This window comes from Pantoea sp. CTOTU50773, assembly GCF_032082325.1.
GTDB classification, from domain to species: Bacteria; Pseudomonadota; Gammaproteobacteria; order Enterobacterales; family Enterobacteriaceae; genus Pantoea; species Pantoea communis.
The window spans coordinates 1-57,671 of record NZ_DAMDQC010000006.1; the positions used below are offsets into that span (position 1 = coordinate 1).

At 54.7% G+C, this 57,671-nt stretch carries 60 protein-coding genes (1 of these 60 running past the window's edge); 23 read left to right on the forward strand and 37 right to left on the reverse strand.

Translation table 11 applies throughout. The annotated features are described in order from the left end of the window. A partial coding sequence (locus RT340_RS01675) for a trehalase family glycosidase (protein WP_313373708.1) occupies nt 1-526 on the forward strand: 526 nt, incomplete at its 5' end. Nucleotides 527-924: 398 nt separating this feature from the next. Then, entirely contained in the window at nt 925-3,021 is a 2,097-nt protein-coding gene (locus RT340_RS01680; RefSeq protein ID WP_097119208.1) for a TonB-dependent siderophore receptor, read from the forward strand. A gap of 61 nt (nt 3,022-3,082) precedes the next feature. On the opposite strand, the gene RT340_RS01685 is transcribed toward RT340_RS01680, so the two are convergent. Beyond that, entirely contained in the window at nt 3,083-3,331 is a 249-nt protein-coding gene (locus RT340_RS01685) for a GlsB/YeaQ/YmgE family stress response membrane protein (protein ID WP_038647498.1), read from the reverse strand. Nucleotides 3,332-3,517: 186 nt separating this feature from the next. Between RT340_RS01685 and RT340_RS01690 the strand changes: the two genes are divergently transcribed. Further along, a complete protein-coding gene (locus RT340_RS01690; protein ID WP_160832514.1) occupies nt 3,518-4,252 on the forward strand; it encodes a flagellar brake protein in 735 nt (244 codons plus the stop codon). A gap of 89 nt (nt 4,253-4,341) precedes the next feature. Beyond that, nucleotides 4,342-5,469, forward strand: a complete 1,128-nt coding sequence (locus RT340_RS01695; protein ID WP_211727801.1) for a mechanosensitive ion channel family protein — start codon at nt 4,342-4,344, stop codon at nt 5,467-5,469. A gap of 34 nt (nt 5,470-5,503) precedes the next feature. Here RT340_RS01695 and RT340_RS01700 read toward each other — a convergent pair whose 3' ends face one another. The 7 genes from RT340_RS01700 to RT340_RS01730 all read right to left on the reverse strand — a co-directional run bounded on the left by RT340_RS01700 (nt 5,504) and on the right by RT340_RS01730 (nt 13,142). Further along, nucleotides 5,504-6,991 carry an FGGY family carbohydrate kinase gene (locus tag RT340_RS01700; protein WP_211727800.1) on the reverse strand — a complete coding sequence of 496 codons (1,488 nt, stop codon included), beginning with the start codon at nt 6,989-6,991 and terminating at the stop codon, nt 5,504-5,506. 2 nt (nt 6,992-6,993) lie between these two features. After that, a complete protein-coding gene (locus RT340_RS01705; RefSeq protein ID WP_313373714.1) occupies nt 6,994-7,938 on the reverse strand; it encodes a transketolase family protein in 945 nt (314 codons plus the stop codon). Beyond that, complete coding sequence (locus tag RT340_RS01710; RefSeq protein WP_034821964.1) at nt 7,931-8,761, reverse strand: transketolase; 831 nt, start codon at nt 8,759-8,761, stop codon at nt 7,931-7,933. The genes RT340_RS01705 and RT340_RS01710 overlap by 8 nt, the downstream gene beginning before the upstream one ends. 197 nt (nt 8,762-8,958) lie before the next feature. Continuing rightward, on the reverse strand, nt 8,959-10,059 hold the full coding sequence (locus RT340_RS01715; RefSeq protein ID WP_034821966.1) for an ABC transporter permease: 1,101 nt from the start codon (nt 10,057-10,059) through the stop codon (nt 8,959-8,961). A 2-nt stretch (nt 10,060-10,061) separates the two neighbouring features. Continuing rightward, a complete protein-coding gene (locus RT340_RS01720; RefSeq protein WP_313373770.1) occupies nt 10,062-11,576 on the reverse strand; it encodes a sugar ABC transporter ATP-binding protein in 1,515 nt (504 codons plus the stop codon). Continuing rightward, the gene (locus tag RT340_RS01725) at nt 11,576-12,187 is read right to left on the reverse strand and encodes a DUF2291 family protein (protein ID WP_211727799.1); all 612 of its coding nucleotides are present in this window, start codon (nt 12,185-12,187) and stop codon (nt 11,576-11,578) included. Before RT340_RS01725 ends, RT340_RS01720 begins: the two co-directional genes overlap by 1 nt. Nucleotides 12,188-12,200: 13 nt before the next feature. Next, the gene (locus tag RT340_RS01730; protein ID WP_313373720.1) at nt 12,201-13,142 is read right to left on the reverse strand and encodes a D-ribose ABC transporter substrate-binding protein; all 942 of its coding nucleotides are present in this window, start codon (nt 13,140-13,142) and stop codon (nt 12,201-12,203) included. A 183-nt stretch (nt 13,143-13,325) separates the two neighbouring features. On the opposite strand from RT340_RS01730, the gene RT340_RS01735 reads away from it, so the two are divergent. After that, a complete protein-coding gene (locus tag RT340_RS01735) occupies nt 13,326-14,273 on the forward strand; it encodes a sugar-binding transcriptional regulator (protein ID WP_097119202.1) in 948 nt (315 codons plus the stop codon). Nucleotides 14,274-14,332: 59 nt separating this feature from the next. Here the strand turns inward: RT340_RS01735 and emtA are convergent, their stop codons facing one another. Then, nucleotides 14,333-14,962 (reverse strand): membrane-bound lytic murein transglycosylase EmtA, encoded by a 630-nt coding sequence (gene emtA, locus RT340_RS01740; RefSeq protein WP_075564066.1) that lies wholly within the window; start codon nt 14,960-14,962, stop codon nt 14,333-14,335. A gap of 163 nt (nt 14,963-15,125) precedes the next feature. On the opposite strand from emtA, the gene ldcA reads away from it, so the two are divergent. Continuing rightward, nucleotides 15,126-16,049, forward strand: coding sequence for a muramoyltetrapeptide carboxypeptidase (gene ldcA / locus RT340_RS01745; protein WP_313373724.1), 924 nt, complete (start codon nt 15,126-15,128; stop codon nt 16,047-16,049). Nucleotides 16,050-16,072: 23 nt separating this feature from the next. Beyond that, nucleotides 16,073-16,735: an MBL fold metallo-hydrolase gene (locus tag RT340_RS01750; protein WP_038647517.1), complete on the forward strand. Its 663-nt coding sequence runs from the start codon at nt 16,073-16,075 to the stop codon at nt 16,733-16,735. Here RT340_RS01750 and RT340_RS01755 read toward each other — a convergent pair whose 3' ends face one another. From RT340_RS01755 to RT340_RS01770, 4 genes are all read right to left on the reverse strand, one after another. Next, nucleotides 16,736-17,149 (reverse strand): GNAT family N-acetyltransferase, encoded by a 414-nt coding sequence (locus tag RT340_RS01755; protein WP_211727796.1) that lies wholly within the window; start codon nt 17,147-17,149, stop codon nt 16,736-16,738. Between the two features lie 22 nt (nt 17,150-17,171). Beyond that, a complete protein-coding gene (locus RT340_RS01760; protein WP_211727795.1) occupies nt 17,172-17,555 on the reverse strand; it encodes a hypothetical protein in 384 nt (127 codons plus the stop codon). A gap of 131 nt (nt 17,556-17,686) precedes the next feature. After that, nucleotides 17,687-17,908, reverse strand: a complete 222-nt coding sequence (locus tag RT340_RS01765; protein ID WP_058962298.1) for a YgdI/YgdR family lipoprotein — start codon at nt 17,906-17,908, stop codon at nt 17,687-17,689. Nucleotides 17,909-18,083: 175 nt separating this feature from the next. Further along, nucleotides 18,084-18,263: a hypothetical protein gene (locus RT340_RS01770; protein ID WP_034821992.1), complete on the reverse strand. Its 180-nt coding sequence runs from the start codon at nt 18,261-18,263 to the stop codon at nt 18,084-18,086. A gap of 202 nt (nt 18,264-18,465) precedes the next feature. Here RT340_RS01770 and RT340_RS01775 point away from each other — a divergent pair, with 202 nt between their 5' ends. Beyond that, nucleotides 18,466-18,795, forward strand: coding sequence for a hypothetical protein (locus RT340_RS01775; RefSeq protein WP_034821995.1), 330 nt, complete (start codon nt 18,466-18,468; stop codon nt 18,793-18,795). Nucleotides 18,796-18,855: 60 nt separating this feature from the next. Next, on the forward strand, nt 18,856-19,407 hold the full coding sequence (locus tag RT340_RS01780; RefSeq protein WP_211727794.1) for a hypothetical protein: 552 nt from the start codon (nt 18,856-18,858) through the stop codon (nt 19,405-19,407). 25 nt (nt 19,408-19,432) lie between these two features. On the opposite strand, the gene RT340_RS01785 is transcribed toward RT340_RS01780, so the two are convergent. After that, entirely contained in the window at nt 19,433-19,639 is a 207-nt protein-coding gene (locus RT340_RS01785) for a DUF2767 family protein (RefSeq protein WP_211727793.1), read from the reverse strand. A gap of 183 nt (nt 19,640-19,822) precedes the next feature. On the opposite strand from RT340_RS01785, the gene RT340_RS01790 reads away from it, so the two are divergent. Beyond that, a complete protein-coding gene (locus RT340_RS01790) occupies nt 19,823-20,071 on the forward strand; it encodes a DUF883 family protein (RefSeq protein ID WP_034822005.1) in 249 nt (82 codons plus the stop codon). A 32-nt stretch (nt 20,072-20,103) separates the two neighbouring features. Here the strand turns inward: RT340_RS01790 and RT340_RS01795 are convergent, their stop codons facing one another. Next, nucleotides 20,104-20,301, reverse strand: coding sequence for a hypothetical protein (locus RT340_RS01795; RefSeq protein ID WP_211727792.1), 198 nt, complete (start codon nt 20,299-20,301; stop codon nt 20,104-20,106). Between the two features lie 100 nt (nt 20,302-20,401). After that, entirely contained in the window at nt 20,402-20,599 is a 198-nt protein-coding gene (locus RT340_RS01800) for a DUF6404 family protein (RefSeq protein ID WP_034822012.1), read from the reverse strand. 206 nt (nt 20,600-20,805) lie between these two features. On the opposite strand from RT340_RS01800, the gene RT340_RS01805 reads away from it, so the two are divergent. After that, nucleotides 20,806-22,062, forward strand: a complete 1,257-nt coding sequence (locus RT340_RS01805; RefSeq protein WP_211727791.1) for a mechanosensitive ion channel family protein — start codon at nt 20,806-20,808, stop codon at nt 22,060-22,062. A 59-nt stretch (nt 22,063-22,121) separates the two neighbouring features. Here RT340_RS01805 and icd read toward each other — a convergent pair whose 3' ends face one another. After that, nucleotides 22,122-23,372, reverse strand: coding sequence for an NADP-dependent isocitrate dehydrogenase (gene icd / locus RT340_RS01810; protein WP_038647536.1), 1,251 nt, complete (start codon nt 23,370-23,372; stop codon nt 22,122-22,124). Nucleotides 23,373-23,503: 131 nt separating this feature from the next. Here icd and rluE point away from each other — a divergent pair, with 131 nt between their 5' ends. From rluE to RT340_RS01850, 8 genes are all read left to right on the forward strand, one after another. Next, on the forward strand, nt 23,504-24,142 hold the full coding sequence (gene rluE, locus RT340_RS01815; RefSeq protein ID WP_236699797.1) for a 23S rRNA pseudouridine(2457) synthase RluE: 639 nt from the start codon (nt 23,504-23,506) through the stop codon (nt 24,140-24,142). 45 nt (nt 24,143-24,187) lie between these two features. After that, nucleotides 24,188-24,661: an NUDIX hydrolase gene (locus tag RT340_RS01820; RefSeq protein ID WP_313373737.1), complete on the forward strand. Its 474-nt coding sequence runs from the start codon at nt 24,188-24,190 to the stop codon at nt 24,659-24,661. A 41-nt stretch (nt 24,662-24,702) separates the two neighbouring features. Beyond that, nucleotides 24,703-25,815, forward strand: a complete 1,113-nt coding sequence (gene mnmA, locus RT340_RS01825) for a tRNA 2-thiouridine(34) synthase MnmA (RefSeq protein WP_097119196.1) — start codon at nt 24,703-24,705, stop codon at nt 25,813-25,815. Nucleotides 25,816-25,850: 35 nt separating this feature from the next. Then, nucleotides 25,851-26,492 (forward strand): high frequency lysogenization protein HflD, encoded by a 642-nt coding sequence (hflD, locus tag RT340_RS01830; RefSeq protein ID WP_034822031.1) that lies wholly within the window; start codon nt 25,851-25,853, stop codon nt 26,490-26,492. A 44-nt stretch (nt 26,493-26,536) separates the two neighbouring features. Next, nucleotides 26,537-27,907, forward strand: coding sequence for an adenylosuccinate lyase (purB, locus tag RT340_RS01835; RefSeq protein WP_097119194.1), 1,371 nt, complete (start codon nt 26,537-26,539; stop codon nt 27,905-27,907). A 224-nt stretch (nt 27,908-28,131) separates the two neighbouring features. Then, nucleotides 28,132-28,800 carry a two-component system response regulator PhoP gene (gene phoP, locus RT340_RS01840; protein WP_034822036.1) on the forward strand — a complete coding sequence of 223 codons (669 nt, stop codon included), beginning with the start codon at nt 28,132-28,134 and terminating at the stop codon, nt 28,798-28,800. Nucleotides 28,801-28,803: 3 nt separating this feature from the next. Beyond that, nucleotides 28,804-30,264: a two-component system sensor histidine kinase PhoQ gene (phoQ, locus tag RT340_RS01845; RefSeq protein ID WP_058962308.1), complete on the forward strand. Its 1,461-nt coding sequence runs from the start codon at nt 28,804-28,806 to the stop codon at nt 30,262-30,264. A gap of 57 nt (nt 30,265-30,321) precedes the next feature. Next, nucleotides 30,322-31,443, forward strand: coding sequence for a cupin domain-containing protein (locus RT340_RS01850; RefSeq protein ID WP_313373741.1), 1,122 nt, complete (start codon nt 30,322-30,324; stop codon nt 31,441-31,443). 132 nt (nt 31,444-31,575) lie between these two features. Here the strand turns inward: RT340_RS01850 and pepT are convergent, their stop codons facing one another. The 5 genes from pepT to lolC all read right to left on the reverse strand — a co-directional run bounded on the left by pepT (nt 31,576) and on the right by lolC (nt 37,042). After that, nucleotides 31,576-32,802: a peptidase T gene (pepT, locus tag RT340_RS01855; RefSeq protein ID WP_038647552.1), complete on the reverse strand. Its 1,227-nt coding sequence runs from the start codon at nt 32,800-32,802 to the stop codon at nt 31,576-31,578. 119 nt (nt 32,803-32,921) lie between these two features. Next, the gene (cobB, locus tag RT340_RS01860) at nt 32,922-33,755 is read right to left on the reverse strand and encodes a Sir2 family NAD+-dependent deacetylase (RefSeq protein WP_034822045.1); all 834 of its coding nucleotides are present in this window, start codon (nt 33,753-33,755) and stop codon (nt 32,922-32,924) included. Between the two features lie 149 nt (nt 33,756-33,904). Then, nucleotides 33,905-35,149 (reverse strand): lipoprotein-releasing ABC transporter permease subunit LolE, encoded by a 1,245-nt coding sequence (lolE, locus tag RT340_RS01865; protein WP_038647554.1) that lies wholly within the window; start codon nt 35,147-35,149, stop codon nt 33,905-33,907. Continuing rightward, on the reverse strand, nt 35,149-35,850 hold the full coding sequence (gene lolD, locus RT340_RS01870) for a lipoprotein-releasing ABC transporter ATP-binding protein LolD (protein WP_034822051.1): 702 nt from the start codon (nt 35,848-35,850) through the stop codon (nt 35,149-35,151). The genes lolE and lolD overlap by 1 nt, the downstream gene beginning before the upstream one ends. After that, nucleotides 35,843-37,042 (reverse strand): lipoprotein-releasing ABC transporter permease subunit LolC, encoded by a 1,200-nt coding sequence (gene lolC / locus RT340_RS01875; protein ID WP_313373747.1) that lies wholly within the window; start codon nt 37,040-37,042, stop codon nt 35,843-35,845. Before lolC ends, lolD begins: the two co-directional genes overlap by 8 nt. Before the next feature lie 397 nt (nt 37,043-37,439). Here lolC and RT340_RS01880 point away from each other — a divergent pair, with 397 nt between their 5' ends. Together RT340_RS01880 and mfd are read left to right on the forward strand one after the other, a co-directional pair. Then, a complete protein-coding gene (locus RT340_RS01880) occupies nt 37,440-37,649 on the forward strand; it encodes a hypothetical protein (protein ID WP_034822057.1) in 210 nt (69 codons plus the stop codon). Between the two features lie 140 nt (nt 37,650-37,789). Continuing rightward, on the forward strand, nt 37,790-41,233 hold the full coding sequence (gene mfd, locus RT340_RS01885; protein WP_211727788.1) for a transcription-repair coupling factor: 3,444 nt from the start codon (nt 37,790-37,792) through the stop codon (nt 41,231-41,233). 165 nt (nt 41,234-41,398) lie between these two features. On the opposite strand, the gene RT340_RS01890 is transcribed toward mfd, so the two are convergent. From RT340_RS01890 to hinT, 8 genes are all read right to left on the reverse strand, one after another. Beyond that, entirely contained in the window at nt 41,399-41,941 is a 543-nt protein-coding gene (locus tag RT340_RS01890; RefSeq protein WP_034822117.1) for a glycine zipper 2TM domain-containing protein, read from the reverse strand. Between the two features lie 295 nt (nt 41,942-42,236). After that, nucleotides 42,237-43,541, reverse strand: a complete 1,305-nt coding sequence (locus RT340_RS01895) for an NAD(P)/FAD-dependent oxidoreductase (RefSeq protein ID WP_034822063.1) — start codon at nt 43,539-43,541, stop codon at nt 42,237-42,239. Nucleotides 43,542-43,753: 212 nt separating this feature from the next. After that, on the reverse strand, nt 43,754-44,296 hold the full coding sequence (gene ycfP, locus RT340_RS01900) for an alpha/beta hydrolase YcfP (protein WP_034822066.1): 543 nt from the start codon (nt 44,294-44,296) through the stop codon (nt 43,754-43,756). A gap of 39 nt (nt 44,297-44,335) precedes the next feature. Continuing rightward, nucleotides 44,336-45,379, reverse strand: coding sequence for a beta-N-acetylhexosaminidase (gene nagZ, locus RT340_RS01905; RefSeq protein ID WP_097119627.1), 1,044 nt, complete (start codon nt 45,377-45,379; stop codon nt 44,336-44,338). Nucleotides 45,380-45,394: 15 nt separating this feature from the next. After that, a complete protein-coding gene (gene thiK / locus RT340_RS01910) occupies nt 45,395-46,237 on the reverse strand; it encodes a thiamine kinase (RefSeq protein ID WP_370522986.1) in 843 nt (280 codons plus the stop codon). Continuing rightward, entirely contained in the window at nt 46,197-46,793 is a 597-nt protein-coding gene (lpoB, locus tag RT340_RS01915) for a penicillin-binding protein activator LpoB (protein ID WP_283003964.1), read from the reverse strand. Before lpoB ends, thiK begins: the two co-directional genes overlap by 41 nt. A gap of 10 nt (nt 46,794-46,803) precedes the next feature. Next, complete coding sequence (locus tag RT340_RS01920; protein WP_058959574.1) at nt 46,804-47,169, reverse strand: YcfL family protein; 366 nt, start codon at nt 47,167-47,169, stop codon at nt 46,804-46,806. Nucleotides 47,170-47,187: 18 nt separating this feature from the next. After that, on the reverse strand, nt 47,188-47,538 hold the full coding sequence (hinT, locus tag RT340_RS01925; RefSeq protein WP_058959575.1) for a purine nucleoside phosphoramidase: 351 nt from the start codon (nt 47,536-47,538) through the stop codon (nt 47,188-47,190). Between the two features lie 358 nt (nt 47,539-47,896). Between hinT and RT340_RS01930 the strand changes: the two genes are divergently transcribed. After that, nucleotides 47,897-49,501: an MFS transporter gene (locus tag RT340_RS01930; protein ID WP_313373755.1), complete on the forward strand. Its 1,605-nt coding sequence runs from the start codon at nt 47,897-47,899 to the stop codon at nt 49,499-49,501. Next, complete coding sequence (locus RT340_RS01935) at nt 49,498-50,637, forward strand: glycoside hydrolase family 105 protein (RefSeq protein ID WP_313373757.1); 1,140 nt, start codon at nt 49,498-49,500, stop codon at nt 50,635-50,637. Before RT340_RS01930 ends, RT340_RS01935 begins: the two co-directional genes overlap by 4 nt. Nucleotides 50,638-50,982: 345 nt before the next feature. Here RT340_RS01935 and ptsG read toward each other — a convergent pair whose 3' ends face one another. The 7 genes from ptsG to fabF all read right to left on the reverse strand — a co-directional run. Then, complete coding sequence (gene ptsG, locus RT340_RS01940) at nt 50,983-52,416, reverse strand: PTS glucose transporter subunit IIBC (RefSeq protein WP_058959578.1); 1,434 nt, start codon at nt 52,414-52,416, stop codon at nt 50,983-50,985. Nucleotides 52,417-52,699: 283 nt separating this feature from the next. Next, nucleotides 52,700-53,491 (reverse strand): metal-dependent hydrolase, encoded by a 792-nt coding sequence (locus tag RT340_RS01945; RefSeq protein WP_313373760.1) that lies wholly within the window; start codon nt 53,489-53,491, stop codon nt 52,700-52,702. A gap of 17 nt (nt 53,492-53,508) precedes the next feature. After that, entirely contained in the window at nt 53,509-54,498 is a 990-nt protein-coding gene (gene holB, locus RT340_RS01950) for a DNA polymerase III subunit delta' (RefSeq protein WP_160868223.1), read from the reverse strand. After that, entirely contained in the window at nt 54,495-55,130 is a 636-nt protein-coding gene (gene tmk, locus RT340_RS01955; RefSeq protein ID WP_097119620.1) for a dTMP kinase, read from the reverse strand. The genes holB and tmk overlap by 4 nt, the downstream gene beginning before the upstream one ends. Beyond that, the gene (gene mltG, locus RT340_RS01960) at nt 55,120-56,139 is read right to left on the reverse strand and encodes an endolytic transglycosylase MltG (RefSeq protein ID WP_097119619.1); all 1,020 of its coding nucleotides are present in this window, start codon (nt 56,137-56,139) and stop codon (nt 55,120-55,122) included. The genes tmk and mltG overlap by 11 nt, the downstream gene beginning before the upstream one ends. Further along, entirely contained in the window at nt 56,136-56,948 is an 813-nt protein-coding gene (pabC, locus tag RT340_RS01965) for an aminodeoxychorismate lyase (RefSeq protein WP_097119618.1), read from the reverse strand. The genes mltG and pabC overlap by 4 nt, the downstream gene beginning before the upstream one ends. 123 nt (nt 56,949-57,071) lie before the next feature. Continuing rightward, nucleotides 57,072-57,671 carry the 3' end of a beta-ketoacyl-ACP synthase II gene (gene fabF, locus RT340_RS01970; protein ID WP_211727783.1) on the reverse strand. 642 nt of this gene lie beyond the right edge of the window, so the window shows 600 of its 1,242 coding nt (coding positions 643-1,242); its start codon lies beyond the right edge, outside the window; the stop codon is at nt 57,072-57,074.

Here is a 57,671-nt window from a genome sequence, read left to right on the forward strand (position 1 = left end):
GAAACAGGGCTGGTATGCCGACTATGACTGGCAGAAAAAACACATTCATCCGCAGCTGACCGCCGCTACCTTGTTCCCACTCTATATGCAGGTGGCGAGCGAGAAACAGGCGGACCGCACTGCCAAAGCGGTGGAGAAACAGCTGTTGAAACCTGGCGGTTTGGTGACCACCACCGTGAACAATGGTCAGCAATGGGATGCACCAAATGGCTGGGCGCCTCTGCAATGGGTGGCGGTGGAAGGTCTGGAACATTACAAGCAACCCAAGCTGGCACAGGAAATTGGTCAGCGCTTCCTGCAGAACGTGCAGGCCACTTACGATAAAGAGCACAAGCTGGTTGAAAAGTATGTGGTGGAAGGCGCGCAACTGGGCGGCGGTGGCGGCGGTGAATATCCGTTGCAGGACGGTTTCGGCTGGACCAACGGCGTGACGCTCAAACTACTGGATAAATACTGCCCGAAAGATCACACCTGTAATAACGCGAGCGATATCCCGAATATGCCCGCGCTGAGTGCGGGTAAATAACCCTCTCCCTCTACTTTAAAACCGCTGCTACTGCTTTGTTTGTCAAACGGTAGCAGCGCAATCGGTTCGCACTGTCAAAGCTAAGGTGCTCAATGCCATCATCTCAGGCAGGCGATGTCACCATTTAACGCAGCGAAGTCATCACCTCAGGTCTGCAAACCATCGTGCACCGCGACAGAGGGTATGACTGCATCATGAAACCTTTTCTCACATAAAGCCGCGCTCGCTACGCCACCGCTCCTGTTCATTTCCTCACAATCTCTTTCACTCACATTAACAACTTGAAACACACCCACTAAAAGATAATAATTCTCACTCTTAATTTTAATCGTATTCTCAATTTTCGGCATTGCCGATTGAGTGCTGCTTTTGTTCTGCTTCCCGTTAAAGGATTTCCAATGACGCTTTTTACCCTTAATCGTACCCGCATGCTCTGTGCACTGGCTCTGGCCCTCCCTGCTGCAACCTTCGCAGAAGAGTCCATCGTCGTCACCGCGCAACCGCAGGAGAGCGCCAACTCACCGACGCAAGGCTATCTCGCCACCCGCAGCAGCGGCGGCAGTAAAACCGATCAGCCGCTGATCACCACGCCGCAGTCCATCTCAGTGGTGACACGTCAGCAGATGGAAGATCAGGGTGCGCAGGATCTCAATCAGGTACTGAACTACACGCCGGGCGTATTCACCAACTTCGGCGGGGCCGCCACTCGCTATGACACCATTGCGCTGCGTGGTTTCCATGGCGGCGATGTCGATAACACCTTCCTGGATGGCTTGCGCATCATGAGTGATGGCGGCAGCTTCAACATCTTGCAGGTAGATAACTGGTTCCTCGATCGCGTTGATGTGATCAAAGGCCCCTCCTCCGCACTTTACGGCCAGACCGTACCAGGCGGATTAGTCAATCAGGTGAGCAAGCGGCCGCAGTTTGCTGAAGAGGGCCATTTCCGCCTGTCTACCGGCACCAACGCCACCAACAGCGCCGCCTTTGACTACACCAATGCGATTAACGATCAGTGGGCTTTCCGTCTCACCGGCATCACGCGTAACAGCGATACGCAATACGATCACACCCGTGAAGAAAAATATGCGATTTCGCCACAGCTGCTGTGGCAACCCAGCGAAGACACCAGTCTGGTGCTGCGTGCCTATCTGCAAAAAGATCCATCCGGCGGTTATCACGGTTCCGTGCCCGCTGAAGGCACGCTTTATAGCCATAATGGCCGCAAGCTGAGTGATGGATTCTATGAGGGCGACAGCGCGCTGGATCAGTTCAAGCGCCACGAGCAGATCTACAGCTACGACTTCTCGCACCGCTTCAATGAAGTGTGGTCTGTATACTCCACCGCCAGCTATAGCCACGCCAATGTCGATCTCGATCAGGTGTATCAGATTGGCTGGGATGCCGCTAACCCGGACCTGCTGACCCGCTACTACTCCGGTGAACGTTCCTCGCTCAGCGCATGGGCCAACGATAACCGTCTGCAGGCCGATTTTGCCACCGGCGCGCTGCAGCATCGGGTGATCCTCGGTGCCGAATACCACCGTTATAAGAATGATTTGAGTAAAGCCAGTGGCTATGCGAGTTCATTAAACCCCTGGACGGGCGAAGCGGTCGGCAGCATGCCGGATTACAGCTGGACCGAACAAACGCGTCGCTATTATCAGACCGGACTCTACTTGCAGGATGAAATGCAGCTCGACCGCTGGCATCTGGATCTCTCTGGTCGTTACGATCGCATCGTCTCCAATAATGGCACCAGCCGTCGCCAGGATGACCACGTCAGCGGCCGTGCTGCGCTGCTGTATGCGTTCGACAGCGGTATTTCACCTTACGTCAGCTGGAGCCAGGCGATTACCCCGGCTTCTTTGACCGACCCAGACGGCAATCAGCTGAAGCCAACCACTTCCGAGCAGTATGAAGCCGGTGTGAAATACCAGCCGGTGGGCACGCGCGATATGTACTCCATCGCGCTGTACGATTTGACGCAGAACGATGTGGCGAACCGCAACGTGGTAGACAGCACCTTTACTCCGTCCGGCAAAGTGCATTCGCAGGGCATTGAGCTGGAAGCCCGCAACCAGCTGACGCCGCGACTCAGCACCATCGCCGGTTACACGCTGAACCATCTGCGTTTCAAAGATTCCGTTGACGGGAATGATGGCCATACGCCTTACGTCACGCCGAACAGCATGGCGTCATTCTGGGGTCACTATCAGTTTGATTACGGCTTGAGCGCCGGCGCAGGCGTGCGTTATATCGGTAAGCAGTGGGCCGATAACGAAAACACCACACGTTTGCCGTCGGTAACGTTGTTTGATGCTTCCGTACGTGCCGATCTCGGTGCGTGGGATTCACAATTGAAAGGAGCCTGGCTGCAGGTGAATGCCAATAACCTGACCGACAAAAAGTATCTCGCCGCCTGCTATGGCACCGGCTATTGCTATCGCGGTGCGGAGCGGACCATTACCGCCACCGTGGGTTACGACTTCTAACCGCCATAAAAAAATCCGCATCCCGTAGGGGATGCGGATTTCATTAAATCAGAGTGTATTGCTAGGTACGCACTTTACGGTAGATCCACAGCACCACAATGGCACCAATCACCGCCACCACGAAGCTGCCAAAGTTGAAACCGTCAACCTTGCCGAAGCCAAACAGGGTACTGATCCAGCCGCCAACCACCGCGCCGACAATCCCTAAAACCACAGTGATGATAAATCCGCCGCCATCTTTACCTGGCATGATCCATTTAGCGATGATCCCGGCAATCAAACCAAAAATAATCCATGAAAGAATACCCATTTACTGCTCCTTACGTTATGAATCAAGGTGTTCACTGCGATTAGTATAGCCGGATATTTTTAATCTGCTTGATGAACATCACAGTAAATAGATAGTTAGCAGGCTAAAGCTTTTTGTCAGAACGTCGATAACAATTCGATAGCCGTGTCACCCGTGATAATAACAATCGGATAAGTGGAGCAGGATGTGAAAGACGCCGATAACGAACAATATCTCAAACGAGGCACCCTTGCTGTTTTAAACGTAATGAAGGATTTGTTGCGTTTCCAGACCCCATTAATGGTCAGTTTTTCGCGCGGTCAATTTATCAGCCGCATGCTGGATGCCGATGAAGATCGCGTGATCTTCGACCTCGGCAGTAATGCACTGGATAACGATTTAGCGCTGCAGGGCGGTGAAGTGAATATCGCGGCAGAAACCCAGGGTGCCAAAGTGGAGTTTGGCTTGATCAAACTGGAGCGCACCGAGTTTGAGGGCTTACCGGCGTTTACTGCCCCGCTGCCTGAGCTGCTGTGGCAGATTCAGCGTCGTGAGTTTTTCCGTGTTTCAGCTCCGATGGAACCGGTGTTTTACTGCCATACGCAGTGGCCGGATGGCAGTAAAGCGCGCTTCCGTTTACAAGATCTCTCTCTCGGTGGCGCAGGTGTCTTGCTGGACGAAAGCTTGCCAGAGGGTCTGAACCGCGGTGATACCTTTAAAAACCTTCGCGTGGAATTGGGCGAATACGGTCATTTTGAGGTCACCGCACAGCTGCTGCACATTGGCGAGCGCAGCATGGTCACCAGCAAGAATGAAACTCGCACAACCCCTCGTCTCAGCTTCCGTTTTACCGCCATTGAGCCCGTACAGGAACGCCAGCTACAGCAAGTGATCTTTGCGCTGGAACGTCTGGCCCGCGACAAAGCGAATCGCTTCCAGTAAATCCCTGCTGGCGCCACAAAAGGCGCCCGCCAGGCTATCCTTTCCTTGCTTTCACTTTTTATCGCCTCCCAGCAAGGAGAATCTCCCCAATGGAAAACTGGCTTTCTGCCCATCGTTTACAACTCATTTTTCTCAATCAAACCTTCTGGATAAACAGCGCCATCATCGTCTTCGGTACCTTGATGATGTATTGGCTGTTACGCACCCTCATCCGCTTTGTATCCAACCGTATTGCGCACTACAGCGAGCAGCGGAATCACCGCGTCACCACACTGTTGGTGGAAATTCTGCGCAGTACCAGCCAGCCTTTGCTGCTGATTTTCTCATTACTGATTGCACTGAGGTTTGTCGACCTACCCGCCAGCTGGAGCGTGACGATTGCACACGGCTGGTTCCTGGCCTTTATTCTGCAAATGACCATGTGGATTGACTGTGGCATCCGGCTCTGGCTACAGAGTTTGCTGCGTGATCCATTGCACGTGCGCAATCCGGTGACCACGGTGATCCTCGGCATTCTGCTGCGGGTGGTGGTGTGGGTGATGATGATGTTGGCAATCCTGTCCAACATGGGCATCAATATTACCGCACTGGTTGCCAGCCTCGGCGTCGGCGGCATTGCGATCGCCCTGGCGATTCAGACGGTGTTGAGTGACGTGTTTGCCTCGCTGGCCATTGGTTTTGACAAGCCCTTTGAGCATGGCGATTTTATTGTGTTTGGCGATGTGGCGGGATCAATCGAACACATTGGTCTGAAAACCACCCGGCTGCGCAGCCTGAGCGGGGAACAGATCGTTTGCTCGAACACCATTTTGCTGCAGCAGACCATCCACAATTACAAACGGATGCAGCAGCGTCGCATCGTGTTTAAGTTCGGCATTAATTACGCTACGCCTGCTGAGAAAGTGCGACAAATTGGTAGCATGGTGAAGGAGATCATTCAGGATGTGCCGGATACTCGTTTTGACCGCGCACATTTCCTCGCTTTTGATGAGTCGCAGCTGACATTTGAAGTGGTCTACTTCGTGCTCAGTGCCGAGTACAACAAGTATATGGACATCCAGCAGGAAATTAACCTCCAGCTGATGGCGCAACTGGAGCAGAAGCAGATTCGTTTTGCTTTCCCAATGCGTCGTGTCGAGTTTACGGGGGGTGTATTACCACGGATTAATCTCAGCGATGCCTCCAATGAATCCTCACCCCAGACGGCACAACGTTAGTGAGCGATGTTCAGGCGGTTACCCCGCCTGAACGCTAATGCGGTTGATAACGACAACGCGCCACCGCATCCAGCCAGCCGCGATAATTCTCTTGCATAATGGTCGCGCGATCGCTGCGCGGCTCAATCACGCTGCCCCCCTTCAACGCCTGCATATCACTGCCCTGCTGCCACCAACCTAATGAACGCCCCGCCAGCAGCGCGGCACCCAGGGCGGAGACTTCAGCGGTAGGGGGACGTTTCAGCGGCCGCTGCAACACGTCTGCCTGCAACTGCATCAGCCAACTGTTTTCGGTTGCCGTGCCATCCACACAGAGCGCGGGTAACTGCACACCACTGGCCTGCTCCATAGCGAAGAACACATCGGCAATCTGGAAGGTGATTGATTCCAGCGCCACGCGCGCCAGCACCTCTGGCGTGGCGGCATCGGTAAGGCCACATACCATGCCGCGCGCCTTCAAATCCCACCAGGGCGCGCCCAGGCCTGACAATGCAGGCACGAAATAGATGCCCTGATTATGCTCGCTGCGTTGCGCCATCGCCGTCAGTTCACGCGGATCGCTGATGCCCAGCATGCGTCCCAGCCAGGCCGCGCCCGAACCGGTATGGGTGATGTTACCTTCAAAGGCAAATCGCAGCGTCCCATCGTGCCACGCCACCGTGGTGCTGAGGCCGTTCTCGGTCAGCAAAGGGGTGGCCATTGACATCATCAGCGATGAACCGGTGCCGTAAGTGGCTTTCACCACTTCTTCGCCTGCACTGCGTTGCGCCTGCAGTGCCGCATGGGAATCGCCAATGCGCGACAAAATGGGCGTACCCGCTTTCAGTCCGGCGATGTCCTGTACCGTGACAACACCCTGCGCACTGGCGGAGGGCACAATATGTGGCAGTGCCGCACGCGGGATATGGAATAACGCCAGCAGTTCGTCATCCCAGTCGCCGCTGTGCAAATTGTAGAGTTGGGTGCGGGCCGCATTAGCGTGATCGGTGACAAAACTTTCGCCGCCGCTTAATTGCCAGCTGAGCCAGCAATCCACTGTGCCGATGCAGAGTTCACCGGCTTGTGCACGCGCCAGTCCATCTGGAATCGTCGCCAGCATCCCGGTGAGTTTGCCTGCGGGAAACATGGGATCGACCGCCAGGCCCGTTAAGCCGGTGATGCGTGGCGCTTTGCCCGCCATGCGTAAATCGCGACAAAAGGCTTCCGAGCGACGATCCTGCCAGCTCACCAGCGGCGTCAGCGGTTGCCCGTCGCGGCGCTGCCAGATCAGCACCGACTCGCGCTGGTTGCTGATCGCGACGGCGGCCACCTCTGCCCCGCCGCACTGCGCCAGACAGCTTTCAATCGCCTGTTTCACCGCCTGCCAGATCGCCAGCGGATGCTGCTCGGCCAATCCCGGCTGGGGATGGGCTAACGTCAGAGGCTGGCTGCCGCGCGCCACCACGTTGCCTGCGCGGTCCACCGCTATGGCTTTCGCGTTAGTGGTACCCTCATCAATTGCCAGTATTAATGGACCCGCCATGTTTACGCTCCTGCACACATGCGCACTGCACTCTTCACCACGCTGGCGGCGTCAATACCATGATGCGCGCGCGTGGAGGCACGATCGCCAGCAATCGCGTATTGACCATCGGGGATGCCCAGACGTAACAGCGGAATTCCGCAGCCGCCTTCAGCCAGCACTTCGGCCACCAGACTGCCGACGCCGCCGTTAACATTGTGCTCCTCTACGGTGATCACCGCCGGATAATGCTTTAACAGCTCTTGCAGCCGTTGGGTATCGCAGGGACGAATTGATTGAATGGCGATCACACCTGCGCTGATTCCCTGTTCCTGTAATTGCTCGGCCGCACTCACCGCCTCATGCACGGTGGAACCCATCGCCACCAGCACGATGTCGTTGCCTTCACGCAACACGTCGATTTGGCCCGGACGGAACTGGTAGTTTTCATCGTGCAGCTGAGGCAGGTCCTTGCCATCCAGACGGATGTAAACCGGCCCCACATGCGCAAGGGCATAATCGATGATCTGGCGGCACTCCAGCGGGCAGGATGGCGCGTAAATCTCGATATTGCCGAAGCCACGCATCACCGCAATATCATCAATGCTGTGGTGGGTGCTGGCCAGCGGGCCGTAACTGGCACCGGCATTCAGGCCAAACAGTTTGACGTTGGTATTGTTGTAACAGACGTCCACTTTTACCTGCTCGTTGGCGCGCGAAATCAGGAACGGAGCTGCATTACAGGTCACCGCCACTTTTCCACCGATTGCCAGACCGGCCGCCGTGCCCACCAGGGTTTGTTCCGCAATGCCAACGTTCACCAACCGATCGGGAAACGCCTTAATGAAAGGCGATATTTTTGCCGTTGAGGTGGAATCTGCCACCACCGGCACCAAATCCACACCGCGATTTACCGCGTCAATAAAGGCTTCCACCATCACCGTGGCCAGGTGTTTTGCATTACTCATCTTTTAATTCCTCCAGTGCCAGTTCGATCTCTTCCCCTTTCGGCACACGGTGATGCCACTCTGGTTTGCCCTGAATAAAGGAGATGCCAAAGCCTTTCTCGGTATGCGCCACAATCACCTGCGGTTTGCCGTTACGTGGCAGGTTTTCAATGGTTTCCACCACGGAAGCCATGTCATTACCGTTGCATTCAGTGACTTCCAGACCGAAGGCTCGCCATTTATCCGGCAGCGGATCGGTGTTCATAATGTCGCGCGTGTGCCCTGCCAGCTGCAGTTTGTTCTTGTCGTTGATGATCACCAGGTTATCGAGGTTGTAGTGCGCCGCCACCAGCGCGGCCTCCCAGTTACTGCCCTCGGCCAGTTCACCGTCGCCTGTGACCACAAAGATGCGGCGGTCGCTGTTGTCTTTTTTCGCCGCCAGCGCAATACCCACCGCCACCGGTAAGCCGTGGCCCAATGCACCGGTGTTGAGTTCCACGCCCGGCGTTTTCTGCCGCACCGGATGGCCCGGCAAATGTGAATCCGAATGCTGATAAGTGGGCAGCCATTCGGTTGGGAAGTAACCCGCCTCCGCCAGCACACAGTAATAGCCGCCGACCGCATGCCCTTTCGACTGGATGTAAATGTCACGCTGGGGATCGTTAGTGCGATCCGGTGCGCAATTCAGGATGCGGAAATAGAGCGCCGTCAGGATTTCGACCTGAGAGAGATCGGCACCGGTATGTCCACCCGCCGGACTACCGGCATTGAGCTGGATGATGCGGCGACGCACAGCGCGCGCTTTCGCTGCCAGGTCCGCCACCGAATATTTGAAAGGATTCATAGACACCTCTGCATTTTAAAGCGTTATTGAATATATATTCACAGCAGGTAAAAAATTTACCCGGATTTTTCCCCTGAATAAGCTGAGTTGCGGGAAGGCGGCCAGCTCGTCAATCCCCCAGGAGCTTACTCAGGTCAGTGACTGGGGTGAGCAAGCGCAACCGACGCACCTGCGGCTCGGCTTATGACGGGTAACAATTAACCTTTGGCCTCACCTTCCTGAATCAATGCCTTCTGCGCCACCACGGCGGCCTTTTGCTGCATGCGGCTTTGCATTTGATCGATGATCACTGCCACGATAATCACGATGCCTTTGATAACCATCTGCCAGAACTCGCTGACGCCCATCATGATCAAGCCATCCGCGAGGAAACCGATGACAAATGCCCCCACCAGCGTGCCGAGAATGGTGCCGCGCCCGCCAGCCAATGAAGTACCGCCCAGCACGACCGCCGCAATCGCATTCATCTCGAATGAGGTGCCGTTCGCCGGATGGCTGGCCACCAGCTGCGAGGAGACCACAATGCCGGCAATCGCCGCACAGAAACCTGAAATGGTGTAAACCCAGATTTTCACCGACTTCACTTTGACGCCCGAGAGTTCCGCTGCACGCTCGTTATCACCAATCGCATACACCTGACGGCCAAACGGCAGGCGACGTGCTACATAGGCAATCACCAGCGCCAGCACCACCATCATCCAGATCGCCCACGGTAAGCCGAGAAAATACCCCGCACCGATTTTGTCGAAACCGGTGTTACCCAGCAGCGGATTGCCCTGCAAGCCGGGGAAGGTTTCGCCGCCGGAGGTCAGCATCGCCGCCCCGCGCAGGATGTACATGGTGCCCAGCGTGCAGATAAACGGGGCCACGTTGTATTTGGTGATGATCCAGCCATTCACCGCGCCAATCAGTCCACCCACCACTAACACCACGGGCACAATCACCCAAACGCTGGGAAAGATGGCGATGCCAAACATCGGCAACACAATGCCTTTGGTAATCAACCAGCCGGCAATCATGCCGCACAAGCCCAGCGTGGCACCGATGGAGAGATCAATACCCGCAGTGATAATCACAAAGGTGATGCCGAGCGCCAGAAACGCATTGATGGCGATGTGTTTGACCATGATCACCATGCTACCCACGGCGAGGAAATCCGGCACGGTGATGGCAAAGAAGCCGACGATGAGGAACAACGCGATAAAGGTGCGCAGTTTTAACAGCAGCAGAATCATGCCTTCACGCGAGTTGAAAACCTTACCTGGCGAAGCGAGCGCCATTGCGCCATTGTTTTTCATGCTCAGAACCCCTGTGCACTTGCTTTAACCAGCGCCGCCTCTTCCGCTTCCGCGCGCGGCAGGTCAGCTGTCAACTTGCCGCCAGACATCACAAGAATGCGATCGGCGACGGCCATAATTTCTTTTAAATCGGAGGTGGAGAACACCACGGCAATGCCCTGCTCTGACAGTTTCACCATCATGCGAAACACTTCCGCTTTGGCACCGATATCAATGCCCCGGCTCGGCTCATCCAGCAGCAGTAAACGTGGATTGGTGAGCAATGAACGGCCAATCACCACTTTCTGCTGGTTTCCGCCACTCAGCGCACTGATCGCCACGTCGGGTGACGATATTTTGATGGCCAGATTGCCTACCGTACTGTTTACCGCTTCGCGTTCAGCTTGTTCGGCGATCACGGTGCGATGCGATAAACGTCGCCACAGGCTGGCAATGGTGAGATTGCTGGCCACAGAGGAGACCGGGAAAATACCGGCCCGTTTGCGATCTTCCGGCACCAGGCTCATGCCCATACGAATACGTTCGGCCGTTGGCAAGCGTGTGGGTAACGGTTTGCTGTCCAGCCACAGTTTGCCGAGATAGTTGCGCTGGCTGCCGAGCAGGCACTCAAACAACTCGGTGCGCCCCGCGCCCATCAGGCCATAAATGCCGACGATCTCCCCGGCGCGCACATTGAAACTGACATCGTCCACCAGCGTATTGCCATGGGCACTGACACAGGTGATGTGCTCGGCTTCCAGCACCGCCGCCCCGAACTGACGATTAGGCGGCAGAAAGTTACTCACCGGTTCGCTGCCGAGCATTTCACGCACGATCCACGGCACATCGATGTCGCTGACCTTCGCTTCCGCCTGAAAGCGACCGTCGCGCAGGATGGTAATCACATCGCCAATCGCCATCAGCTCTTCCAGCCGATGCGAGATATAAATGATGGAAACCCCCTGCCGCGTCAGTTCGCGGATCACGCGGAACAGGATCTCCACTTCGGTTTTGCTCAACGCCGAGGTCGGCTCATCCAGAATTAAGATGTCGGCGTTTTCTGCCAGCGCTTTGGCAATTTCCACCAACTGCTGCTGACCCACTTTCAGGTTGCCGACCATCTCGTCCGGTGAAATTGGCTGGTCGAGACGTTGCAATAACGCAGCCGTGCGTCGCTTCTGTTCAGCTTCGTTAATCGGGCTGATGCCGCGCTGGATTTCCCGTCCCAGAAAGATGTTCTCCGCCACGCTGAGGTTTTCGAACAGGTTGAGTTCCTGATGCACCATGCCGATACCGTGGCGGGCGGCGTCTCGCGTACTGCTTAACACCACTTTTTCGCCGTTAAGGAACATTTCGCCGCTGGTGGGCTGCTGCACCCCGGCGAGGATCTTCATCAGCGTGGATTTACCTGCCCCATTTTCACCGATGATGACGTTCACTTTGCCGCGCCACACGCGATAATCGACACGGTCCAGCGCCAGGGTGCCCGGAAACAACATCGACATCTGTTTGGCCTGCAGGATGATTTCATCGCTCATCATGGATTCCCTTGCTGCAACTGAATCGCCACCACGTCATTCACCTGATTCGGCTCCATACTGACGGCTAACAGCGCCTGCACCGGTTTGCCGACCCAACTGGCATCCACCGGCGGTAGCTGCTGGACGGCATGGCGGTTCAACGCTTTAGTCAGCTGTGCGTATTGCACCTGATTGGTGAACTCTTCAAAGCGATAGCCCGCCGCATCACGAATTGCATTACTGCGCAGTACCGGCCCAATCAACACCTTGACCGGTTTGCCATTGATGGTGACAGTCAGGCTGCGTTCGCGTTCGTTGCTGTTATCAAAGGCGGTGACGGTTCCAGCGGCACGCACAAATACGCTTTCGCTGCCCCCGGCCTTGACGGTATGACTTTTGGTTTCCATATCCGCCCAGCTCAGCGCCTGCTTCTCAGCCGGTTGCTGTACCCGGCTGGCCCAGCTCGATTCGGCGATCTGCTGTGGCGTCTGGTTGCTATAGCCGGGTTTGGCATTCGGATCTTTCGGCATGATGGGATTGCCGTTTGCATCGAGATCCACCACGGTGCAGGCGGTCAATATCAGCGATAAGAGCCCAACCATCAGCCCGGTTGCTGCTTTTCCCTTCATGCCGACCTCCGTCTCATTGCGCCAGGTTGAAGTTTTTCAGCTTCGCGGCGTTACTGTCGTCGATCAGCACGCAATCCATCAGCTGCTTCTCGTCTTTTTGCGCTTTGCCGTTTTTCAGGTAGTAATCCACCTGCTCAACCGCCATTTGTGCCTGATCCCAGCCTGGTTGCAGCACCGTGGCTTTGATGTTGCCTTTATTGATGATGGAATCGCGCGTGTAGTCGCTGCCGTCAAAGCCCACCACAATTACGTTGGTTTTACCGGCGGCTTTCAGCGCGGCTTCTGCCCCCAGCGCCATGGTGTCATTCCCGGAAATCACCCCGACAATGTTGGGATTTTTCTGCAGAATGGTTTCCATGCGGCTAAAGGCTTCGGTCTGGCTCCAGTTGGCACTCTGCTGCGCCACCATCTTCATATCGGGATAGTCATCCAGCACGTCGTGATAGCCCTGTGAGCGCACGCCCGCGTTGGTATCCGACTCTTTGCCCAGCAGCTCAACGTAGTCGCCTTTGCCGTTCAGCAACTTAGCGAACTTCTCTGCGCCCAACTGCGCGCCCTGATAGTTGTTAGAGACAATCTGCGCCACGGCGACGCCGGTTTTGTTGATCTCGCGGTCAATCAGGAAGGTGGGGATTCCGGCATCTTTGGCTTTTTGCACCGGGCCAACGGTGGCGTCAGCACCGGCGTTATCCAGAATGATCGCTTTGGCTTTACGCGCGATGGCGGTTTCGATCAGCTGGTTCTGTTTGTTCACGTCATCATCGTGCGAGGCCACCAGCGTGGTGTAACCGAGCGCTTTGGCTTTCTCTTGCGCGCCATCGGCTTCAGCTTTAAAGAACGGGTTATCGTGAGAAGGCGTGATGATAGCAATCAAGCCCTTTTCTGCCGCCAGCGTTGCCGCTGAAACTAACATCAGTGAAGCCAGTAGGGTCATTTTGAGGACAGAAGCTTTCATTGATTTTTCTCCGCTTGAATATATATTCAATTGCGATTTTATATGCATAATGACTATGCGCTGGCTTCCTGAACTCGTCCATCGCGCGATCCTGAAAAAGCGAAAACGATCACAAAATGTTCTGCGTTGTTATTTATGACAGCCTGATTAACAATACCAGGCAGGTTAAGAGAGAGAAAAACCATGGCAAAACAGGACGAACAGCGGCTGATGGTAAAAATCGCCACGCTTTATTATGTGGAAGGCATGAAGCAGTCCGATATTGCGCAACTGCTGAAGCTGTCGCAATCCTTTGTGTCACGCATCCTCAATCGCAGCGTGAAAGAAGGCGTAGTGAAAATCAGCGTGGTGCCACCCGCCAATGTCTATCCCGAACTGGAGAAGGCGATTGAGCAGCAGTATCAGCTACCACAGGTGATTGTGGTCGATGTGCCGGATCAGGCTTCCGCGCTGCAAATTAAACAGGCGATTGGCTCAGCAGCGGCGCACTATCTGGAAACCCGCCTGCGCGCCGATGAACTGATCGGCATTTCATCATGGAGTGGCACCATTCGCGCGATGGTGGACGCGTTGCATCCGCTGAGTGCGCCCTGCAAAGGCGTGATCCAGCTGCTTGGTGGGGTGGGTGCGAACGGCAACGTGCAGGCCACCATCCTGACGCAGAATCTTGCGGCGCTGCTGGATTGTCCGGCCTGGCTGCTGCCGTCGCAGTCGATTGAGCATTCAGTGCAGGATCGTCAACGCTTATCAGTAAACCCAGACGTGGCCGTGGTGCTGGAAAAGTTTGATCAAGTGGATCTGGCGATTGTCGGCATTGGCGATCTTGAGCCCTCCGCGCTGCTACGCAATTCCGGCAACTACTATGACGGCGAGATGCTGCGCACGCTGGCCGAGCGCGGTGCGGTGGGCGATATCTGTTTGCATTATTTTGATACTGACGGAAAACCGGTGTTGAACGCCGAGGAAGATCCGGTGATTGGCATGGAGCTGGCGCAGGTTAAACAGTGTGCGCAAGTGGTGGCACTGGCGGGCGGCAAAGAGAAAGCCCAGGCGATTCGCGGAGCGTTGCGCGGTGGATATGTGAAAGTGCTGATTGTGGATTATCCCACCGCACGATTGCTGATGGAATGACCGATTTAACAGGTTGCTTTAAGGCGCGGCCCTGACGAGCCGCGCTTCGCAAAGCCGACTTATCCGATGGTTCGGTAGGCCGTTGTGACCTTCCACAAATAACGTGGTGCCTGTGCCGCCGGATGTTTATCCTGCACATGCTGATAGAATTCGTCCGGCGTCATCGAGTTGATCATCGCAATCGCCCGATCGCGATTCCGTGAGAAGGTGCGCAGCAACGCACCGGCACCGTTGGCGTAAGAAACGATGGTGGCATAACGCAGCGTGAGTGGATTTCGAATACCGGCCAACTCAGAATCCTGCAGCAGCTTGAGATATGCCGCACCGATATCGATATTTCTCGCTGGATCGCGCAATTCCGAAGACGTCGGCTGACCGTGACGTCCCTGAGTGCGATACACAGCACGCCCCGCCGTTGAGGCTTTAATCTGCATCAACCCTACCGCGTTTGAACGGCTGGTAACGGTGGGATTGCCCCCGGATTCGACACTAATAATGGCGCTGATTAACTTCTCATCAACGCCATAATGACTGGCGGCATCTTCGGTAAACATTGACCATGCATCATTCACTTTCGACGGTGGTGCCTGGGTTAATGGCGTATTTTTCTCTGGCACGACCGTTTTTTCTGGCTCACTGGCACAGCCCGCGAGCAACAGCGCAGATAGCATAAGTAGTCGAATTTTCACTGATTTTTGGTTCCGCAATAGAGTTGGCGCAAGCTATCATACCTGGCGCAGCGCAATGCAAAATTACCGTTTATCCTAAATACGTAAAAAACCTTGTGCTGCCGTGACATCGGTAACGGATTTCGCCATCATCGGCAGGCCACTTTAAATCAGGATGAACGCTATGCTTTCCCCCCGATCTATTCGTCTGATCGCCCCCTCCGGCTATTGCCATAATCAGGATGCGGCCCAACTTGCAGTGAGTCGTTTACAGGCTCAGGGACATCAGTTGGACAACTTATCAGCGATTACACGCCGCTTCCAGCGTTTTGCGGGCGAAGACGGGGAACGGTTGAATGATGTGAACCAGCTGGCAGCACTGAGCACGCTGCCCGATATTGTGCTGGCGGTGCGCGGTGGGTACGGTGCCTCGCGTTTGCTGGATCAGATTGATTATGTCGCTCTGCAGCGCCGGCTGCTCAATCAACCTATCGCGCTTTGTGGACACAGTGATTTCACCGCGATTCAACTGGCGTTACTGGCGCAAACCGGGCTGGTGACCTTCAGCGGCCCGATGCTGGCCGGCAACTTCGGCGCAGAGGCATTATCCGAATTTACCCTGTCACACTTTTGGCAGGCGCTCTCTTCTCCTACAGTCAATATAGGCTGGCAGACCCACAGCCCGGATGCGGGACGCTGGCAAGGGACCTTGTGGGGTGGCAATCTGGCGATGATCTGCTCCCTGATCGGCACACCCTGGATGCCACAAATTGAAAACGGCATTTTGGTGATCGAGGATGTGAATGAGCATCCTTTCCGCATAGAGCGTATGCTGATTCAACTGCAACAGAGCGGCATTCTGTCGCGCCAGCGGGCGATCATCACCGGCAGTTTCACCAGCACGTCACTGTCGGCTTATGACAATGGTTTCGATTTTGCCAGCGTATGGCAACGCATCCGCGATGAATATCAGCTACCGGTGATCAGCGAACTGGCGTTTGGCCACGATGCCGACACCGTCACGCTGCCGCTGGGTGCCAGCGCCGCCTTACAGCTTGAACAGGGCGAAGCACAGCTTGCCTTCACCGGCCACCCGACATTGCGCTAACGTTTTGCCGCAGGAGACCGACATTGAAGCCACTGTACGAAGATTTGTGGATCTCCACCCCGGAATTTCCCGCCGAAGAGACGGCGCAAGATTTAATGATGCATGGCTTTATGCTGCGCCATCCGCGCGGCAATCTGGTCATCGGCCGTGTCGAGCATCCGCTCGATCATGAGTTTCTCAATGATGCGGGCGGGGTGATTCGCCACTACCTCACCCACTGGCATGAAGCCGCGCCCGGCGCCGTGGCGATCCAGCAGCGTTTTAACAGTGCGCTCTACTGTCACAGCCGTTCACTGGGGCCGGTCAGTCTGATTGTCGAACCTGATGAGACCTTCATTCAGCAGGAAAGCCACTTTGGTGATTTCCATCTGCTGCCCACACCCGGCCACACGCCGGGCAGCTGCAGTTACCTTTATCACTCCCCGCTGGGCCAGACCTATCTGTTCGTTGGCGATACCTTGACCTGTGACTACAACCGCTGGATCAGCGTGTTGGTACCGGAGAGTAATCCGCTGGAGTTACAGCAATCACTGGAGCTGTACCGCGCGCTGCGCCCGGATGTCGTGCTGATGAGTACCACGCGTGGTCACTTATCATGGGCCAAAGTCGATTTGCAGAGTTGGCTGGCGGCGATTGATGAGGCAGAGCAATCGCCGCTGGATTTACGCCAGCAGCCACTGATCTAGTTACAGCGATTTACTGAGGTAATGACGCTGATACAGACGCGGATAATTATCGAGGCTAAATCGTAAGGTGTAGCCCATCTTTTCATAGAACGGGCGCGCCTGGAAACTGGCCGTATCAACCTGCGCATAAAGGCAACCACGGGCGCGGGCTTCTGTTTCGGCGGCCTGAATCAACTGTGTGCCAGCGCCCTGCCCACGTAACGCATCGCCGACCCATAGCAGGTCGATGCGCAGCCAGTTACCAAAGGTGGAACCGGTCAACCCGGCCAGCTTGCGGCCAGAAGCATCCTTAATGAAGACGCCAATCGCCTGCATCTCACTGGGATCGATAAAGCGGCTGTTATATTCGGTGAGGCCAAGACGGACGTCATCCAGATCTTGTGCGGTGACGGTGTCGGTTACGCTTAATTGCATCGTCTTCTCCTTTGACTGGCAACTATGAATTGGGGCGCTGGCTATCGTCGTAACGTTCCAGCGAAAGAATTTCCGCATCGCGTTTTTCGGTGCGATTGCAGGGGATGAGTTTATCGCTATCGGCATAGACAAAGAACGTATCGTCATTGTTTTTGTTCACAATCAGCTGATCGCCATTACGAAAACGCGTGATCGCCACTTTATCACCGCCTTGCAAACGCGTGCGCTGTTGCCCTGCTGCAATTTGAAAATGACGTGTTGGCCACATCAGCGTACTTAAACCGTATTCCGCACGCGATACCGTCATGGTCGGGCGCCCCGGACAGGTAATTTGAAATTCGGATTCGCTCCAGGCCGGCGCGATATGGCACGCCATTAAGCCAACGGCAATAGCTATCGCCTTCATTGGATCTCCGCTGAGGTTAGATGATGATTTCGTTGGATTTTATACAGAGAAGCGTAACACAGAAAAAAACGTTAAAACGAATAATGGCCCGTTGAGTACGGGCCTGCAAGGATAGAAGGGTAAAGGAAACGTTAGTTAACCGAGTTCATATCTTTGATTTGATTACGGTTTATCTGCTGTTCTTTACCATCAATATCTTTGTAAGTAATCATGCCGGTATCTTCATCCACTTTAGGTTTACCCTGCACCACAATGGTTTGCCCATCGGTGGTGTGCATGACGTGATCGGATGCGCAGCCCGCCAGCAGTAGGCCGAGGCTAAAAGTACCGATTAAAAGCAATGTCTTTTTCATCTCATCCTCCTTTTGGATTCATTGTCAGGTTTAGCACAGCGCGCAGTAATGTGAACCAGGAGAAAGATTAATCTGTGCAGAACAATCGCTGCGCATCAGCCGATATCGACTGAGCAGCAGCTATATTGCATGGATTTCCATCGCAAACGGATGGGGAAGGAATGACCGAAAGGGATTACTCTGCTGCAACCTGTGCGGCGACTAACATTAACGCCAGACCCGCATCTTCCGGATCGAAGCCTTGCATCACTTCTTGTATGGCCGCTACACAGTTCATTACCTGCTTTTTTTTGTCGGCTTCTAATTTATCAATCGCGTGCTGAAGAATCATTAAACTGGCTTCTTCTTCTTTCATAGATTTGCCCTTGTTTTGCTTACCTGATGCGCAACGCTGGCAAGAATAACGTTTAACTGCTACCAAAGTCACCCCTTTACATTCTTACCGCTTAACGATTAGGCAAATGACAAATGGGAAGCGGTGCCAGACCTGCTATGATCAGCATATCAGTGGGCATTGACGGGCCACTGCAAACAAGGAATCGAACCAGGACAGGATCATGTTGCGAATCACGGTAGTACTCACCCTTTTATTATTGGCTGGTTGCAGCTCCACGCCTAAAGGTGTCGACTGCCCGGGCGAAGTCGCGACTATTTATGGACAATCAATGGGGCAGACGCAGGCGCGCATCTTCGATTTGGTGAATGCCTTTACGGTCACGCGTGATGGCGTGGCGGTGAAAAGTGGCACATTGCACTCCAGCGATCGTTTCCAGTATGTCCCTTCTGCCGTGACGCCTGAGGGCTTCACCGCTCAGCGGCTGTCAGATAAGCAATTCCGTCTGATCAACCCTTATCAGAACACCATGATTACCTGGACGTGCCCTTAAACGTGCTTAGCCGGGAAAGATGGTTTATTGTCAGGCTTCCTCACGCTGCGGACCTGTACTATGGAAAAGAGTCTGGACAATAACGGCTACATCGATTTCCCCTTCCCCGCTTCCACCAACGCGGATGGTTCGGTGAATCCTTGTGGATTTGACCTCACGCTGCAGACCGATCGCATCGACGAAATCTCAGCGGGTAAACATTCCGAAAATTTACGGCGTTTACTGGAAGAGGTGAATTTGCAGGAAGGGGTATTTATGACCTTAGCCTGTGACTGGCAGCAGCGTGATGACGGCGTGTGCGGATTTATCGATGTGGCATTACGCCCGGCGCTATCGAGTGGCAGCAGTGAGGAGACGCAAAGTCTGGATCAGGCATTTGAACTCTATCTGAGCCGACAAGAGAAGCAGCACAACATGCAGAGCGGCACCCTGGTCAATTACGCCCGCGCCGTGCTGGATTGGGGCTGGTCACCTTTGCATCAGCGTCATATGCGCTATGAGAAAGTCACCGTTCGCTATTATTGTCAGCAAGCCGACGATGCCGAGTGGTGTTTCGATCATCTACGCCATTTTTTAGTGACCTGGTATCCGGCTTATCGCGGAAATCCCTAAGGGCGTCTCGTGACACCCTTAGGGATTAGGGTTTGACCAGACGAATCGCATGCTCCAGCATCCGCTGTTCGTCGCGTTCATCATGCGCGCGATGATGGCGGGTTCGCTGCAATAAATCGGTGATTTCAGCGCGTTTAGTTTCGTGGCCACATTCGGATAGGACAATCACCGCGTCGCCAATGACCCGACACACTTCATCGTAATCGTCTTCATTTAATACATCACGTTTCATCTCTCCTCCTGGTGTGACACGGCCTGATTTCCGCAAATCAAAAGGCCTGCTACTTCGTTTAAGCCTGGACAGAGTTCAACAATCCTGCAAACCACTGTTACAACCTCGTTGGCCTGCGGGTTGCTGGTCTGAAAATCTGTGACTACGCTGAATCGTAATATTCACAACCAGCAGGGAGTCATCATGACTGATAAAGCGGAAGCAAAATTGAATGAAGCAGCGGGCGCAGTTGAAGAAAAAATCGGGGAATGGACCGGCTCTCGCAAACATCAGGCTAAAGGTGCCGCGCGTCGTTATCCCGCGCAAGCCAGTTATGCTGTGCAGGATGCAGCAGATTGCGTGGTCAAATCGGTACGTGATAATCCGGCAACCGGCCTGGCGGTAGCGGCCAGCATCGGCATTATTGTCGGTTTCCTGCTGGGCAGGAAATAGGCGGCGATAGGGGGCCTTCCTGGCCCCAACGCTTATTGATGATGACCGGCCTCATCCAACCTTTCCTGAATATGTTCATCCGGCGTCTCTGCCACATCAGCCGTGCTGTTATTCACATCCAGATGACGCCCCTGGTGCACAGAGATATTCACTGGCACGTCAGGTAATTGCGCACAGCTGCCAAATGACACCAGTAAAAAGAACCACGCCGCTAATGACGTCTTTGCCATCTTCACTTCCACCCACACTGTTTTGAGTCGGGCCAGATTGCCTGACAGAGTGCAAATTAGCGTCAGTGCTGCGCAAAGCTGTGTGGGGAGATGTGAGCAATCAGGCTTGCGAACGGCGTGCTTTGAAGCGCGCCACCATGGTCATCAATGCCTGATAAATCAATCCAGCGTACAAGCTTTTCACCACCACCATACTGATGGCCTCACCCTGCGCCTGCCACGAAGTGAACCACATGAAAATGCCCCACAGCAACGAAAACAGCAACCAGCCCTTAACGAATTTTATGACACCTTGCATACCACCTCCAGAATCTGAAGCGCAGAACATAGCGGGTTTTGCCGGAAAAGGCACGACGAGGGGTTCATGGATGCTATCTGTTTCAAAGTTTTGCGAAATGTATTGTCAGGCGCGAACCGCCGTTAAGAAATTGCGCACTTGTCGCATACAGTATGATCACAGTTTGTGATTGAATCCCCGCCATCGTTGTCAGGCATGTTGTGAATATGAATTATTTAAGCGATATCCAGAAATTTATTGAGAGTAACACCCTGCTATCCACCACTTTTAGCTTGCTGCTGCTGGTGATCGCGGGGATGGTGACGCATCTGGTCTGCAAATTCTTTGTGGTGAAGGTGGTGCGCAAGGTCTTCTTCAGCACACACAAAAAACAGGTTCCACTTGATAAAGATGTGCGGCTATCTGAAAAGCTCTCAAACTTTATTCCGGTGATCACGGTCTATTACCTGCTGCAGTTTATGCCAGATCTGCCCGAGCATCTGCTGATTGCTATTAAGACTATCTGCGGCATTTTGTTCTTTGTTTATCTGTCGCTGTTCTTCACAGAAGTGCTGGAGATTGTTAACAACTCCTACTCCCGCAAATCAAAGCGAAAGAATCACTCGATCAAGGGCTATATTCAGGTCGGCAAGATCCTGGTGCACATTATTTCGGCGATCATGATTCTGGCCATTATGTCGAATAAATCGCCAGTGATTATTATCTCGAGTTTGGGTGCGGTTGCTGCGGTATTGATGTTGGTGTTCCAGCACACCTTAATGTCGCTGGTGGCGAATATTCAGGTGTCATCCAACGATGTGCTGCAACTTGGTGACTGGATTGAGATGCCGGATAAAGGCATTAGCGGCGAAGTGATTGATATTGCATTGCACACCATTACGCTGCGTAACTGGGATAACACTTTGTCACGCATCCCGACGAAAAACTTCCTCACCGAAACCTATACCAACTGGCAGGCGATGTTCTCCTCCGGCGCGCGCCGTATTATGCGTAGCTTCCACCTCGACCAAATGTCGATTCGCTTTCTCGATCACGAACTCATTCAGCAGATGAGCCAGATTCGCGGTGTTAACGAGCAGCTGTCAGCGTTAATGGATGGCCGTGACAGCAATGCCGTGGGTGACCGCTGGTTTGCCGAAAACGGCATGACCAACTTGACGGTGTTCCGCAAATATCTCACCGCGTGGCTGTCGCAGCGCGATGATATTAAGCAGGATATGTATATCGTGGTGCGCACCATGAAGCCCTCGCCGGAAGGTTTACCGGTAGAAGTCTATTGCTTCACCTCGTCGATATTTTGGGTGGAGTATGAGAACTCGCAGTCAGCGATCTTCGAATATATCTATGCGATTGTCGGCCAGTTTGGCCTGCGCATGTATCAGCATCCGGGCGGCAATGATTTCTGGCGCTTGTCGCAGCAGCATGCGTCATCCGCCAAATCTGTTGAACAGCAGGCCGATTAACTTAGCGCATAAAAAAACGGGAGCCATAGGCTCCCGTCTCAATTTCTGGCTGGCAGAAATTACATGTTTGCGATGATAGCGTCACCAAACTCTGAACATTTCAGCAGTTTAGCGCCATCCATCAGACGCTCGAAGTCATAGGTCACGGTCTTAGCAGCGATAGCGCCTTCCATGCCTTTAACAATCAGGTCTGCGGCTTCGAACCACTCCATATGACGCAGCATCATTTCTGCGGACAGGATAACGGAACCAGGGTTCACTTTATCCTGGCCAGCGTACTTAGGTGCCGTACCGTGGGTTGCTTCGAACAGTGCGCACTCGTCACCGATGTTCGCGCCAGGTGCGATACCGATACCACCAACCTGTGCCGCCAGGGCATCAGAGATGTAGTCACCGTTCAGGTTCATACAGGCGATAACGTCGTATTCTGCTGGACGCAACAGGATCTGCTGCAGGAAGGCGTCAGCGATCACGTCTTTAACGATGATCTCTTTGCCAGTGTTTGGATTCTTGAACTTCATCCATGGACCGCCATCGATCAGCTCGCCGCCGAACTCTTCTTTCACCAACTGGTAGCCCCAGTCTTTGAATGAGCCTTCGGTGAACTTCATGATGTTGCCTTTGTGAACCAGGGTCAGAGAATCACGATCGTTGGTGATGGTGTACTCAACCGCAGCACGCACCAGACGTTTAGTGCCCTCTTCAGAGCACGGCTTCACGCCGATACCACACTGCTCAGGGAAGCGAATTTTCTTCACGCCCATCTCTTCGCGCAGGAACTTGATCACTTTGTCCGCTTCTGGTGTGCCCGCTTTCCACTCGATACCGGCATAGATATCTTCTGAGTTCTCACGGAAGATCACCATGTCGGTATCTTCTGGGCGTTTAACCGGGCTTGGGGTGCCGGTGTAGTAGCGAACCGGACGCAGACACACGTACAGATCCAGCTCCTGACGCAGCGCCACGTTCAGAGAACGAATACCGCCGCCAACTGGCGTAGTCAGTGGGCCTTTGATAGCAACGCGGTACTCTTTAATTAAATCGAGGGTTTCTTGCGGCAGCCAGACGTCCTGGCCGTAAAGTTCTACTGATTTCTCACCAGTATAAATTTCCATCCAGGAAATTTTGCGCTCGCCGTTGTAGGCTTTCTTCACAGCGGCATCAACCACTTTCAGCATAACAGGGGAAACATCAACGCCGATGCCATCACCTTCGATGTAAGGAATGACTGGGTTATTCGGAACAGTGAGTTTGCCCTGAACCAGGGTGATTTTTTGACCTTCCGCCGGAACAACTACTTTGCTTTCCATCAACCTCTCCTTCGAGCGATTTTTTGTTAATGATTTGTAAGATGCGGGTCAATACTACTTGAATATTTCCGCTACGCCAATCACCGCAGTTTCGCGTTATAATGCGCCGATTGTTTCTGACTGCAAAGCCCATGCGAAAAACTTCTCAACGAATTCACCAGGATAAGCGTCCAAACACCGCAGCACGCCAGCCCGTGCGCCGTGACACACGTCCAAAAGGACCGCGACGCGTCATACTCTTTAACAAACCTTTCGATGTTTTACCGCAGTTCAGTGATGAAGCGGGACGCCGCACGCTCAAGGATTTCGTGCCGGTTAGCGACGTTTATGCCGCCGGCCGCCTCGATCGCGACAGCGAAGGTTTGATGATTCTGACCAACGATGGCGCGCTACAGGCGCAACTTACGCAGCCCGGAAAGCGCACCGGAAAAATCTATTATGTGCAGATTGAAGGTGCACCACAGGAATCAGATTTATCCCTGTTACGCAACGGCGTCACCCTCAATGATGGACCCACGCTGCCTGCTGGCGTGGAATTAGTCACTGAACCAGAGTGGCTGTGGCCGCGCCAGCCGCCGATCCGCGAGCGTAAAGCGATCCCGACCAGTTGGTTGAAAATCACCCTGTACGAAGGACGTAACCGTCAGGTGCGGCGCATGACGGCGCATATTGGTTTTCCCACCTTACGCCTGATTCGCTTTGCCATGGGCAAATATCAACTGAACGATTTAGCCCTGGGAGAGTGGCGCGATGTCAGTGCCAACGTTTAGATCACGACTTTTCAATAACTTTTAGTTAACAATTTCGGAGGAAGGATGTTTAAACCTCATGTAACCGTAGCCTGTATTGTGCAGGCACAAGGCGAATTGCTGGTGGTTGAAGAGCGTGTTCACGGCCGCATTACCTTGAATCAGCCGGCGGGTCATCTCGAAGCCAATGAAACGATTTTAGAAGCGGCGCAGCGTGAGTTGTTTGAAGAGACCGGCATTGACGCTCAACCTGAGTATTTCCTCGGTGTGCAGCAGTGGATCGCGCCTGACGATACACCTTTTGTGCGTTTCCTGTTTGGCCTCGATCTGCCAGAAAAATGCGAGACGTCCCCGCACGATCGCGACATCGATTGCTGCTGGTGGCTGCCGCCAGAGCAGATTCTCACTGCGAATCGCCTGCGTTCACCGCTGGTCGCCGAGAGTGTTCGATTGTGGCAACAAGGCGCGCGTTATCCGCTGCAACTGGTGGCGCCGTTCCAATGGCCGTTTCACGAAGGTGCGCGCCCGGCTTCGGCATGATAGAATGCGCCGCCTGTTTTTATCGTAATTAAGAGTGCGTCATGTCTGACAACAGCCAGAAAAAAGTGATCGTCGGGATGTCCGGCGGCGTCGATTCTTCCGTATCCGCCTGGTTACTGCAACAGCAGGGCTATCAGGTTGAAGGCCTGTTCATGAAGAATTGGGAGGAAGACGACGGCGAGGAGTATTGCACCGCCGCTGATGATCTGGCTGACGCTCAAGCCGTGTGTGACAAGCTCGGCATGAAACTGCACAAAATCAACTTCGCCGCTGAATACTGGGACAACGTGTTCGAACACTTCCTGGAAGAGTACAAAGCGGGCCGCACGCCAAACCCCGATATTCTGTGCAATAAAGAGATTAAATTTAAAGCCTTCCTTGAATTCGCGGCTGAAGATCTCGGTGCAGACTTCATCGCCACCGGCCACTATGTGCGCCGCGCCGATGTGAATGGCACCAGCCAGTTACTGCGCGGTCTCGACGGCAATAAAGATCAGAGTTACTTCCTCTACACCCTGAGTCATGAGCAGATTGCGCAAAGCCTGTTCCCGGTAGGTGAGTTGGAGAAACCCGAAGTCCGTCGTATCGCTGAAGAACTGGATTTGATCACCGCGAAGAAAAAAGACTCGACCGGCATCTGCTTTATCGGCGAGCGCAAATTCCGCGACTTCCTTGGCCGTTACTTACCTGCGCAGCCGGGTGAAATCGAAACCGTTGAGGGTGAGATTGTCGGTGAGCATCAGGGTCTGATGTATCACACGCTGGGCCAACGCAAAGGATTGGGTATTGGTGGTCGCAAAGAGAGCAACGACGATCCCTGGTATGTGGTGGATAAAGACGTGGCGCGCAATCGTCTGGTGGTGGCTCAGGGTGCGGAACATCCACGCCTGATGTCTGTGGGTCTGATTGCTCAGCAACTGGATTGGGTCGATCGCCAAACAATGACGGCCCCGCTGCGCTGCACGGTGAAAACCCGTTATCGCCAGACCGATATTCCATGCGAAATTATCCCGCTCGATGCCGAGCGTATTGAAGTGCGTTTTGACGAGCCGGTTGCGGCCGTCACGCCTGGCCAGTCGGCCGTATTTTATCTGGGTGATGTTTGCCTCGGCGGCGGCATTATTGAACAGCGCCTGCCCCTGGCAGAAGCCTGAGGTCGGCGCTGCCGACGCGATGACAGGAGTTAAGCGTGGCTAAGAACTATTATGAGATAACGCTCGCGCTGGCGGGTATTTGTCAGTCCGCGCATCTGGTGCAGCAATTAGCGCACCAGGGCAGTTGCAACAATGCCGCATTAACCGTGTCGCTGCGCAGCCTGCTGGATCTGAACCCCGGCTCGACGCTGGCGGTCTTTGGCAATGATGAAGCGAATCTGCATCTCGGTCTGGAATCGCTGATGGCGGTGTTGAACAGCGGCAGCCGTCAGGGCGCGGGAGCTGAACTGACACGTTACACCCTGAGCATGATGGTGCTGGAACGCAAACTGCACGGCAACAGCGCAGCACTGAACACGCTCTCTCAGCGCATTGCCCAGCTTGATCGCCAACTCGCGCATTATGAGCTGGAATCAGAAACTATTACCAGTGCCATGGCGGGGATTTATGTCGATGTGATCAGCCCGCTGGGTCCGCGCATTCAGGTCACCGGTTCGCCGCAGGTATTACAGAATTCTCAGGTACAAAGCAAAGTACGCGCTACCTTGCTGGCAGGCATTCGTGCCGCTGTGTTGTGGCAGCAGGTTGGCGGTGGCCGCCTGCAGCTAATGTTCTCGCGCCAGCGTCTGCTGCGTGAAGCCAAAACCATTTTATCCCGGCTGGGCCCGGCGTATTAAGCGCCACCCTGCCCTAATTTGTTAACGATTCAGGAGTTGCACTGATGGAATTATCCTCTCTGACCGCCGTCTCACCTGTCGATGGCCGTTATGGCGATAAAGTCAGCCCGCTGCGCGCCATTTTCAGCGAATACGGTTTGCTGAAATTCCGCGTTGAGGTTGAAGTTCGCTGGTTACAGAAACTGGCTACGACCGCAGAGATCAAGGAAGTTCCTGCATTTGATGCTGACGCAAACGCTTTCCTTGATGCCATTGTCGCCAATTTCAGCGAAGAAGACGCGGCGCGCATTAAAACCATCGAACGCACCACCAACCACGACGTTAAAGCGGTTGAGTACTTCCTGAAAGAGAAAGTGGCCGATATCCCTGCGCTGCATGCGGTATCCGAGTTCATCCACTTCGCCTGTACTTCTGAAGATATCAACAACCTGTCGCACGCGCTGATGCTGGAAACCGCTCGCCGTGATGTCATCGTGCCTTTCTGGAACAAAATTATCGATGCGGTGAAAGGTCTGGCGCAGGAGTATCGTGATATTCCGCTGCTGTCGCGTACGCATGGCCAACCCGCTACGCCATCCACCATGGGTAAAGAGATGGCTAACGTCGCTTACCGTATGGAACGTCAGCTGCGTCAGTTGAGCAAAATCGAAGTGCTGGGCAAAATCAACGGCGCGGTCGGCAACTACAACGCCCACATCGCTGCGTATCCGGAAGTGGACTGGCATCAGCTGAGCGAGCAGTTTGTCACCTCACTGGGCGTCACCTGGAACCCGTACACCACACAGATCGAACCGCATGACTACATCGCAGAACTGTTTGATTGCATCGCGCGTTTCAACACCATCCTGATCGACTTTGACCGTGATATCTGGGGTTACGTAGCTCTCAATCACTTCAAGCAGAAAACCATCGCGGGCGAAATTGGTTCTTCCACCATGCCGCATAAAGTGAACCCGATTGACTTCGAAAACTCAGAAGGCAACCTCGGTCTGGCGAATGCGGTGATGCAGCACCTGGCGAGCAAACTGCCGGTTTCCCGCTGGCAGCGCGATCTCACCGACTCTACCGTACTGCGTAACCTCGGCGTCGGCGTGGGCTATGCGCTGATCGCTTATCAGGCGACGTTGAAAGGTATCTCTAAACTGGAAGTGAACCGCGATCGTCTGCTGGACGAACTGGATCACAACTGGGAAGTGCTGGCCGAGCCGATCCAGACCGTGATGCGCCGCTACGGTATCGAGAAGCCATACGAAAAGCTGAAAGAGCTGACGCGTGGCAAACGTGTAGATGCAGCCGGTATGCAGGCCTTCATCGACAGTCTCGAACTGCCGGAAGAAGAGAAAGTGCGTCTGAAGCAGATGACACCGGCCAACTATCTCGGCCGCGCCATTCAGATGGTTGATGATTTAAAATAATCATTAAGGGTGTGCCTGCGCGCACACCCTACCCTTTCCCTCAGGCAGTCGAGCACCAGCAAATCGGCAAGTGCATCAATCCCTTGTTGCCTGTGTCCGAAATGAATGCTCGCCGCTTTTTGCTGCTGTCGTTCAAACAATGACAATCAAGTGTTGTTCTCTTGTTTAGCTCGCTTAACATATACTCTTGCCATCATCACTGAGTTTGAAGGTAAGGAAATTCTATGCGTGTTCTGGTTGTGGAAGATAATGCACTGCTGCGTCATCATCTCGCCGTGCAGTTACGTGAAATGGGTCATCAGGTGGATGCTGCCGAAGATGCCAAAGAAGCCGACTATTTCCTGCAGGAACACATTCCCGACATTGCGCTGGTCGATTTAGGCTTGCCTGATGAAGATGGCATGTCGTTGATTCGTCGCTGGCGCGGCGATGCTGTGCGTCAACCGATTCTGGTGTTGACGGCACGTGAAGGCTGGCAGGCTAAAGTGGAAGCACTTGAAGCCGGTGCCGATGACTACGTCACCAAACCTTTCCATATCGAAGAAGTCGCTGCACGTTTGCAGGCGCTGATGCGTCGCAACAGTGGACACGCTTCGCAGATCATTGCGATGCCGCCGTTCCAGGTTGATCTGTCACGTCGCGAAGTCACCGTCAATGATGCACCGGTCAAACTCACCGCCTTTGAGTACACCATTGTAGAAACCTTGATCCGCAACGCCGGAAAAGTGGTCAGCAAAGATTCGCTGATGCTGCAACTCTATCCCGATGCCGAACTGCGCGAGAGCCACACCATTGATGTTTTGATGGGACGCCTGCGTAAAAAGATTCTTGCGCTCCATCCGACCGAAGTGATTAACACCGTGCGCGGCCAGGGCTATCGCTTTGATCTCTGATTTATGAATTGGCTGAATCGCTTACGTCCTTTCTCATTACGCGCCCGGTTTTTACTGGCGACTGCCGCTATTGTCCTGTTTCTGTCGCTCTCCTACGGCATGGTAGCCGTAGTCGGCTATGTGGTGAGTTTCGATAAAAACACCTATCGCGTGATGCGCGGCGAGAGCAACCTGTTCTTCACCCTGGCGCAATGGCAAAACAACAAGCTGACCATTGCCCAGCCAGAGCGGATGACGCTCAATTTCCCGACGCTGGTGTTCATCTACGATGAACACGGCAAGTTGCTGTGGCAGCAGCGTGATGTGCCTGACATCCGCAAAAACATTCGGCGTGAGTGGCTGCTCAAGCCCGATTTTTATGAAATTGACACCACAAATCGCACCAGTCTGGCCGCCATCGGCAACAACTCCGAGGTCAAAGAGCGGTTACATCAACTGGACAGCGACAACAACGACACCTTTACCCACTCGGTCGCCGTCAACCGTTACGATGCCACCACCAACTTACCGGCACTGACCATCGTCGTGGTGGATTCCATCCCTCAGGAACTGCAGCACTCGGATGTGGTGTGGTCATGGTTTAGCTATGTGCTGGCAGCAAACCTGCTGTTAGTGATTCCGCTGCTGTGGCTGGCCGCGCACTGGAGCCTGCGCCCTATTGGTGATTTAACCGCGCAGGTGCGTGAACTGGAAACGGGTCATCGCGAGAATCTGGATGACAATCCACCGCAGGAGTTGCGCAGCCTGGTGCGAAATCTCAACCTGCTGCTGACCAATGAGCGCCAGCGCTACACGCGTTATCGCACCACCCTGTCTGATTTAACGCACAGCCTGAAAACCCCGCTGGCGGTGTTGCAGAGTACCTTGCGCTCCCTGCGCAGCGGCAAGGAGCTCACCGTGGAGCAGGCCGAGCCGGTGATGCTGGAGCAGATTAGCCGTATTTCACAACAAATTGGCTACTACCTGCATCGAGCCAGTATGCAGGCCGATCATAATCCGCTGCAGCGCGATCTGCATTCGGTGTCGGCACTACTGGATAGCCTTTGCTCGGCGCTGAATAAGGTTTATCAGCGCAAAGGGGTCGAAATCACCCTGGATATCTCCCCCGAGTTGACCTTTATCGGCGACCAAAATGACTTTATGGAAGTGCTGGGCAATGTGCTGGATAACGCCTGCAAATACTGCCTGGAATTTATTGAGGTCAGCGCACGACAAACCGATAAGGCACTGCATCTGTTTATTGATGATGACGGCCCCGGCATTCCTGAAAGCAAACGCGATCTGATCTTCGTGCGCGGTCAGCGTGCCGATACGTTACGTCCCGGCCAGGGCCTTGGCTTAGCCGTGGTCCGCGACATCCTCGAACAATACGCCGGTAAGGTGATCGCCAGCACCAGCCCACTAGGCGGTGCCCGCATGGAAGTGATTTTCCAGCGTCAGGAAGTTGAACATCACCGCGAGTAGAAAGGCCTGCGGGCTGTTATACTTGCCTGCATTCATGGCCCTAACCGGAACACTCGTATGGACTATCAGCTCGATATTAACTGGCCCGACTTTATTCAGCGCTACTGGCAAAAACGTCCGGTGGTGCTCAAGCGTGGTTTTAAAAACTTCATTGATCCCATTTCTCCTGATGAGCTGGCGGGTCTGGCGATGGAAAACGAGGTGGACAGCCGCCTGGTGAGCCATAACAACGGCAAATGGCAGGTTAGCCATGGTCCGTTTGAAAGCTATGATCATCTCGGCGAGAGCAACTGGTCGCTGTTGGTGCAGGCGGTTAATCACTGGCATGAACCTTCTGCTGCCCTGATGCGCCCGTTCCGCTTCCTGCCTGACTGGCGCATTGACGATCTGATGATCTCTTTTGCCGTTCCGGGCGGCGGCGTAGGCCCGCACTTCGACCAGTATGATGTGTTTATCATTCAGGGCACCGGCCGTCGTCGCTGGCGCGTAGGCGAAAAAGTGCCGATGAAACAGCACTGCCCGCATCCCGATTTGCTGCAGGTTGAGCCGTTTGACGCCATCATCGATGAAGAGATGGAACCCGGCGACATTCTGTACATTCCACCAGGATTCCCGCATGAAGGCTATTCGCTGGAAAATGCCATCAACTATTCGGTCGGCTTCCGTGCACCTAACGGTCGTGAATTGATCAGTGGCTTCGCTGATTACATGCTGGCGCACGAATTAGGCAGCTATCGTTTCAGCGATCCGGATGTGCCGTCGCGTGATTGCCCGTCACAGATTTTGCCTTCTGAAGTGGAAGGAATTCGTCAGGTGATGCTGGATGTCATTAATCAGCCAGAACAGTTTAATCAGTGGTTTGGTGAGTTTATCTCACAGACACGTCACGAACTGGATATCGCACCTCCTGAGCCGCCGTATCAGCCTGATGAGATTTACGATGCGCTGCAGCAAGGCGATGCGCTGACACGTCTTGGTGGCCTGCGCGTGTTAACGCTGGGCGATGCGGTGTTTGTGAATGGCGAGCGCGTGGCGTGCAGCCACCCGGAAGTGCTGGCGGCACTGGCACACAATCAGGTGTTAACGCTGGAAGATTTCGGCGCTGCGCTGGACGATCCGTCGCTGCTGGCTCAGCTTGCGGCGCTGGTCAACAGCGGCTACTGGTTCTTTGGTGAGTAATCTGTTGCGCTAAAATCGCGCCTCTTTATCACGGCGCGATTTACCACAGGTGTTAGCCGCGACAGAGACGCTGTTGACTGCGCCGCCACGTAAGATATTGATAAAAGGCCTGCTTAGCAGGCCTTTTTCATACTATTTCTTCTCTGCTGCCAGCGCAGACAAGCGCACAATCACATCCACCGCCTGCGACATCACATTTAATGACGCGAACTCGTGTTTACCGTGGTAGTTATAGCCGCCGGTGAACAAGTTCGGGCAAGGCAAGCCTTTCCACGATAGCGCAGAGCCGTCGGTGCCACCGCGAATCGGCTTCACCACCGGTTCAATCCCGCAATCACGAATGGCCTGCAGCGCCAGCTCAATAATCTGCGGATGTGGCTCAACTTTCTCACGCATATTGCGGTAGCTGTCGCTAATCTCTACTTTCACTGAGCATTCAGCCTGCAGCCCCTTCCCAACGCGCGCAGCAATCTCTTCCAGCAGCTGTTTACGCTGTTCATAACTGTCGGCGTCGAAATCACGAATCAAATACATTAACTCGGCATGCTCAACCGTGCCTTTGATGGTATGCAGATGGAAAAAGCCTTCATAACCGTCGGTGAACTGCGGTTTTTCTTTGGCGGGCAGCTCGGCGTGGAAACGCATCGCCAGATCCAGTGCATTCACCATGACGTTTTTCGCACTGCCAGGGTGCACGTTATTGCCGGTGATTTTCACCATCGCGGTTGCTGCATTGAAGTTTTCAAATTCAAATTCGCCGAGATCGCTGCCATCAATGGTGTACGCCCAGTCCGCTGCAAAACCTTCAACATCGAAATGAGAGGTTCCGCGTCCAATCTCTTCATCTGGGGTAAACGCCACACGAATCGCGCCGTGCGGAATATTCTCTTTCACCAGTCGCGCCATCGCCGTCATGATTTCAGCGATACCCGCTTTATCATCTGCGCCCAGCAAGGTTTTGCCATCGGTGGTGATCAGCGTATGGCCAATCAGCTTGTGCAGAATCGGGAACATCACCGGCGAGAGAATTTCGTCACCGTTGCCCAGCGCAATATCGCCGCCACGGTAATTTTCGATAATCTGCGGATTGACATTTTTAGCGGTGAAATCCGGTGACGTATCCATATGCGAGATAAAGCCGATCACCGGGGTCGGCCAGTCAACGTTGGCGGGCAAAGTGCCCATCACGCAGCAGTGATCGCTCAGGGACACATCAACAAATCCCAGTGCAATCAGCTCTTCCTGTAACTGACGCGCCAGCGTCCACTGCCCTTCACTGCTGGGCACCTGACGCGCCTGCGGTTTTGACTGAGTTTCTACGGCCACATAACTGAGAAAACGCTCAAGTAATTGATCCATTTGTCATCCCTCTAAAGAACCTGCGTTATTATCATGGCGCGTGAGGCGCGCCATGTTGCGTCAAATCATTATCCTTCAGGTTAGCGTTCTCAGCGCAAAGTGCTTAACCATGTATCGTCTTACTTATACAGCCCGCGTAGAAAGGTATGCACAAAATCCGGTACCACCTCACTGGCCAAGCCGTACTGGCTTTCCGCGAACTCATTGCCCACCTGACTCGGCTCCAGATTAAGCTCAACGGTATGCGCACCCTGCAGTTTTGCTTCATGCACAAAGCCGGCGGCGGGATAGACATGCCCGGAGGTGCCAATGGCGATAAACAGATTGGCTTTCTCGATCGCCTGATAAATCTCTTCCATGCCGAGCGGCATTTCTCCAAACCACACCACATGCGGACGGAGTCGGGCCGGGAACTGGCAGCAGGTGCAACGATCGTCCGGCTTAACATCTTCCGTCCAATCCAGCACCTGACCACTGCTTTCACAGCGCACTTTTAGCAATTCACCGTGCATATGCAACACGCGCTGACTGCCTGCCCGCTCATGGAGATTATCGATGTTCTGCGTCACCAACAGGAAGTTGTCGCCCAGCACCTGTTCAAGTTCGGCCAGCGCTTTGTGCGCGGCATTTGGCTGAATCTCCGGCTGTTGCAACTGACGGCGGCGCGCATTGTAGAATCCTTGCACCAGATCGGGATTACGATGAAATCCTTCTGGTGTGGCAACATCTTCAACCCGATGCTCTTCCCATAATCCGTCGGCAGCGCGGAAGGTTTGAATGCCTGACTCGGCGGAGATGCCAGCGCCGGTCAGTACCACGACGCGCGGTTGCGGGTGCGCAGCCAGTTCAGCTTTGCGATCGCGTTCAAAGATGCGCTGGCGAAAGCGCTGATGCACTTTGCGGCGATTTTTCTTGTCGCGGGCGAGTCGTAGGCGGCGGCGCGGTATGCGCATAAAAGCTCCTTATGCTGCGGTGGTTGTCACCGCATGTCGGGTGTTTGGCTCGGGATAATGGTTCCCGATAATAGCGGCTGCGCATGACGGCTGCATGCCACAGACGCTGAAAATGTGCGCAGCCGCGAAGGCGGCTGCGTTTTTTATCATTACTGTCCGCTCAGTACGCGAGCCGGATCGATTCGACTGGCACGCCGCGCCGGATACCAGCTGGCAATCAGGCTGAGCAGGATGGCGGTCACCAGCACCGAAATCACATCAATCCAGTGCAGCTCCGATGGCAGGAAATCAATGAAGTAGATATCCCCCGCCAGCAACTGATGACCGGTAAGGTGCTCCAGCCCACGCACGATCGGCGTCAGGTTGAGCGCCACCAGCACGCCCACCACCACGCCGCTGATGCTGCCGAGCAATCCGGCCAGTAAGCCATACCAGATAAAAATGGCGCGGATCAGGCCATCTTTGGCGCCCAGCGTGCGCAGCACCGCAATATCACTGCTCTTATCTTTCACCGCCATTACCAGCGTCGAGACGATATTAAAACACGCCACCCCAATCACCAGCACCATCGCCAGATACATAATCGCGCGGATCATCTGGATATCGCGGTACATGTAACCGTAGGTGCCAATCCAGCTCTTGATATAGACATAGGAATGCGTGGCTTCACCCGCATCGCGCACCAGTTTTTGCGCCTGGAAGGGATCGCTCATCTTCAGCGCGATGCCACTGACGCTGTCGCCCATATCAAGATATTTTTGCGCATCCGCCAGCGGCACCAGCGCCAGGCTATGATCCAGCATGCCGCTGAGTTGCAGAATGCCTGATACCTGCAGACGAATACGTTTCGGTTGCAGCAGCTTATTTTCACCGTCATTGTTCGGGATCATGATGGTGATCCAATCGCCCTGTTTCACGTTGAGCGATTTGGCAATGCCACCACCGAGGATGATCTGCTGTTTATCTGCGCCGAACTGCTGCCACGCATCGCCATCGACAAAGCTCGGCAAAGCGCTCAGACGTGATTCCTGTTGCGGGTCGACACCCTTCACCTGCAACGCCTGCATCTTCGCGCCGCTCTCAATCAAGCCGGTAAAGTTAATGTAAGGCGCCGCTGCAGCGATACCCGGCACCTTTTCAATCGGTGCGATCATCGGCTGCCAGTTGCGGAAAGGCTGATTCACCGGCTCGATTTCACCGTGCGGTACCACGGCCAGAATGCGCTTGTTCAGCTCGCGTTCAAAACCGTTCATCGCGCTCAGGCCAATAATCAACACCGCAACACCCAGGGCGATGCCGATGGTCGAGATGATGGAGATCAGTGAGACCATGCCACCACGCCGCCGACCGCGACTGAAGCGCAGGCCAAGCAGCAGGGATAATGACGAACCCATCAGATGGCTCCCAGCGTCAGATGCTCGCTCAGCTGACCGTCGCGCATCTCCATCTGGCGATTCAGACGTTTAGCCAGATTCAGATCGTGCGTCACCACCAGAAATGCGGTGCCCTGCTGCTGATTCAGCTCGCCCAGCAGTTTGAAAATCGCATCGGCATTACGCGCGTCCAGGTTACCGGTCGGTTCATCCGCCATCACCAGGCGCGGACGGTTCACCAGCGCACGCGCGATTGCGACACGCTGACGCTCACCGCCCGACAGCTCAGAAGGACGATGCGCAGCGCGTTTTTCCAGTCCGACCGCTGCCAGCATTTCCAGCGCGCGCGAGGCGGCCTCCGCTTTTGCGGTTTTGCCAATCAGCAATGGCATCGCCACGTTCTCCAGTGCCGTGAAGTCGGGCAATAGATGGTGGAACTGATAGATAAAGCCCAGCTCGCGGTTGCGCAGTTCGGCTTTGGCAGCAGAAGACATCGCATTCAGTGATTTGCCGTCGAACACCACGTCACCCGAAGTGGGCGCATCGAGGCCGCCGAGCAGATGCAGTAGGGTACTTTTACCCGAGCCGGAGCTACCAACGATGGCCGTCAGTTCGCCTGGCTGCAGGCTAAAAGCCACATTGCGCAGCACATCGGTCTGCACGCTGCCTTCTTGATAGCGTTTGCACAGGTCACGACACTGCAACAAAGGGGTATTACTCATAACGTAAAGCCTCAGCGGGTTGAACGGCGGCAGCGCGCCATGACGGATAAAGGGTTGAGAGCAGCGCGACGATCATCGAGACCAGCGCAATCGTGACCACCTGCCAGACGTTGATATCAACCGGCAACGCCGCGCCATCCAGGAACAGGCCAATCACTGGCATCAAATTATTCAGCTGGCTGGCGAGCAGCACGCCGAGCAGCGTACCGAGCAAGGTGCCGATAATGCCGGCACTGGCGCCCTGCACCATAAACACCGCGACGATCTGTCGGCGGGTTAAGCCCTGCGTTTGCAGAATCGCCACTTCACCCTGCTTTTCCATGATCAGCAGACCGAGTGAAGTAATGATGTTAAACGCCGCTACCGCGATGATCAGACTCAGCAGCAGCCCCATCATGTTTTTTTCCATGCGTACCGCCTGGAACAGATCGCCTTTGCGCTCGCGCCAGTCTTTCAGCGTCAGGCCATCCGGCAGGTGCTGTTCACTGAAGGCATCCACATTCAGCGGTTTATCCAGCCACAAACGCCAGCCGGTGATGTTACCCAGCGGATAGCGCATCACGCGGGAGGCATCCTGCTGATTCACCAGAATCTGATAGGCATCGACTTCGCTGTTGGCAGCATAGGTGCCTGCGACGGTGAAGATACGCTGGCTCGGCAAGCGGCCCACCGGCGTAAACTGGCTCACCGTCGGCACCATCAGACGCAGCTGGTCGCCACGTTTAACGCCCAACTGAGACGCCAACTGTTCACCGAGAATCATATTGTATTGGCCCGGTTGCAGCACGTTCTGTTGCGTGTTCACAAGATAAGGGGTGAGCGGGTCTTGTTCGTCCGGGTTGATGCCCAGCATCACGCCCACTGAGACATTGCGCGCGCTTTGCAGCACCACATCAGCGGTGGTCAGCGGGGCCACACGCGTGACGCCCTGCAGTTTGAGGCTCTCCGCCGTCACCTGTTGTGGATTGATGCTGCCTTTGTCGCTGGTGACCAACGCTTGCGGCATCAGGCCGAGGATATTGCCCTCCAGCTCACGCTCGAAGCCGTTCATCACCGACAGTACGGTGACCAGCGCCAGCACGCCCAGCGTGATACCGATGGTGGAAAGCCAGGAGACGAAGCGACCGAAGCGGTCTGAGGCACGTCCACGCATGTAGCGCAAACCGATGAATAACGCGACTGGTTGATACATGAGATCCGTCTTGGCAGTTGCCTGAAAATAAGTAGTGGGATGATAAAGGAGCAGCCCTGTTTATGAAACCTCTAACCCTCTGAGTCTGTGGCAAAGTTGCATCCAAATACGTCGCAATCTGCGTCAATGCATAAAATTGCGACAAAATAATGATACTTATTGTGCGTTTATTAGGCATACCCTGCGGTAGACTTCTCCATGTAGCACAAATTTATGTCCAGCCGGCACCGCAGTATGCCCATTTAATCAGCACCGCAGTCAGCCCAAAGATTTCGTGCTGTGGCAAGGCGGCAAGCTTGCTAATCCCCAGGAGCTTACATCAGTAAGTGACTGGGGTTAGCAGGCGCAGCCAACGCCGCCACGGTGCGAAAGATGCCGGGCGAAAAGGAGTATACCCATGTTCAGATTTCCGAAGGGCAGTATCGTGAAACACAAATCGGGAGAAATCAGAGGCGAGATCGTCAACGTCTTTGAACAGGGAGATGCGGCAACCGGCTATTACGTGAAGTGGGACGACGGCAACCACAGCTATCATCTGGAAAAAGAGTTGTCCTGGGCTAACGTCGATCGTCCGCGCATGCACTACACACAGCAATCAAGTAAGTGACCGGGGTTCGCAGACGCAGCCAACGCGGCCACAGTGCGAAGTATGAAGGGCGATGAGAAATAGCACCGCGACAGATGATCCTGGGGGCGGATTATGGAATGATGACGCCCTGGAATCCAAGGAGAGAATGTCGAGTCCTTATGTCGGAACAGAGTCGTTATACCCTGCCTGCGAAAGCGGGCGATCATCGTCAGCTCGGCGAACTGATTGGCGCCGCTCAGGCGGTTGAGTGCGCCAGTATTACCGAACGCCACCCGGGTCCGGTGCTGATGATTACGCCGGATATGCAATCTGCCCTGCGTCTGCAGGAGGAGATTCGCCAGTTCACCGATCTGCCGGTCACCAATCTCGCCGACTGGGAAACGCTGCCTTACGACAGCTTCTCGCCGCATCAGGACATTATCTCTGCCCGTCTTTCCACCCTTTATCAACTGCCCAATCTGACGCGCGGCATGCTGATTATGCCGGTCAACACGCTGATGCAGCGCGTCTGTCCGCACAGCTTCCTGCATGGACATGCGCTGGTGATGAAGCAGGGGCAAAAACTCTCGCGCGATGCGCTGCGTGATCAGCTGGAGCAGGCTGGCTATCGCCATGTCGATCAGGTGATGGAGCACGGCGAGTACGCCACGCGCGGCGCGCTGCTGGATCTGTTCCCAATGGGCAGCGATCAGCCCTATCGTATCGACTTCTTTGATGACGAAATTGACAGCCTGCGCCTGTTCGATGCGGACAGCCAACGCACGCTGGAAGCGGTTGACGCCATCAATTTGCTGCCTGCGCACGAGTTTCCCACTGATAAAGCGGCGATTGAGCTGTTCCGCAGCCGCTGGCGCGAGCTATTTGATGTGCGCCGCGAGCCGGAGCATGTCTATCAGCAGGTGAGCAAAGGCACGCTGCCTGCCGGGATCGAATACTGGCAGCCGCTGTTCTTTGAGCAGGAGTTGCCTACCCTGTTCAGCTATCTGCCTGCTAACACGCTGGTACTCAACAGTGGCGATCTGCACGGCAGCGCCGATCGCTTCTGGCAGGATGCTAACGCGCGTTTCGACAATCGCCGCATCGATCCTATGCGCCCGCTGCTGGAGCCTGCAACGTTGTGGCTGCGCCCGGACGCGTTGCTCGGCGAACTGAAAGCCTGGCCACGCATGCAGCTCAGCAGCGAAACGCTGCCAGAAAAAGCCGCCAATACCAATCTCGGCTATCAACCGCTGCCGGAACTGACGGTGCAGGCCCAGGCGAAAGCGCCACTCGATCTGCTGCGTCAGTTCATGGAGCAGTTTGATGGGCAGATCATTTTCTCAGTAGAAAGTGAAGGCCGTCGTGAAAGCCTGCAGGAATTGCTGGCGCGCATCAAACTGCGCCCACAGCCGATTGAACGCTTTGAAGAAGCCGCCAAACAGCCGCACAGTTTAATGATTGGTGCCAGCGAACGCGGCTTTATTGATAGCGCGGGCCATCGCGCGTTGATTTGTGAAAGCGACCTGCTGGGTGAGCGTGTCAGCCGTCGTCGCCAGGATAATCGCCGTACCATCAATCCCGATGTGTTGATCCGCAACCTCGCCGAGCTACATCCCGGCCAGCCGGTGGTGCATCTGGAACACGGTGTGGGCCGTTATATTGGCCTGACTACACTGGAAGCCGGCGGCATTGTCGCGGAATATCTGATGCTCTCCTATGCGGGCGACGCCAAGCTGTACGTGCCCGTTTCATCACTGCACCTGATCAGCCGTTACGCGGGTGGCGCGGATGAGAATGCCCCGCTGCACAAGCTGGGCAGCGATGCCTGGTCACGCGCACGCCAGAAAGCGGCGGAGAAAGTGCGTGATGTGGCGGCCGAACTGCTGGATATCTACGCCCAACGCGCGGCCAAAACCGGCTTCGCCTTTAAGCACGATCGCGATCAGTATCAACTGTTCTGCGAAGGCTTCCCGTTTGAGACTACGCCGGATCAGGGCCAGGCCATTAATGCGGTGCTGAGCGACATGTGCCAGCCGCTGGCAATGGATCGTCTGGTGTGCGGTGACGTAGGCTTTGGTAAAACTGAAGTGGCGATGCGCGCCGCCTTCCTCGCGGTGGAGAATGCCAAACAAATCGCCGTGCTGGTGCCCACCACCCTGCTGGCGCAGCAGCATTACGATAACTTCCGCGACCGTTTCGCCAACTGGCCAGTGCGCATTGAGATGCTGTCACGCTTCCGTAGCGCGAAAGAGCAGAGTCAGGTGCTGGAACAGGCACGTGAAGGCAAAGTGGATATTCTGATCGGCACGCATAAGTTGCTGTCAAACGACCTGAAATGGCACGATCTCGGTCTGTTGATTGTCGATGAAGAGCACCGTTTTGGCGTGCGTCATAAAGAGCGTATTAAAGCGATGCGCGCGGACGTTGATATCCTGACGCTCACTGCTACCCCCATCCCGCGTACGCTGAATATGGCGATGAGCGGCATGCGCGATCTGTCGATCATTGCAACACCGCCAGCCCGCCGTCTGGCAGTGAAAACCTTTGTGCGCGAGTACGACAGCCTGGTGGTGCGTGAAGCGCTGCTGCGTGAAATTTTACGCGGCGGTCAGGTTTACTATCTCTACAACGATGTTGAGAACATCGAAAAAGCCGCACAGCGGCTGGCGGAGCTGGTGCCGGAGGCCCGCATCGCCATCGGCCACGGCCAGATGCGCGAGCGCGAGCTGGAACGGGTGATGAATGATTTCCACCACCAGCGTTTTAACGTGCTGGTGTGTACCACCATCATCGAAACCGGTATTGATGTGCCGAGCGCCAACACCATCATCATTGAGCGTGCTGACCACTTTGGCCTGGCGCAGCTGCATCAGCTGCGTGGCCGCGTCGGGCGCTCACACCATCAGGCCTATGCCTGGCTGTTAACGCCGCATCCAAAAGCCATGACCACTGATGCGCAGAAGCGTCTGGAGGCGATTGCCTCGCTGGAAGACCTGGGCGCGGGCTTTGCGCTGGCGACGCACGATCTTGAGATTCGCGGTGCCGGCGAGCTGCTGGGCGAAGATCAAAGCGGCCAGATGGAAACGATCGGTTTCACGCTGTATATGGAACTGCTGGAAAACGCCGTGGATGCGCTGAAGGCCGGGCGCGAGCCATCGCTGGAAGATCTCACCAGCAACCAGACCGAAATCGAACTGCGCATGCCTGCGCTGCTGCCGGATGACTTTATCCCGGACGTGAACACGCGTTTGTCACTCTATAAACGCGTTGCCTCAGCCAGTGACGAGCAGGAACTGGCTGAACTGAAGGTTGAGATGATCGATCGTTTTGGCAAGTTGCCGGATGCGGCGCGCAACCTTCTGGATGTGGCGGCTTTACGTCTGGTGGCGCGAGAACTGGGCGTGCGTAAAATTGAAGCCAGTGAAAAAGGCGGATTCTTCGAGTTCGCGCCGCAGAATCATGTCGATCCTGGTTGGTTGATTGGCCTGCTGCAAAAAGATCCTAAACAGTGGAAGTTGGATGGTCCGACCCGTCTGAGATTCACTCGTGATTTGGAAGAGCGCAAAGTGCGGATGGAGTGGATTCAGGGCTTCATTGCCGAGCTGGCGAAGAACCGGATTTAGCGTCCTCAGCCGCATCTCGCCTGGCGAAGCGATACATTGCGCTTCTGCATGCAACATGGGGGCTATCGGGACGCGAGATGAATCTCGCCGCGCCGATAGCCACCATAAAAAAAGCGCCTTACGGCGCTTTTTTCGTTACTGCTGCTGTGACGTGTCTTTGCCCAATCAGGCCTGATTCGAATTCAGGATCAGCTGACCATTACGGTCAAGCGGAATGCGGGTGCCAGGGTCATTTTCCATGCGGATTTTGCCCTGCTGGTCGCCTATTTTATAGGTCACATCATAACCCAGCATTTTTTCCTGTTTGTCATAAACGGTTTTGCAACGCTGCTCGTTGGTGGTGTAGGTATCACGATCCTGCAGTGCCCCTTGCACCTGGTTACCACCGTAACCGCCCGCCAGCGCGCCCGCTACCGTTGCAACATCGCGCCCACGACCGCCACCAAACTGGTGACCGAGCACGCCGCCCGCCACTGCACCCAATACCGAACCGGCGATGCGGTTCTCATCCTGTACCGGACGACGATGCGTTAACGTCACGTTGCGACACTCCTGTCGCGGTTGTTTAATGCTCTCTTTAATCGGCGTAGCCGAGAGAACTTGTGCATACTGCGGGCCGCGATCAAAGACATCCATGCTGGCGACGGCGGCAACCCCTAACGCTGCTGCCACGCCGATACCGATACCCGCTAACATTGATTTATTCACAGGAATGTCCTCCTGAATGTTGTTACCGCGCATTCCTGCCGCTACGAAATCCTGTGTAGCCGAGGCATAACCGGCGTGCGCGCCGCGCCGTGTTTGTGGATATAAGTTTTACAGATGGTCCGTAATTGCAACATCAGATTAATGGAGGAAACGCAGCGGAAAGCCGTCAGGGCCAGTTTTTCGGAGAGTTCTGAGAGAGGCTGAAATACCGCCGTAACCTTAAACTGAATTGTCGTTTTTCAGCGGGTTACGGCAGGCAGAGCGGCATCGGGCGGCAGAGGACCGCCCGAAAACATTAGTGCAACTTGAGGCGAGGACGCAGCACGCGGTTCAGGCTACCGACCAGCATCATCAGGCCGGTTTTGAAGTATCCATGGAGCGCAATCTGGTGCATGCGATATAGAGAAATGTAGACGAATCGCGCAATGCGCCCTTCTACCATCATCGAGCCGCGCATCAGGTTACCCATCAGGCTACCCACGGTGGTGAAGCGCGACAGTGATACCAGAGAACCGTGATCTTTATAGACGTAGGCTTTGAGCGGTTTGCCTTTGCGTTGCGCCAGAATATTTTCCAGCGCGCGTGACGCCATCTGGTGTGCAGACTGCGCGCGCGGTGGCACAAAACCGCCGCCCGGTAGTGCGCAGGAGGCGCAGTCACCAATCGCGTAGATGTCATCATCCAGCGTGGTTTGCAGCGTGTCTTTCACCACCAACTGATTGATGCGGTTGGTTTCCAGCCCGCCAATCTCTTTCATAAAGTCCGGCGCTTTAATACCGGCAGCCCACACCATCAAGTCAGCATTAATAAATTCGCCGCCTTTGGTATTGAGCCCCTCTTCTGTTGCGCTGGTCACCATGGTTTGCGTCAGGACGCGCACGCCGAGCTTGGTCAGTTCCTGGTGTGCCGCAGCAGAAATGCGCGGTGGCAATGCTGGCAGAATACGCTCACCGGCTTCCACCAGCGTCACGTTCAGTGCAGAGCTATCAAGGCCTTTGTAGCCATAGCTGTGCAGCTGCTTCACGGCATTATAGAGTTCTGCTGACAGCTCAACGCCGGTGGCACCGCCGCCGACAATCGCAATGTTCACTTTTTCCAGGCTACCTTCACTGGCGGAGAAGCGCAGGAACAGGTTAAGCATCTCGTTGTGGAAACGACGAGCCTGATGCGGGTTATCGAGGAAGATGCAGTGATCTTTCACACCCGGAGTGCCGAAGTCATTGGAAGTACTGCCCAGCGCCATCACCAGACGGTCATAAGCCATCTCGCGCTGCGGTACCAGTAATTCACCGTTAGCATCACGGATTTCCGCCAGCTCAATGGTTTTGTTTTCGCGGTTGATTTGCGTCAACGAACCCAGCTGGAACTGAAAACCGTGATTACGCGCGTGCGCCAGATAGCTCAGGGCATCGATCCCTTCGTCCATCGAACCGGTTGCCACTTCATGCAACAATGGCTTCCACAGATGGCTGTGGTTGCGATCGACGAGAATAATCTCGGCTTTCTTGTTCCTGCCCAGCTTGTGACCGAGCTGCGTTGCCAGCTCTAAGCCGCCGGCACCACCGCCAATAATGACGATTTTTTCCATAGATGTAGTCAACAAAGACCCCCTCAAAGTTGTAAACCAATAGTTAATTAATGGTTACTAAAAACCTTAATAAACATAGGGTTGGCGACGTTAAATCGCGAGCTGAGGGCAGAATATCACGGCGCTAACGACATATCATAAGAAAATTGATGTACATCAATCTTTCAAGCGCATTATCAGAATGTTAAACGTTTTGTGCGCCGCATCACACGGCGCGCGGAGGCTCAGGCAAGGGATTTAAAGGCCTTAATGCGGTGTAAATGCGGCGAGATGTTCTTGAATTTATGGCTGGCCTGTTCGTCCCACACGATTTCATAGAAAGGATGCAGTTGTGCGGCCGTGCGCTGATTATCCAGCGCCTCGTCATGGCGGGACAAAATGGTCAGGCAGCGATCGCGATTCTTTTCACGAAAATCACTGACGCACTTGGTGGCGATATCCAGATACTCTTCCGGACGATCAATCTTGCCTTCCATGTTCTCATACGGGAATAGGTTGGGATTGAAAATCACCTGACGCATACCGCAGAGAAAACCGATACGTTCGGCCCAGTAACCACCCAGCCCCACCCCGCAAATCAAGGGATACGCGTCACCGCCCTGCTGCTGCAATTTATCGCACTCTTTCAGCAGAAACTGCATGTCATGTTTGGGGTGTTGCGTGCTGTAACTGATGAGTCTGACGTCCGGGTCAATAAACTGCAGTTGCAGCACTTTTTCGTGGTTGCCCGGACTATTGGAATCAAAACCGTGCAGATAGATGATCATGATTATCCTCAGCGTGGAATGAAATCCGGGCAGCGACGCTTATCTGCCCGACGCTTTATGCTCCAGCCAGCGCTCCTGTAATGCGCTCAGCTGATGATGATTCTGCTTCCAGCGTTCACTGGATTGCAGTGATTCTCGAGTGTAACGTCCCTGATGGTATAACTGCGTGACACGCTCCGCCTGGATCGGCGTCAAGTTATCCAGCACACTTACCGCCCCAGCACGCTGATTGCACACCAGGATCATGTCGCAGCCCGCATTGAGCGACTGCTGTGCGCGCTCAGCATAACTGCCCATTACCGCAGCTCCTTCCATCGACAGATCGTCGGAGAAAATCACCCCGTTAAAGCCGAGTTCTTTACGCAGCACGGTTTGCAGCCAATAAGGTGAGCCGCTGGCAGGTAATGGATCGATCTCAGTATAGATAACGTGCGCCGGCATCACGGCATCCAGCAGTTGCTCATCAATCAACTGCTTAAAGATCGCCATATCATGCTGGCGCAGTGTGGCGGCATCACGCGGGTCGCGCGGGGTCTCTTTGTGGGAGTCAGCGCTCACCGCACCGTGGCCGGGGAAATGTTTGCCGGTGGTTTTCATGCCCGCTTCGTGCATGCCGTTGATAAAACGGCGAGCAATTTGCAATGCAATCGTCGGATCTTCGTGGAAGGAACGGTCGCCAATCGCCGCGCTGATGTGGCCGATATCCAGCACCGGCGCAAAGCTGATGTCGATATCCATGGCAATCATTTCCGCGGCCATCTGCCAGCCCGCCTGCTGTGCCACTTCACCCGCGGTGGCGATATCGTGCAAAGCGGCAAAAGATTGCATCGCCGGGAGTGTGGTAAAGCCTTCACGGAAGCGCTGCACCCGTCCGCCTTCCTGATCCACGGCGACCACTAAACGATTACGCGAAGCAGCGCGAATCTGACGTACCAGTTCCGCCAGCTGATCCACATCGTGAAAGTTGCGGGCAAACAGAATCAGTCCGCCCACCAGCGGATGCTTCAGAATCTCGCGCTCTTCGGCGTCGAGTTCGTAGCTTTCAACATCCAGCATTAATGGGCCGGGGGTATTCATGGTCATGGTTACAATCCTGAGTTAAAGATCCTGCCAGCTGGCCTGCGCCAGCTGTTGCAAATGAGGGTCACCGCTCTGTTCAGCACGCAGCTGATACCAGCTCGCCATCAGCAGATGCAGCCACGGCTGCCAGCGCCGCATATGTCGCTTAAGTCGCGCTTCGTCAAGCTGGCTGCGTTGCGCGTAACCCGCAATCCAGTCGATTGGGTGTTCACCATCGACCGCGCAGAGCGCCGCGAGTTCCAATGCCACATCGCCATCGGCAGAATATTCCCAATCGATGAGACGTAAGCCGTCTGACGTGGCAATCACATTGCCCGCGTGAACATCCATATGAATCGGCACGAGGCGTAACGGCCGGGGTTCACCCTGCCTGATCAGGCGCTGCAGTTGATGTTGCCAGCGCCAGTGGCGTTGCTGACACAGCTGCCAGTAGTGTTGCAACAGCGGTGTCAGTCGCAAGCGATAGCCTGTCAGCGGCTGCTGATGCAGGCGATGTAGCAAGGCAAGCACCGCATCACGCTGTTGATTGAATTGCTCAGGAGTCAGCACCTCGCCGGGCAACCAGCTCTGTAATAACCAGGGATGATGCCAATCCAGTGGCGTCGGCCCGAGTTGCGCAGCACGCATTCGACGCAAGATGCGATATTCGCGTTGGCGATCAACAAACGGGAGCGGTTGCTGTGGCGCACGACGCGCCAGCAGCTCACCCTGCTCGGTTTTCACCCGCACACTGTTGCCACTCAATCCCGGCAGCGCGAAAAAATGACCGGCAGCTTGCGCCGTCGGCCATTGTTGCTGAATCCGTTGTTGCAGTATGGGATCAGGGTTGAGCAATACCATTGCCTGACCAGATAATTTCACCGGTCTGCACCAGCATCAGCTGCATCTGCAGCGTTGGCGCTTTCACATCGCCCTGAGCACTGCTGTAAAGCACATACTGCGCGTTGACATTGCGTGCCAGGCCAATGGCTTTGCTGCGCGAATTGAGGCTGTCATCGGCGGATAAGCCCAGCGTCTGTTTTGCCTGTGCCAGCTGTTCTGGCGTCACTAGCGTGAATTTGCCGTTGTTTGCCAGCGCATTCTGGATGGCGTCGGTGGCTTTATCACTCTGCAACGCTCCGTTGGTGCTGTTCTTGATGCGATCCACCAGCAGCACGCTGCCTGGATTCACACCAGCAGACTGCACCATATTCCCCACTAACGGCTGCACGCTGGCATTCCAGTTAATGGTTTTCAGTTTTGGCGGCTGCGGCACCGTTTCCGGCGGCGGTACCGGCTGCACAGGTGGCTGCTCCGGTTGGGTTGGCGTCGTCGGCTGGGTCGGTTCAACCGGCGCTGGGGTTTGCTGTTTCACCACACAACCGGTGAGCATCAACGCAAATAACAGCGCGCTGGAACGTTTTACACTGCGAATCACAGGTTACTCCTCAGAGATAAAGATAGAGACGCACCTTACTGGCGGTCAGGTTACCGATTTGCGAGACAACTTCTGTGCTGCCATGCGCCGGGACGATTTGAGTTTGAGCCGGCTCTTCCGGTGTTATCTCCAGCCCCTTCTCGTCGTACCAATAAAAACGATAGTGAACGGTCACCGGCGTTTCCCGCTGATTATAGAGCACACTTGAGGCGCGCATCTGCCCATCACGGCTGGCCAGCGTGGGTTCGTCGGTAATGATGCCCGCAGAAAGCACGGAAGATTCCATTACCAGCGATTGCGAGGTGTTGATCATCGGTTTGTCACTGCTGCACCCGACAAGGGTCAGCAACAGCAGGCCACTCAGCCATTGACGCATCACAAGGTCCGCCTGAGGTTAGATTGACAGCATCGGACCCAGCGGCTGACCGCCGACCAGGTGCATATGAATATGATAAACCTCCTGACCACCATGCTGATTACAGTTCATGATCAGACGATAGCCATCCTCGGCAATCCCTTCCTGTTTCGCGATTTTCGCCGCCACGGTAATCATACGGCCCAACGCATGCTCGTGTGCTTCCTGCACGTCATTGGCGGTGGGGATCAATACATTAGGGATAATCAGAATGTGCGTTGGCGCTTTAGGCGCGATGTCGCGGAAGGCGGTGACCAGTTCGTCCTGATAAACCACGTCGGCGGGGATTTCGCGACGAATGATTTTACTGAAAATGGTTTCTTCAGCCATGGTGCATTTCCTTAAGCCTGAGTTCAGTCAGGCAGTATGCGCGAGGAATTCGTTTGCTTTCAACCTCAGTACCACTTTTCTTCTGTTAAATGGCTGCCTTTACGCCATTTCATCCCCCAGACAGCATTGCTGTGCTCTCCCTCTCAAATTTACGCCATCGCAGATCACCAAAATGAAACGCCGTTTTATAAATTAGAGATATCACGCCAGTTTCTTTGTGTTTTTGCCACTCAACCGACAACCCTTGCCAAATCACGAAGGTTTGCCGTTGCGCGGCGCTCTACTTTCTATCCAATCCGGGCAAGCAGTACGGAGCAATGAGGGATGTGTCATCCGTCGATTTCAAGGAGAAGCTGCCATGCAGTCTCGTAAGATTGGTCTGGGCCATTATCTGGCTTACGGTTCCGGGGATTTCCTCGGCGCCGGCACCACGGCGCTTACCGCCGCCTGGTTGCTCTATTTCTACACTACCTTCTGTGGGCTTTCGCCGATTGAAGCCACCTTTATTTTTGCTGCAGCCCGCGTGCTGGATGCGGTCGTCAGCCCGCTGATGGGTTTTCTCACCGATAACTTCGGATCCACCTGGCTTGGCAAGTGCTTCGGTCGCCGCAAGTTCTTTATCCTGCTCGGTATTCCGTGTGTTTTCAGCTATAGCCTGATGTGGATCGGCGACATGAGTTTCTGGTGGTATCTGCTGACCTATCTGCTGTTCGATATGGTCTACACCATGATTCTGGTGCCGTACGAAACGCTGGTGCCGGAGATGACCGACGACTTTAAACAAAAGACCCGCTTCTCCGGCGCACGTATCGCGCTGGCACAACTGTCATCGATTCTGGCCGCCTTCCTGCCAGGCATCCTGATTGGCTGGTTTGGCAAAGAGAATCCCATCTCCTTCTTTTATGCCAGCCTGGTGTTCTCGGTCATCTGTGCGCTGGTGCTATTCCTGGTGTGGCGCTTCACCTGGGAACGCGCACCGGAGGATTTTTCCGCCGAGTCACGTCGGGCTGAAGAAGAAAAGGCGCAACTCTCGCTGTTCCAAAGCCTGAAACGACTGTATATCGAGCTCGCCTCCACGCTGCGCATCCGTATCTTTCGCCAGCATCTTGGCATGTATCTGGGCGGTTACATCGCTCAGGACGTCTTTAATGCGGTATTTACCTGGTACGTGGTGTTTGTACTGATGCAGAGCGCGCAAATCGCTTCCAGCCTGATGGGAACGATGGCGGTGCTGCAATTTATAGCGGTGATGGCAATGATCCCGCTGTGTATACGCCTCGGACCGGCCCCAGCCTATCGTCTGGTGGTGATGCTGTTTGGCCTCAGCGCCCTCTCCTACGCTGGACTGTGGTACAGCGGGATGAACGATAACTTCGCGCTGTTAGTGCTGATCTCGGCCTTCGCCGGTTTAGGACGTGGCGGCATCAACTACGTGCCATGGAATACCTACACCTATATTGCCGATGTCGATGAAGTGATCACCGGACAGCGACGTGAAGGCATATTCGCCGGGATCATGACATTGACGCGTAAAGCCTCGCAGGCCGGTGCCGTGATGATCGTTGGCATCATGTTGCAGCTGGCGGGTTTCACCTCCGGTAAAACTGAACAGATTCCTGCGGTGGGCCATACCATTCTGCTGATCCTCAGCGTCGGCACCGTTGGGGTGCTGATCTGCGGCTTTATTGTGTCGCTGCGCTTCAAACTGAATCTGCATACCCACACTGTTTTGCGCGAAGAGACGCTGAAGATGCGTGAAGCGGGCCGTGTGGTCCCGGAACGTATAACACCGCAGGCGCGCACCATCGTCGAAACCCTGGCGGGTATGCCGTATGAAAACTTATGGGGCAACAACAACGTCGGTTACCTCAACCGTAACAAGCCCGCAGCGCTCGCGCTATCCACGCATCGCGGCACGCTTCACTCTCTCCCTACCCTGATTAACGATAGGAATGAACCATGACTGTATTTCCTGTAAAACACAGCGCCTTGTTGTGCCAGCCTGAATACCTGTTGCCACGCAGTGAATTAGTGCAACTCATCCACAAACTCACTGACAATCTGGTCAATATCACCGATCACAGCGGCGAGTTTTTGCTGCGGCTGGATGATGGCCGCGTCATTGACACTAAAGGTTGGGCTGGCTGGGAATGGACGCACGGCATCGGGCTGTATGGCATGCTGCATTACACCCAGCAGACGGGCGATCAGGCAACCCTGAAGATTATCGATGACTGGTTTAGCGCGCGCTTAGCAGAAGGCACACCGACAAAGAACGTGAACACGGTATGCCCGTTCCTGACGCTGGCTTATCGTTATGAAGAGACCGGTCATGCAGCATGGCGGCCGGTGCTGGAACGCTGGGCTGAGTGGGTGATGTATGAAATGCCGCGCACTAAGCAAGGCGGTCTACAGCACATCGTTTACAATAACGAAAATACCCAGCAGCTGTGGGACGACACCTTAATGATGAGCGTGATGGCGCTGGCGAAGATTGGCCAGTTACTCGATCGCCCGGAGTTTGTTGAAGAAGCCAGCTATCAATTCCTGATCCACACTCAATACCTGATGGATCGTCAAACCGGTTTGTGGTTCCACGGCTGGACCTTCGATGGCCGACACAATTTTGCTAATGCCCGCTGGGCACGAGGCAACAGTTGGCTGACCATCGTGATCCCGGATTTCCTCGAAATGATGAACTGGCCGGAACAACATGCCACGCGTCGTTTCCTTCAGCAGGTATTGGCCAGTCAGGTCAAGGCATTAGCCGCTTGTCAGTACAGCAGCGGTCTCTGGCATACCCTACTCGACGATCCACAAAGCTATCCGGAAGCGTCTGCCACGGCGGGATTCGCTTATGGAATCCTCAAAGCGGTGCGTAAACGCTATTTATCTGACGAGTATCGCCCGATGGCGGAAAAAGCCTTGCGTGGCGTGATCGCCAATATTGATGAAGACGGGGAGTTAAAACAGGTGTCGTTTGGCACCGCAATGGGCAGCGATTTGGAGTATTACCGCCAGGTACCGCTGACGTCGATGCCCTATGGTCAGGCGATGGCGCTGCTGTGTCTGACGGAGTATCTGCGGGTTTATCTGTAATCGCATTTACATTGAAGTGGGAGATAGCGACGGCAGACATGTATAGCGACGCGTGACAGGAACCATAGGCCGTGAAACGTAGCATGACTACCAAATGCCGCTAACACCGATACCCTAATTTCTGGCGATGAGTCTGCTAAGTCCAGTGAGGAACGAGGGTTTTATCCCATACCGCACCTAAGGTGAGGTGCGAGGGAGCGGCGGCAGAGGAGTAAAGCGTCCCGCGACAGGGATGTCGCGGGCCGAGCCCCAGGGATGGTTTATGGCGTCTTTACGATCTGCCGCCGCTTCATCGCACAGGCTCGGCCTTTGCCTTGACCTTGACCTCAGGCCGAGCCCAATCCTTTACATATTACGAATATAATCATCCATCTCAGTTTTCAGGTTATCGGACTTGGTCCCGAAAATCGCCTGAACACCGGAACCGGCCACCACCACGCCACGCGCGCCGAGGTTTTTCAGTTCAGTTTGATTCACTTTTGCCACATCTGCGACACTCACACGCAGACGCGTAATACAGGCATCAAGATTGGTAATGTTCTCTTTACCACCAAATGCAGTCACCAGTTTGCCTGCCATCTCGCTACCGGTAGCGCTGCTCTGCTCCATTGCAGTGTCCTCACGTCCAGGTGTTTTCAGATTCAATTTCACAATCAGCACACGGAAAACGGTGTAATAAATCAGGCCGTAAATGATACCGACAATTGGGAACAACCAGATCTTGCTGCTGTTACCGCTCAGCACCACAAAGTCAATCAGACCGTGTGAGAAGCTGGTGCCATCACGCATGCCCAGCAGAATACAGATTGGGAACGCCAGACCCGCCAGAATCGCATGGATCACATACAGAATCGGCGCCACGAACATAAACGAAAATTCAATCGGTTCGGTGATACCGGTCAGGAACGAGGTCAGCGCGGCGGAGATCATAATGCCGCCCACTTTGGCGCGGTTTTCCGGCTTAGCCGAGTGCCAGATAGCAATCGCAGCCGCAGGCAGACCGTACATTTTGAACAGGAAGCCGCCAGAGAGTTTACCTGCGGTTGGATCGCCCGCCATATAGCGTGGGATATCACCGTGGAACACCTGACCTGCGGCGTTGGTGAACTCACCAATCTGCATCTGGAAAGGCACGTTCCAGATATGGTGCAGACCAAACGGCACCAGCGAACGCTCAACGACACCGTAAATGCCGAACGCCACCACCGGGTTCTGATAAGCCGCCCATTGTGAGAAATCCTGAATCGCGGTGCCAATCGGTGGCCAGATAAAGGACAACACGATACCAGTGAAAATCGCGGTCAGACCGGAAATGATCGGCACAAAACGTTTACCCGCAAAGAAGCCAAGATATTCAGGCAGCTTGATACGGTAGAAACGGTTGAACATATACGCGGCGATGGAGCCGGCAATGATCCCGCCCAGCACCCCGGTATCGGCAAGGTGTTTGGCCTCAATTTCCGCTGGCGGCAAGTGCAACACCAGTGGTGCAACCACCGCCATGGTTTTCACCATGATGCCGTAAGCCACCACGGAAGCCAGCGCCGATACGCCATCGTTATTGGTAAAACCGAGCGCCACGCCAATCGCAAAGATCAGCGGCATGTTGGCGAACACGGAACCGCCCGCCTCCGCCATGACATGTGAAACGACAGCAGGCAACCAGCTGAAGTTAGCCGAACCAACACCTAATAAAATACCGGCAATCGGCAAAACCGATACCGGCAACATTAGCGATTTACCTACTTTTTGCAGGTTCGCAAATGCGTTCTTGAACATAAAAGCTCCTGAGTATGAGTGCATATTTGCGCAGTGCGCTGGCAAAGGGGGAGGATCCTTCACCGGGGTGACGCTGAGCGTCTTTTGATTTATTACGAAGGGTAAAATAAATCGATATTTGTTACTTTGACGGCTATCACGTTTCGCTCAAGACGAACGCTTGCTTTCTGTTGTTTTTGACTGAATTGCCTGGAGAAACAGCAATAAATCACTGCCCGTGCCGCGTTATATGCCGCACAGGTCAGTGATTATAGAATTAATACGGAGTTTAAAATAAAGCGGATTAGCCGCCGAGTCGGCTCATTGGGACATGGAACAGACGCGAGAAGTTTTCTGTGGTCGCTGCAGCCAGGGTTTCGATATCCACACCCTTCAGCACAGCCATATAATCCGCGACATCGCGCGTAAAAGCTGGCTGATTTTCTTTGCCACGATGCGGAACCGGCGCCAGATACGGCGAGTCAGTCTCGACCAGCATGCGATCCAGCGGCACATAACGCGCGGCATCACGAATCTGCTCAGCATTGCGGAAGGTCAAAATGCCGGAGAAGGAGATATAAAAGCCCATATCCAGCAACTGCGCCGCAGTCTCTTTATCTTCAGTAAAGCAGTGCAACACGCCACCACATTTTTCCACCTGCTCTTCACGCAGGATTGCCAGCGTGTCTTCACGTGCATCACGGGTATGTACGATGATCGGCTTATTCAGCACGATGCCGGTACGGATGTGTTCACGGAACGAGGCTTGCTGCTGCGCTTTGGTCTCCTGCTGATAGAAATAATCCAGCCCGGTTTCGCCCAGTGCTATCACCTGCTCTTCAGCTGCCAGTCGACGAAACTCTTCGACATCGTACGGTGCTTCCTGATTTAACGGATGCACGCCGCACGCCAGGGCGATGTTTTCCCTGTCGCCGACCAATTTCTTGATCTTGTAGTAATCCGGCAGCGTGGTGGCAATCGCCAGCATAAACTTCACGTCACGCGCGGCGGCTTTGGCGATCACATCGTCCAGATCGCGATGCTGCTTCTCATAATCCAGGCCATCAAGATGGCAGTGCGAATCAACAATAAACATACTTCTCTCTTTTACGCTTAGCCGACCGCCATGGGCGACATTAAGCGTCCCCAGGCTAACAGGCGATCGGTCAAAATCAGTTCACGGTTCAGGGCGGCGACATGCAACAGTTGCTCACGACACTGCATCCACTGCTGGGCGCTGGCGTTGAGCGCACTGCTGTTAAGCTGCTGAGCCAGTTGCGATACGACCTCAGGATGGTCGCCGTTGCTTAACCAGTTGCTGGCACCCTGCTGCACTTTCATGGCATCCACCAGTAATGAAATCAGCCAGCTGAGGCGCTCTGCCACATCGTCGCTGTTCAGCGCGGGCAGCAGTTGCAGTACATCGCGGTTCAACGCGCTGAGCAAGGTTTCACACAGCTTCTCACGTGCCTGCCAACGCTCAGGCTGCAGCAGGGTCAACGCCGCAGCAGGTGCGCCATTGCTCAAGCGCAGAGCGGCTCGCAGTACTGGCTCGGATTGCGGCAACTGTTTCTGCAGCCATTGCAAACTGGGCAACTCTTCTGGTGGGGAAAGATGCCATGTCATGCAGCGGCTGCGCAAGGTTGCCAGCAAACGTGATGGCTCACGGACGCTGAGGAAAAACCAGCAGTTGGCAGGAGGCTCTTCCAGCGTTTTCAACAACGCATTGGCGGCGGCTTCAGTGAGCTGCGCCGCATCCGGCAACCAGACAATCTTTGCTCCGCCCTGCTGAGCAAAATGGTAGAGCTTCTCGGTGACGTCACGTACCGCATCAATACCCAGTGAAGATTTGCCTTTTTCTGCTTCCAGACGATACCAGTCAGGATGCGTCTGCGCCTGCATCAGCTGGCAGCCGTGGCAATGGCCGCAGCTCTTCAAGCCTTCCGGATGTTGGCACATTAACCAGCGGCTAACACCCCACACTAACGCATCGTCACCCATGCCATTAATGGCCTGTATCAGCAAGGCATGGTGTGCCTGACCGCTTTGATGACGGCTGATAATCTGCCGATAGGGCTGATTCAGCCACGGATACCAGTTCATGCCGCCTGACCTGCCAGCCATTTTTGTAGCGCTGATTTAAGTGACGATGTCACTTCTGCAATATTTTGTGTGGCATCAATGGTTAAAATGGTGTCATCGCTGGCAGCCAACGCCAGATAACGGTCACGTGTGCGTTCAAAGAAACGCAGTGATTCTTGCTCAATACGATCGAGTTCCCCGCGAGCACGCGCGCGTTGCAGGCCAATTTCCGGTGTCACATCCAGGTAGAGGGTCAAGTCCGGACGGAAGTCGCCCAATACCGCATCGCGCAGGGTGGCCATCAACTGCGTATCCAGGCCACGGCCACCGCCCTGGTAAGCCTGGGATGAGAGGTCGTGACGGTCACCAACCACCCAGGCGCCACGCGCTAACGCAGGCTTAATCACGTTCTCGACCAATTGAACACGGGCGGCATACAGCATCAGCAGTTCGGCTTTGTCAGTCACCTGTTCGCCATCAATTCCCTGCTTCACCAGCACGCGTAATTGTTCTGCCAGCGGCGTGCCGCCGGGCTCACGGGTGAACACCACATCGTCGATACCCTGCTCATGCAGCACCGCCACAATGGCATCACGCGCAGTTGTTTTGCCCGCGCCTTCAAGGCCTTCAATGACGATAAACTTACTTTTCATTTTTTTCCTTCATAGCCAGCCGATAGACCTGCACCGCTTTATTATGGCTGGCGAGATTGGTGGTAAAGGTATGTCCGCCTTTGCCATCCGCGACAAAATAGAGATAGTTGGTTTTTTCTGGATGCGCCGCCGCTTCCAGCGAGGCTCGGCCTGGCATCGCGATAGGACCAGGCGGCAAACCGCTAATCGTGTAGGTATTGTAATCGGTCGGCGTTTCGAGGTCTTTACGCGTAATCGTACCGGTGTAGTTATCACCCATACCGTAAATCACGGTAGGGTCGGTTTGCAGCTTCATGCCGGTGCGCAAGCGATTAATAAATACCGAGGCAACGCGCGCGCGCTCTTCCGTCACGCCGGTCTCTTTTTCGATAATCGAGGCCATGGTGACCAGATCTTGCTCATTTTTATAAGGCAGATTGTCCATCCGCCCCTGCCAGATCTCATCCACCAGTTTATTCATGCGCGTGTGTGCCCGCTCCAGCAGCGATATATCACTGGTGTTAGCTGTATACAAATAGGTGTCGGGATAGAAAGCGCCCTCAAGCTGATTTGCATCCATTTTCAGCGCAGCGGCGACAGTCGCAAACTGATCGTCAGTTAGCGTATGTTTGATATAGGGCGCTTGACGCAGTTCGGCCAACCACTCCTTCAGGCGCGAGCCCTCGACAAACCGTACCGGAAATTGCGCTTCTTTACCGCTGGCCAGCAACTGCAACAGCTGTCTTACCGTCATATTGCTTTCCAGTCGGTAGGTGCCGGCTTTGAACTTCGCGAGTTCAGGCTCAAGTTTCAAAAGCGGCCCAAACCAGATACTTTCCGGAATGATGTGTTGGCTTTCCAGTTGCGCTTCCAGCACGACCCGACCACTACCCGCGGGCAATGTGTAGATCGTTTCCTGATTAATGGTCAAAGGGGTATCGGCAAAACGTTCAATCTGCCAATAACTCAATGCCGCCGCGAGGCCGGCAATCGCCACAGCGCTGGCGAGTATTTTTTTCATTCGGGTCATGATGCTTCCATCTTCTGGCAACTGTTATACAGCTGCTGGTACAGCGTGCGTGCGGTGAACGAAACATCGTCAATTTTCCGCACAGGTAAAACCGGCATCAGGGCATTGCAGATCACCACTTCATCGGCGTTCAGCACATCCTCCCTGCTTCCTTCAATCAACTGACAAGCCTGGCCTTCCGACGCTATCTGCGCCATCAGATAACGGCGCATAATGCCATCGACACCCGCTTGCTCAAGACGCGGCGTGAAAACCTGATCACCTTTGCGCCAGAATAAATTGGCCGCACAGCATTCCACCACCGTCCCTGCAGTGTCAAGCACCAGCGCCTCATCAGCATCGGTGTAGTCAAGCTGCTGACGGATCAGCACCTGTTCCAGTCGGTTAAGATGTTTGAGACCGGCGAGCAGTGGATTGCGCGCCAGTCTCACTGGGCTGGTTATGAGCGCTGCGCCCTGCTGCTGCAAAGTGGTGTAGTGTTGCGGCCACGGAGAAAGGGAGAGGATGCGCGTCGGGGTTGTGCAACCGGTTCGGCTATATCCCCGTCCACCGACGCCTGGCGTCAGAATCACTTTTAAAACGGACTGGGTTTGACCATTGGCGGCATGCTGCATCTCCTCGGCCAGCTGCGCCATATCCGGTAAGGGAATGAATAAACGCTCACAGCCTTCCTGCAATCGCTGCAAATGAGCATTCAGCAGTTGTATCTTGCCTGCCACTACCGCAGCAGTGGTAAAACAGCCATCACCAAACTGCACCGCGCGATCGCGCGCAGAAAGTTCGAACTGCTCTACGCCGTTTATCCACATACCGCTCACCTTTGGCTACCCTGCCAGTCTGAATACCACTGACAGCGGTAAGAATCCACGCCACTGCGTGACAAAATATAAAAAAAGGCCCGCATTGCGGGCCTCTGTTTGGCTGGGTAAAACTTAGACCTTGCGGAAGATCAGCGAGCCGTTGGTGCCGCCAAATCCGAAGGAGTTACACAGCGTGTACTCCAGTCCGCTCACCTGACGTGCTGTATGCGGCACGAAGTCGAGGTCACAACCTTCATCTGGGTTATCCAGGTTGATGGTTGGCGGAACTGCCTGGTCGCGCAGCGCCAGAATCGAATAAATCGCTTCTACCGCGCCTGCTGCACCCAACAGGTGCCCAGTCATGGATTTGGTAGAACTCACCATCACGCTGTGAGCCGCTGCACCAAATACAGACTTGACCGCCTGAGCTTCAGCTTTGTCACCCGCTGGCGTTGAGGTGCCATGCGCGTTGACGTAGCCAATCTGTTCAGCATTCAGCTGCGCGTCACGCAATGCATTCACCATCGCTGCTGCAGCACCTGAACCATCCTCCGGCGGGGACGTCATGTGGTAAGCATCGCTGCTCATGCCGAAACCGACGATTTCAGCATAAATTTTCGCACCGCGCTTTTTCGCATGCTCGTACTCTTCCAGCACCACAATGCCTGAACCATCGCCCAATACGAAACCATCACGGTCTTTATCCCACGGACGGCTTGCCGCCTGCGGATT

Coding starts and splice junctions, on each gene's coding strand:
- RT340_RS01680 (WP_097119208.1), top strand. CDS start 925: ATGACGCTTTTTACCCTTAATCGTACCCGCATGCTCTGTGCACTGGCT.
- RT340_RS01685 (WP_038647498.1), bottom strand. CDS start 3,331: ATGGGTATTCTTTCATGGATTATTTTTGGTTTGATTGCCGGGATCATC.
- RT340_RS01695 (WP_211727801.1), top strand. CDS start 4,342: ATGGAAAACTGGCTTTCTGCCCATCGTTTACAACTCATTTTTCTCAAT.
- RT340_RS01700 (WP_211727800.1), bottom strand. CDS start 6,991: ATGGCGGGTCCATTAATACTGGCAATTGATGAGGGTACCACTAACGCG.
- RT340_RS01705 (WP_313373714.1), bottom strand. CDS start 7,938: ATGAGTAATGCAAAACACCTGGCCACGGTGATGGTGGAAGCCTTTATT.
- RT340_RS01710 (WP_034821964.1), bottom strand. CDS start 8,761: ATGAATCCTTTCAAATATTCGGTGGCGGACCTGGCAGCGAAAGCGCGC.
- RT340_RS01715 (WP_034821966.1), bottom strand. CDS start 10,059: ATGAAAAACAATGGCGCAATGGCGCTCGCTTCGCCAGGTAAGGTTTTC.
- RT340_RS01720 (WP_313373770.1), bottom strand. CDS start 11,576: ATGAGCGATGAAATCATCCTGCAGGCCAAACAGATGTCGATGTTGTTT.
- RT340_RS01725 (WP_211727799.1), bottom strand. CDS start 12,187: ATGAAGGGAAAAGCAGCAACCGGGCTGATGGTTGGGCTCTTATCGCTG.
- RT340_RS01730 (WP_313373720.1), bottom strand. CDS start 13,142: ATGAAAGCTTCTGTCCTCAAAATGACCCTACTGGCTTCACTGATGTTA.
- RT340_RS01735 (WP_097119202.1), top strand. CDS start 13,326: ATGGCAAAACAGGACGAACAGCGGCTGATGGTAAAAATCGCCACGCTT.
- ldcA (WP_313373724.1), top strand. CDS start 15,126: ATGCTTTCCCCCCGATCTATTCGTCTGATCGCCCCCTCCGGCTATTGC.
- RT340_RS01755 (WP_211727796.1), bottom strand. CDS start 17,149: ATGCAATTAAGCGTAACCGACACCGTCACCGCACAAGATCTGGATGAC.
- RT340_RS01760 (WP_211727795.1), bottom strand. CDS start 17,555: ATGAAGGCGATAGCTATTGCCGTTGGCTTAATGGCGTGCCATATCGCG.
- RT340_RS01765 (WP_058962298.1), bottom strand. CDS start 17,908: ATGAAAAAGACATTGCTTTTAATCGGTACTTTTAGCCTCGGCCTACTG.
- RT340_RS01770 (WP_034821992.1), bottom strand. CDS start 18,263: ATGAAAGAAGAAGAAGCCAGTTTAATGATTCTTCAGCACGCGATTGAT.
- RT340_RS01775 (WP_034821995.1), top strand. CDS start 18,466: ATGTTGCGAATCACGGTAGTACTCACCCTTTTATTATTGGCTGGTTGC.
- RT340_RS01780 (WP_211727794.1), top strand. CDS start 18,856: ATGGAAAAGAGTCTGGACAATAACGGCTACATCGATTTCCCCTTCCCC.
- RT340_RS01785 (WP_211727793.1), bottom strand. CDS start 19,639: ATGAAACGTGATGTATTAAATGAAGACGATTACGATGAAGTGTGTCGG.
- RT340_RS01790 (WP_034822005.1), top strand. CDS start 19,823: ATGACTGATAAAGCGGAAGCAAAATTGAATGAAGCAGCGGGCGCAGTT.
- RT340_RS01795 (WP_211727792.1), bottom strand. CDS start 20,301: ATGGCAAAGACGTCATTAGCGGCGTGGTTCTTTTTACTGGTGTCATTT.
- RT340_RS01800 (WP_034822012.1), bottom strand. CDS start 20,599: ATGCAAGGTGTCATAAAATTCGTTAAGGGCTGGTTGCTGTTTTCGTTG.
- RT340_RS01805 (WP_211727791.1), top strand. CDS start 20,806: ATGAATTATTTAAGCGATATCCAGAAATTTATTGAGAGTAACACCCTG.
- icd (WP_038647536.1), bottom strand. CDS start 23,372: ATGGAAAGCAAAGTAGTTGTTCCGGCGGAAGGTCAAAAAATCACCCTG.
- rluE (WP_236699797.1), top strand. CDS start 23,504: ATGCGAAAAACTTCTCAACGAATTCACCAGGATAAGCGTCCAAACACC.
- RT340_RS01820 (WP_313373737.1), top strand. CDS start 24,188: ATGTTTAAACCTCATGTAACCGTAGCCTGTATTGTGCAGGCACAAGGC.
- mnmA (WP_097119196.1), top strand. CDS start 24,703: ATGTCTGACAACAGCCAGAAAAAAGTGATCGTCGGGATGTCCGGCGGC.
- purB (WP_097119194.1), top strand. CDS start 26,537: ATGGAATTATCCTCTCTGACCGCCGTCTCACCTGTCGATGGCCGTTAT.
- phoP (WP_034822036.1), top strand. CDS start 28,132: ATGCGTGTTCTGGTTGTGGAAGATAATGCACTGCTGCGTCATCATCTC.
- phoQ (WP_058962308.1), top strand. CDS start 28,804: ATGAATTGGCTGAATCGCTTACGTCCTTTCTCATTACGCGCCCGGTTT.
- RT340_RS01850 (WP_313373741.1), top strand. CDS start 30,322: ATGGACTATCAGCTCGATATTAACTGGCCCGACTTTATTCAGCGCTAC.
- pepT (WP_038647552.1), bottom strand. CDS start 32,802: ATGGATCAATTACTTGAGCGTTTTCTCAGTTATGTGGCCGTAGAAACT.
- cobB (WP_034822045.1), bottom strand. CDS start 33,755: ATGCGCATACCGCGCCGCCGCCTACGACTCGCCCGCGACAAGAAAAAT.
- lolE (WP_038647554.1), bottom strand. CDS start 35,149: ATGGGTTCGTCATTATCCCTGCTGCTTGGCCTGCGCTTCAGTCGCGGT.
- lolD (WP_034822051.1), bottom strand. CDS start 35,850: ATGAGTAATACCCCTTTGTTGCAGTGTCGTGACCTGTGCAAACGCTAT.
- lolC (WP_313373747.1), bottom strand. CDS start 37,042: ATGTATCAACCAGTCGCGTTATTCATCGGTTTGCGCTACATGCGTGGA.
- RT340_RS01880 (WP_034822057.1), top strand. CDS start 37,440: ATGTTCAGATTTCCGAAGGGCAGTATCGTGAAACACAAATCGGGAGAA.
- mfd (WP_211727788.1), top strand. CDS start 37,790: ATGTCGGAACAGAGTCGTTATACCCTGCCTGCGAAAGCGGGCGATCAT.
- ycfP (WP_034822066.1), bottom strand. CDS start 44,296: ATGATCATCTATCTGCACGGTTTTGATTCCAATAGTCCGGGCAACCAC.
- nagZ (WP_097119627.1), bottom strand. CDS start 45,379: ATGACCATGAATACCCCCGGCCCATTAATGCTGGATGTTGAAAGCTAC.
- RT340_RS01920 (WP_058959574.1), bottom strand. CDS start 47,169: ATGCGTCAATGGCTGAGTGGCCTGCTGTTGCTGACCCTTGTCGGGTGC.
- hinT (WP_058959575.1), bottom strand. CDS start 47,538: ATGGCTGAAGAAACCATTTTCAGTAAAATCATTCGTCGCGAAATCCCC.
- RT340_RS01930 (WP_313373755.1), top strand. CDS start 47,897: ATGCAGTCTCGTAAGATTGGTCTGGGCCATTATCTGGCTTACGGTTCC.
- RT340_RS01935 (WP_313373757.1), top strand. CDS start 49,498: ATGACTGTATTTCCTGTAAAACACAGCGCCTTGTTGTGCCAGCCTGAA.
- ptsG (WP_058959578.1), bottom strand. CDS start 52,416: ATGTTCAAGAACGCATTTGCGAACCTGCAAAAAGTAGGTAAATCGCTA.
- RT340_RS01945 (WP_313373760.1), bottom strand. CDS start 53,491: ATGTTTATTGTTGATTCGCACTGCCATCTTGATGGCCTGGATTATGAG.
- holB (WP_160868223.1), bottom strand. CDS start 54,498: ATGAACTGGTATCCGTGGCTGAATCAGCCCTATCGGCAGATTATCAGC.
- tmk (WP_097119620.1), bottom strand. CDS start 55,130: ATGAAAAGTAAGTTTATCGTCATTGAAGGCCTTGAAGGCGCGGGCAAA.
- mltG (WP_097119619.1), bottom strand. CDS start 56,139: ATGACCCGAATGAAAAAAATACTCGCCAGCGCTGTGGCGATTGCCGGC.
- pabC (WP_097119618.1), bottom strand. CDS start 56,948: ATGTGGATAAACGGCGTAGAGCAGTTCGAACTTTCTGCGCGCGATCGC.